The sequence below is a fragment of the Roseovarius sp. A46 genome (assembly GCF_004126395.1).
Lineage (GTDB): Bacteria > Pseudomonadota > Alphaproteobacteria > Rhodobacterales > Rhodobacteraceae > Roseovarius > Roseovarius nitratireducens.
The window spans coordinates 55,963-112,574 of record NZ_PVWS01000006.1; the positions used below are offsets into that span (position 1 = coordinate 55,963).

General features: G+C 65.9%; 49 protein-coding genes and 2 pseudogenes (2 of these 51 only partly in view). 34 read left to right on the plus strand and 17 right to left on the minus strand.

Annotated elements, in window-relative coordinates; all coding sequences use genetic code 11:
* The 3 genes from cysS to C6W92_RS05015 all read left to right on the plus strand — a co-directional run.
* Window positions 1–1,201: the 3' portion of a cysteine--tRNA ligase gene (cysS, locus tag C6W92_RS05005; protein ID WP_129431941.1), read on the plus strand. Its footprint begins 200 nt before the window's first position; only the last 1,201 of its 1,401 coding nucleotides appear in the window; its start codon lies off the left edge, out of view; its stop codon occupies window positions 1,199–1,201.
* Between the two features lie 316 nt (window positions 1,202–1,517).
* A complete protein-coding gene (gene cimA / locus C6W92_RS05010; protein WP_129431942.1) occupies window positions 1,518–3,134 on the plus strand; it encodes a citramalate synthase in 1,617 nt (538 codons plus the stop codon).
* Window positions 3,131–3,913, plus strand: coding sequence for a squalene/phytoene synthase family protein (locus C6W92_RS05015; RefSeq protein ID WP_129431943.1), 783 nt, complete (start codon window positions 3,131–3,133; stop codon window positions 3,911–3,913). The genes cimA and C6W92_RS05015 overlap by 4 nt, the downstream gene beginning before the upstream one ends.
* Window positions 3,914–3,918: 5 nt before the next feature.
* Here the strand turns inward: C6W92_RS05015 and C6W92_RS05020 are convergent, their stop codons facing one another.
* The 4 genes and pseudogenes from C6W92_RS05020 to C6W92_RS05035 form a co-directional block, all read right to left on the minus strand.
* Window positions 3,919–4,479 (minus strand): TetR/AcrR family transcriptional regulator, encoded by a 561-nt coding sequence (locus C6W92_RS05020; protein ID WP_129431944.1) that lies wholly within the window; start codon window positions 4,477–4,479, stop codon window positions 3,919–3,921.
* A gap of 261 nt (window positions 4,480–4,740) precedes the next feature.
* Window positions 4,741–5,687, minus strand: a pseudogene (locus C6W92_RS05025) (sterol desaturase family protein).
* Window positions 5,684–6,022 carry a hypothetical protein gene (locus C6W92_RS05030; RefSeq protein WP_241691076.1) on the minus strand — a complete coding sequence of 113 codons (339 nt, stop codon included), beginning with the start codon at window positions 6,020–6,022 and terminating at the stop codon, window positions 5,684–5,686. The pseudogene C6W92_RS05025 and the gene C6W92_RS05030 overlap by 4 nt, the downstream one beginning before the upstream one ends.
* Before the next feature lie 101 nt (window positions 6,023–6,123).
* Complete coding sequence (locus tag C6W92_RS05035; protein WP_129431945.1) at window positions 6,124–7,023, minus strand: DMT family transporter; 900 nt, start codon at window positions 7,021–7,023, stop codon at window positions 6,124–6,126.
* 167 nt (window positions 7,024–7,190) lie between these two features.
* On the opposite strand from C6W92_RS05035, the gene C6W92_RS05040 reads away from it, so the two are divergent.
* The 4 genes from C6W92_RS05040 to gndA all read left to right on the plus strand — a co-directional run bounded on the left by C6W92_RS05040 (window position 7,191) and on the right by gndA (window position 12,255).
* Window positions 7,191–8,429: an MFS transporter gene (locus C6W92_RS05040; protein ID WP_129431946.1), complete on the plus strand. Its 1,239-nt coding sequence runs from the start codon at window positions 7,191–7,193 to the stop codon at window positions 8,427–8,429.
* A gap of 174 nt (window positions 8,430–8,603) precedes the next feature.
* Window positions 8,604–9,779 (plus strand): aspartate aminotransferase family protein, encoded by a 1,176-nt coding sequence (locus tag C6W92_RS05045; RefSeq protein ID WP_129431947.1) that lies wholly within the window; start codon window positions 8,604–8,606, stop codon window positions 9,777–9,779.
* Between the two features lie 78 nt (window positions 9,780–9,857).
* Window positions 9,858–10,784, plus strand: a complete 927-nt coding sequence (argF, locus tag C6W92_RS05050) for an ornithine carbamoyltransferase (protein WP_129431948.1) — start codon at window positions 9,858–9,860, stop codon at window positions 10,782–10,784.
* A 70-nt stretch (window positions 10,785–10,854) separates the two neighbouring features.
* The gene (gene gndA, locus C6W92_RS05055; RefSeq protein WP_129431949.1) at window positions 10,855–12,255 is read left to right on the plus strand and encodes an NADP-dependent phosphogluconate dehydrogenase; all 1,401 of its coding nucleotides are present in this window, start codon (window positions 10,855–10,857) and stop codon (window positions 12,253–12,255) included.
* A 295-nt stretch (window positions 12,256–12,550) separates the two neighbouring features.
* On the opposite strand, the gene C6W92_RS05060 is transcribed toward gndA, so the two are convergent.
* On the minus strand, window positions 12,551–13,444 hold the full coding sequence (locus C6W92_RS05060; protein ID WP_129431950.1) for a LysR family transcriptional regulator: 894 nt from the start codon (window positions 13,442–13,444) through the stop codon (window positions 12,551–12,553).
* A 167-nt stretch (window positions 13,445–13,611) separates the two neighbouring features.
* Here C6W92_RS05060 and C6W92_RS05065 point away from each other — a divergent pair, with 167 nt between their 5' ends.
* From C6W92_RS05065 to C6W92_RS05110, 10 genes are all read left to right on the plus strand, one after another.
* Window positions 13,612–17,031, plus strand: coding sequence for an indolepyruvate ferredoxin oxidoreductase family protein (locus tag C6W92_RS05065; protein ID WP_129431951.1), 3,420 nt, complete (start codon window positions 13,612–13,614; stop codon window positions 17,029–17,031).
* 79 nt (window positions 17,032–17,110) lie between these two features.
* Complete coding sequence (locus C6W92_RS05070) at window positions 17,111–17,974, plus strand: lysophospholipid acyltransferase family protein (protein ID WP_129431952.1); 864 nt, start codon at window positions 17,111–17,113, stop codon at window positions 17,972–17,974.
* A gap of 19 nt (window positions 17,975–17,993) precedes the next feature.
* The gene (locus C6W92_RS05075; RefSeq protein ID WP_129431953.1) at window positions 17,994–18,806 is read left to right on the plus strand and encodes an aspartate/glutamate racemase family protein; all 813 of its coding nucleotides are present in this window, start codon (window positions 17,994–17,996) and stop codon (window positions 18,804–18,806) included.
* 34 nt (window positions 18,807–18,840) lie between these two features.
* Window positions 18,841–19,869, plus strand: a complete 1,029-nt coding sequence (gene argC / locus C6W92_RS05080; protein WP_129431954.1) for an N-acetyl-gamma-glutamyl-phosphate reductase — start codon at window positions 18,841–18,843, stop codon at window positions 19,867–19,869.
* A gap of 15 nt (window positions 19,870–19,884) precedes the next feature.
* Window positions 19,885–20,331, plus strand: a complete 447-nt coding sequence (gene ccmE / locus C6W92_RS05085; RefSeq protein WP_129431955.1) for a cytochrome c maturation protein CcmE — start codon at window positions 19,885–19,887, stop codon at window positions 20,329–20,331.
* Window positions 20,332–20,475: 144 nt separating this feature from the next.
* Window positions 20,476–21,084: a holin-associated N-acetylmuramidase gene (locus C6W92_RS05090; RefSeq protein WP_129431956.1), complete on the plus strand. Its 609-nt coding sequence runs from the start codon at window positions 20,476–20,478 to the stop codon at window positions 21,082–21,084.
* Window positions 21,078–21,644: a holin family protein gene (locus C6W92_RS05095; RefSeq protein ID WP_129431957.1), complete on the plus strand. Its 567-nt coding sequence runs from the start codon at window positions 21,078–21,080 to the stop codon at window positions 21,642–21,644. Before C6W92_RS05090 ends, C6W92_RS05095 begins: the two co-directional genes overlap by 7 nt.
* Before the next feature lie 79 nt (window positions 21,645–21,723).
* Window positions 21,724–23,688, plus strand: coding sequence for a heme lyase CcmF/NrfE family subunit (locus C6W92_RS05100; protein ID WP_129431958.1), 1,965 nt, complete (start codon window positions 21,724–21,726; stop codon window positions 23,686–23,688).
* A complete protein-coding gene (locus C6W92_RS05105; protein ID WP_129431959.1) occupies window positions 23,685–24,137 on the plus strand; it encodes a cytochrome c-type biogenesis protein in 453 nt (150 codons plus the stop codon). Before C6W92_RS05100 ends, C6W92_RS05105 begins: the two co-directional genes overlap by 4 nt.
* Window positions 24,138–24,209: 72 nt before the next feature.
* Window positions 24,210–24,989, plus strand: coding sequence for an enoyl-CoA hydratase-related protein (locus tag C6W92_RS05110; protein WP_129431960.1), 780 nt, complete (start codon window positions 24,210–24,212; stop codon window positions 24,987–24,989).
* 169 nt (window positions 24,990–25,158) lie between these two features.
* Here the strand turns inward: C6W92_RS05110 and gltA are convergent, their stop codons facing one another.
* Both gltA and gltX read right to left on the minus strand, forming a co-directional pair.
* Window positions 25,159–26,454, minus strand: coding sequence for a citrate synthase (gene gltA / locus C6W92_RS05115; RefSeq protein ID WP_104019402.1), 1,296 nt, complete (start codon window positions 26,452–26,454; stop codon window positions 25,159–25,161).
* Window positions 26,455–26,531: 77 nt separating this feature from the next.
* On the minus strand, window positions 26,532–27,944 hold the full coding sequence (gene gltX, locus C6W92_RS05120; RefSeq protein WP_129431961.1) for a glutamate--tRNA ligase: 1,413 nt from the start codon (window positions 27,942–27,944) through the stop codon (window positions 26,532–26,534).
* Between the two features lie 25 nt (window positions 27,945–27,969).
* On the opposite strand from gltX, the gene C6W92_RS05125 reads away from it, so the two are divergent.
* Complete coding sequence (locus C6W92_RS05125; RefSeq protein WP_129431962.1) at window positions 27,970–30,042, plus strand: ComEC/Rec2 family competence protein; 2,073 nt, start codon at window positions 27,970–27,972, stop codon at window positions 30,040–30,042.
* Here C6W92_RS05125 and lexA read toward each other — a convergent pair.
* The 4 genes from lexA to C6W92_RS05145 form a co-directional block, all read right to left on the minus strand.
* Window positions 30,036–30,740: a transcriptional repressor LexA gene (gene lexA / locus C6W92_RS05130; protein ID WP_104019400.1), complete on the minus strand. Its 705-nt coding sequence runs from the start codon at window positions 30,738–30,740 to the stop codon at window positions 30,036–30,038. The genes C6W92_RS05125 and lexA overlap by 7 nt on opposite strands.
* Before the next feature lie 75 nt (window positions 30,741–30,815).
* Window positions 30,816–31,463 carry a response regulator transcription factor gene (locus tag C6W92_RS05135; protein WP_129431963.1) on the minus strand — a complete coding sequence of 216 codons (648 nt, stop codon included), beginning with the start codon at window positions 31,461–31,463 and terminating at the stop codon, window positions 30,816–30,818.
* Entirely contained in the window at window positions 31,460–32,890 is a 1,431-nt protein-coding gene (locus tag C6W92_RS05140; RefSeq protein ID WP_129431964.1) for a cache domain-containing protein, read from the minus strand. Before C6W92_RS05140 ends, C6W92_RS05135 begins: the two co-directional genes overlap by 4 nt.
* A gap of 82 nt (window positions 32,891–32,972) precedes the next feature.
* Entirely contained in the window at window positions 32,973–34,235 is a 1,263-nt protein-coding gene (locus C6W92_RS05145) for a SulP family inorganic anion transporter (protein ID WP_129431965.1), read from the minus strand.
* Window positions 34,236–34,428: 193 nt separating this feature from the next.
* Here C6W92_RS05145 and C6W92_RS05150 point away from each other — a divergent pair, with 193 nt between their 5' ends.
* From C6W92_RS05150 to C6W92_RS05170, 5 genes are all read left to right on the plus strand, one after another.
* Window positions 34,429–35,511, plus strand: coding sequence for a TRAP transporter substrate-binding protein (locus C6W92_RS05150; RefSeq protein WP_129431966.1), 1,083 nt, complete (start codon window positions 34,429–34,431; stop codon window positions 35,509–35,511).
* A gap of 109 nt (window positions 35,512–35,620) precedes the next feature.
* Window positions 35,621–36,511 (plus strand): TRAP transporter small permease subunit, encoded by an 891-nt coding sequence (locus C6W92_RS05155; protein WP_129431967.1) that lies wholly within the window; start codon window positions 35,621–35,623, stop codon window positions 36,509–36,511.
* Between the two features lie 15 nt (window positions 36,512–36,526).
* Complete coding sequence (locus tag C6W92_RS05160; RefSeq protein WP_129431968.1) at window positions 36,527–38,878, plus strand: TRAP transporter large permease subunit; 2,352 nt, start codon at window positions 36,527–36,529, stop codon at window positions 38,876–38,878.
* 65 nt (window positions 38,879–38,943) lie between these two features.
* A complete protein-coding gene (locus C6W92_RS05165; RefSeq protein ID WP_129431969.1) occupies window positions 38,944–39,708 on the plus strand; it encodes a cytochrome c in 765 nt (254 codons plus the stop codon).
* A 77-nt stretch (window positions 39,709–39,785) separates the two neighbouring features.
* Window positions 39,786–40,382 carry a NapC/NirT family cytochrome c gene (locus C6W92_RS05170; protein ID WP_129431970.1) on the plus strand — a complete coding sequence of 199 codons (597 nt, stop codon included), beginning with the start codon at window positions 39,786–39,788 and terminating at the stop codon, window positions 40,380–40,382.
* Between the two features lie 29 nt (window positions 40,383–40,411).
* Here C6W92_RS05170 and C6W92_RS05175 read toward each other — a convergent pair whose 3' ends face one another.
* Together C6W92_RS05175 and C6W92_RS05180 are read right to left on the minus strand one after the other, a co-directional pair.
* On the minus strand, window positions 40,412–42,019 hold the full coding sequence (locus C6W92_RS05175) for a peptide chain release factor 3 (protein WP_129431971.1): 1,608 nt from the start codon (window positions 42,017–42,019) through the stop codon (window positions 40,412–40,414).
* A gap of 42 nt (window positions 42,020–42,061) precedes the next feature.
* Window positions 42,062–43,063, minus strand: coding sequence for a Hint domain-containing protein (locus C6W92_RS05180; protein WP_129431972.1), 1,002 nt, complete (start codon window positions 43,061–43,063; stop codon window positions 42,062–42,064).
* Between the two features lie 224 nt (window positions 43,064–43,287).
* Here C6W92_RS05180 and C6W92_RS05185 point away from each other — a divergent pair, with 224 nt between their 5' ends.
* Both C6W92_RS05185 and C6W92_RS05190 read left to right on the plus strand, forming a co-directional pair.
* Window positions 43,288–44,067 carry an SDR family oxidoreductase gene (locus C6W92_RS05185; RefSeq protein WP_129431973.1) on the plus strand — a complete coding sequence of 260 codons (780 nt, stop codon included), beginning with the start codon at window positions 43,288–43,290 and terminating at the stop codon, window positions 44,065–44,067.
* Window positions 44,068–44,203: 136 nt separating this feature from the next.
* A pseudogene (locus C6W92_RS05190) lies at window positions 44,204–44,308 on the plus strand (DUF3833 family protein); the annotation flags it as partial.
* A 94-nt stretch (window positions 44,309–44,402) separates the two neighbouring features.
* Here C6W92_RS05190 and ribA read toward each other — a convergent pair.
* A complete protein-coding gene (gene ribA, locus C6W92_RS05195; protein WP_129431974.1) occupies window positions 44,403–45,494 on the minus strand; it encodes a GTP cyclohydrolase II in 1,092 nt (363 codons plus the stop codon).
* Window positions 45,495–45,651: 157 nt separating this feature from the next.
* Here ribA and C6W92_RS05200 point away from each other — a divergent pair, with 157 nt between their 5' ends.
* Window positions 45,652–46,338 (plus strand): response regulator transcription factor, encoded by a 687-nt coding sequence (locus C6W92_RS05200; RefSeq protein WP_104019388.1) that lies wholly within the window; start codon window positions 45,652–45,654, stop codon window positions 46,336–46,338.
* A 337-nt stretch (window positions 46,339–46,675) separates the two neighbouring features.
* Here the strand turns inward: C6W92_RS05200 and speB are convergent, their stop codons facing one another.
* Window positions 46,676–47,650, minus strand: a complete 975-nt coding sequence (gene speB / locus C6W92_RS05205) for an agmatinase (protein ID WP_129431975.1) — start codon at window positions 47,648–47,650, stop codon at window positions 46,676–46,678.
* A gap of 163 nt (window positions 47,651–47,813) precedes the next feature.
* Between speB and C6W92_RS05210 the strand changes: the two genes are divergently transcribed.
* The 5 genes from C6W92_RS05210 (at window position 47,814) to murJ (ending at window position 52,175) form a co-directional block, all read left to right on the plus strand.
* Entirely contained in the window at window positions 47,814–48,602 is a 789-nt protein-coding gene (locus C6W92_RS05210) for an exodeoxyribonuclease III (RefSeq protein WP_129431976.1), read from the plus strand.
* Window positions 48,603–48,655: 53 nt separating this feature from the next.
* Window positions 48,656–49,585, plus strand: a complete 930-nt coding sequence (locus C6W92_RS05215) for a co-chaperone YbbN (protein ID WP_129431977.1) — start codon at window positions 48,656–48,658, stop codon at window positions 49,583–49,585.
* 27 nt (window positions 49,586–49,612) lie between these two features.
* On the plus strand, window positions 49,613–50,260 hold the full coding sequence (locus C6W92_RS05220; protein WP_129431978.1) for an LON peptidase substrate-binding domain-containing protein: 648 nt from the start codon (window positions 49,613–49,615) through the stop codon (window positions 50,258–50,260).
* Complete coding sequence (locus C6W92_RS05225; protein WP_129431979.1) at window positions 50,257–50,490, plus strand: Trm112 family protein; 234 nt, start codon at window positions 50,257–50,259, stop codon at window positions 50,488–50,490. The genes C6W92_RS05220 and C6W92_RS05225 overlap by 4 nt, the downstream gene beginning before the upstream one ends.
* Window positions 50,491–50,636: 146 nt before the next feature.
* A complete protein-coding gene (murJ, locus tag C6W92_RS05230) occupies window positions 50,637–52,175 on the plus strand; it encodes a murein biosynthesis integral membrane protein MurJ (protein WP_129431980.1) in 1,539 nt (512 codons plus the stop codon).
* 23 nt (window positions 52,176–52,198) lie between these two features.
* Here the strand turns inward: murJ and C6W92_RS05235 are convergent, their stop codons facing one another.
* Window positions 52,199–52,879, minus strand: a complete 681-nt coding sequence (locus tag C6W92_RS05235) for a rhomboid family intramembrane serine protease (protein WP_129431981.1) — start codon at window positions 52,877–52,879, stop codon at window positions 52,199–52,201.
* Between the two features lie 89 nt (window positions 52,880–52,968).
* Between C6W92_RS05235 and trpS the strand changes: the two genes are divergently transcribed.
* Window positions 52,969–53,997: a tryptophan--tRNA ligase gene (trpS, locus tag C6W92_RS05240; protein ID WP_129431982.1), complete on the plus strand. Its 1,029-nt coding sequence runs from the start codon at window positions 52,969–52,971 to the stop codon at window positions 53,995–53,997.
* 23 nt (window positions 53,998–54,020) lie between these two features.
* Here the strand turns inward: trpS and C6W92_RS05245 are convergent, their stop codons facing one another.
* The gene (locus C6W92_RS05245; RefSeq protein ID WP_129431983.1) at window positions 54,021–55,022 is read right to left on the minus strand and encodes a DUF2125 domain-containing protein; all 1,002 of its coding nucleotides are present in this window, start codon (window positions 55,020–55,022) and stop codon (window positions 54,021–54,023) included.
* A 71-nt stretch (window positions 55,023–55,093) separates the two neighbouring features.
* Here C6W92_RS05245 and C6W92_RS05250 point away from each other — a divergent pair, with 71 nt between their 5' ends.
* Both C6W92_RS05250 and C6W92_RS05255 read left to right on the plus strand, forming a co-directional pair.
* On the plus strand, window positions 55,094–55,618 hold the full coding sequence (locus C6W92_RS05250) for a gamma-glutamylcyclotransferase (protein ID WP_129431984.1): 525 nt from the start codon (window positions 55,094–55,096) through the stop codon (window positions 55,616–55,618).
* A gap of 86 nt (window positions 55,619–55,704) precedes the next feature.
* Window positions 55,705–56,612 carry the 5' portion of a biopolymer transporter ExbB gene (locus C6W92_RS05255; protein WP_129431985.1) on the plus strand. 334 nt of this gene lie beyond the right edge of the window, so the window shows 908 of its 1,242 coding nt (coding positions 1–908); it begins with the start codon at window positions 55,705–55,707; the stop codon falls past the right edge of the window.

Genomic DNA, 56,612 nt, shown 5'->3' on the forward strand with positions numbered 1-56,612 from the left:
TGTGCGCAATTTCACCGACGTGGATGACAAGATCAACGCGCGCGCCAAGGAAAGCGGTCGCGCCATCGGCGAGATCACGGCGGAGACGACGCAGTGGTTTCTCGAAGATATGGGCGAGTTGGGCGCGCTGGAGCCCGACTACATGCCGCGTGCCACGCAGTACATCCCGCAGATGGTGGCGATGATCGAGGATTTGATCGCCAAGGGCCACGCCTACGAGGCCGAGGGCCACGTGCTCTTTGCCGTGGATAGCTGGCGCGAGAATTATGGCGCGCTGTCGGGGCGCACGGTCGATGACATGATCGCGGGCGCGCGGGTCGAGGTCGCGCCCTACAAGCGCAACCCGATGGATTTCGTTCTGTGGAAGCCGTCGGATGCAGATCAGCCGGGATGGGACTCGCCGTGGGGCCGGGGGCGGCCCGGCTGGCATATCGAGTGCTCGGCGATGGCGTATGAATTGCTGGGTGAGAGTTTCGACATTCACGGCGGTGGCAACGATTTGATGTTCCCCCACCACGAGAACGAGATCGCCCAAAGCTGCTGCGCCCATCCCGAGGGCGATTTCGCGCGGGTCTGGATGCATAACGAGATGCTGCAGGTCGAGGGCAAGAAGATGTCCAAGAGTTTGGGCAATTTCTTTACCGTGCGGGATTTGTTGGATCAGGGGATACCGGGGGAGGTGATCCGGTTTGTTTTTCTCTCGACGCATTATCGGAAGCCGATGGATTGGACGGCGGAGAAGGCTATCGACGCAAAGGCGCGCTTGTTCGGATTTGTAGAACTGATCTCGATGTATGGCGATCTTTTGGAAGCGATGAAGCTGGACCCAGAACCCGCATTAATAGACGCGCTTGCCGATGACCTGAACACCCATGCCGCGCTGGAATGCGTTGGGAAGATGAACTCGTCGAGCGATGCAAATCGGCTTGCCCGGAATCTGGTATTCTTGGGGGTGTATTCTGGGCCAGAGCTTGAATCGAGAGTGAATGAATATCGTCAAGGGGTTGAAACGCTTCGCAACATTGTCACTCTTTTGCAATCAGCAAGGGAAAAAGCAAAGAAAAACAAAGACTTTTCCGAAGTTGACCGGATAAAAGATATTCTTTCCGCCGCAAATGTCAGCGTCCGGATGTCGAAGGATGATGTTGATTTGCGTCCAGAGATTGATTTCGACCCTGCCAAGCTGGAGGCATTGAAGTGACGCGCCCTTCCGCACATCGCCTGACTGCCGCGCGAGGGCCCGACCGCGGGGGGGCGCTGATCGGGTTGTGGGGGGCACTTTATGGTGCCAAATACTGTGACGGTTGCGCAAATTTCACCGTTGCAAAAGCGCCCGCCCGGGGGGCGATCGGGCGCTCGCGCGGCGGCGCACAAGTGCGCCTTGATTCCGCGCGGGGCGTGTCGGGGGGTTGCTCAGAACACGAAGCCCACATTGCCCGTGGCGCGCGGCGGAGTGAGGGACCAACCCCTCACGCTCCCCGGAGTATTTTTGCCAAGAAGAAACAGGGGCGCACCCCATGACTAAAGAACGCCTCTATCTCTACGACACCACCCTGCGGGACGGGCAGCAGACGCAAGGGGTGAGCTTTTCCACGCCCGAGAAAATCCAGATCGCGGAGGCGCTGGACCGGCTCGGTGTCGATTACATCGAGGGCGGCTGGCCCGGCGCCAACCCCACCGACAGCGCCTTTTTCGACGCGGTGCCGCAGACCCGCGCCACGATGACCGCCTTCGGCATGACCAAGCGGGCGGGGCGGTCGGCAGAGAATGACGATGTGCTGGCGGCAGTGATGAACGCGGCCACGCAGGCTGTCTGCCTCGTCGGCAAGACCCATGATTTCCATGTGACCGAGGCGTTGGGCATCACGCTGGACGAGAATGTCGAGAACATCTCCAAGTCCGTGGCGCATCTGGCGGGGCAGGGGCGCGAGGCGCTGTTCGATGCCGAGCATTTCTTTGACGGCTACACCGCCAATCCCGGTTACGCGCTGGAGTGCCTGCGCGCCGCATATGAGGGAGGGGCACGTTGGATCGTGCTGTGCGACACCAATGGCGGCACCTTGCCCACCGAGATCGGGCGCATCGTGGGCGAGGTGATTGCAGCCGGCATCCCCGGCGAGCGGCTGGGCATCCACACCCATGACGACACCGGCAACGCAGTGGCGGGCAGCCTCGCCGCGGTGGACGCGGGCGCGCGGCAGGTGCAGGGCACGCTGAACGGGTTGGGCGAGCGGTGCGGCAATGCCAACCTTACCACGCTCATTCCCACGCTGATGCTGAAGCCGCCCTATGCCGGGCGGTTCGAGACGGGGGTGAGCCATGAGGGGCTGACGCGTCTCACAGCGGTGAGCCGGCAACTGGACGAAATCCTCAATCGCGTGCCGCTGCGGCAGGCGGCCTATGTTGGGGCGTCGGCCTTTGCCCACAAGGCGGGGCTGCACGCCAGCGCGATCCTCAAGGACCCGAGTACCTACGAGCATATCGACCCGGAGATGGTGGGCAATGCGCGCATCATCCCGATGTCCAATCAGGCCGGGCAGTCGAATCTGCGCCGCCGTCTGGCCGAAGCGGGGATCGAGGTGGCGCCGGGCGACCCGAGGCTTGCGTTGCTGCTGGAGCGGATCAAGGAGCGTGAGGACCAAGGCTATACCTATGACAGCGCGCAGGCGAGTTTCGAAATCCTCGCGCGCAAGGAACTGGGGCAGATGCCAGAGTTCTTCGAGGTCAAGCGCTACAAGGTCACGGTGGAGCGGCGCAAGAACAAGTACGACCGGATGGTGAGCCTCTCGGAGGCGGTCGTGGTGGTCAAGGTCGCTGGCGACAAGAAGCTGTCGGTGAGCGAGTCGATGGACGAGGCAGGCTGTGACCGGGGGCCGGTCAACGCGTTGGCGCGCGCGCTGGCAAAGGATCTGGGGCCCTATCAGGACCAGATCGCCGACATGCACCTCGTCGATTTCAAGGTGCGCATCACGCAGGGCGGCACCGAGGCGGTGACGCGGGTCATCATCGACAGCCAGGACAGCGCTGGCCGGCGCTGGTCCACCGTGGGGGTGAGCCCGAATATCGTCGACGCGAGCTTCGAGGCGCTGCTTGATGCCATCAACTGGAAGCTGCTCTACGAGGGGGCGGAGTGAGCCTCACCTTCGACGACGATCTCATCGCCTGTGCAGACCTTGTGCGCCGCGCCGACAGGCCACGATTTCAGGCGGCGATGGCGGCGCCGGTGCCCGCTCGGGCGGTGTTGTTCCCGATCTACGCCTTCAATGTCGAGGTGGCGCGCGCGCCGTGGGTGACGCAGGAGCCGATGATCGCCGAGATGCGCCTGCAGTGGTGGGCCGACGCACTGGAGGAAATCCGCACGGGCGGCGTGGTGCGGCGGCACGAGGTGGTAACGCCGCTCGCGCATGTGCTGGATGCCGACGGGGCTGGATTGCTTGTCGATCTTGTGGAGGCGCGGCGGTGGGATATCGAGCGCGCGCCGTTCTCGGACGAGGCTGAGTTCACCGGTTATATCGAGGCCACCTCGGCCAATCTGGTCCGGGCGGCAGCGCGGGTGCTTGGCCCCGCCGACAACGATGTGCTGGTTGACGCAGGCTTCGCCCTGGGCCTCGCCAACTGGTTCCGCGCGATCCCGGCGCTGGAGGCGGCGGGGCGCAGGCCGCTGCCCGATGGACGGCCGGAGGCGGTGGCGGCGCTGGCGCGAGAGGGTCTGCGGCGACTGGTACGGGCGCGGGGGCGACGCGCGGAGGTGTCACCCGCGGCGGCGGCCGCTCTCTTGCCGCTGTGGGAGGCGGGCCCGGTGCTGCGTGCGGCGGCGCGGCGGCCCGCGCGCGTGGCCGGGGGCACGCTCGACCTGGCCCCGGTTCGCAGTCGGCTCACGCTGATGTTGCGCGCGACGTCGGGACGGTGGTAGCCGCCTCAGCCGACGAGGCGGCGCGCCTGCGCGAGGATCGCGGGGATCGACGGGCTGTCGCGGTTCGCGCGCGTCATCACGAGGAGCGCGACCATCAGGCCCTGCAGCACCCGCGCGGTTTCCGTGACATCCGGCGGCGAGGTTTCGCACCGTGACAGGCTGTCGGCGAAGAACGCCTCGACATGCGCCATGCAAGCCCCCACCATCGCTGCGATCTCGGGGTCATGCGGCGCGCGTTCCATCGCGGTATTGACCATTAGGCAGCCGCCGGGGAGCTTTGGATCGCCGCGCGCCGCCGCTTCGAAGGCGGCAAGGATCGCTTCGCGGGGCTCGTGTTCGCGCCCCAGATGATCGAGATAGCCGGTGCGATAGGTGGCGTCGTAATGCCTAAGCGCGCGCAGGAAGATGGTGCGCTTGTTGCCGAAGCCGGCGTAGAGACTGCCACGGTTGAGACCGGTCGCGGCAACGAGATCGGCCATCGACGTGCCCTGGAAGCCATTGCTCCAGAATGCACGCATCGCCGCATCGAGCACCTCGGCCTCGTTATATGTCTTTTCCCAGGGCATGGTCGCTCCGCTCGGCGTGGCGCGGGTCGGCGAGGTGCCGGGCCGCGTGTTCGAGCCTATGCCATCTCCGACACCCCGAACAAGGCTGAGTAATGGGCCTTGGACAGGATGCCGGGTAAGTTTCGGACTGCCGTCTTGTTGCCGGAGATAGGAAAGACGGCCCCAAATTTATCGTGAGTGATGGCGCCTCAGCGCATCCCGATAAAGCCGCATTTGGAACGAACGGTCAAATAACAAAGCCGTGCGTGGCGCGTGAGACGCCTATAACGTGTGTTCGGTAAGCGGCAATCCCGGAGTTCCCGAGGCCTCGGGATGCGTCTGCATGTGGCGCGCCTTGATCGCGGTCGATGTCTCGCGGCTGCCGTCATGGCTCCAGCCCGGTGGCATGATGCAGTAATTGAGCCGCTCGCGCCATGTCAGCCCCGGCTTCGTGGCGTCGCGGAAGATGCCCATCCATTCGTGAAAGGCCACGCGGATCGGGTTGAACGTGCCCAAGTTGTGGAGAGGCCGTAATCGACCTTCTCCTCCTCCATCTCGGGGACAAAGGTGCCGAATATCTTGTCCCAGATGATGAAGACACCCGCGAAGTTGCAGTCGAGATAGCGCGGGTTGCGCCCGTGATGCACCCTGTGGTGCGAGGGTGTGTTCATCACCGCCTCGAACCAGCGCGGCATCTTGCCGATCGCCTCGGTATGGATCCAGAATTGGTAGATGAGATTGAGCCCGCCCACGAAGAGCACCATGGCGGGGTGAAAGCCCAGCAGGATCAGCAGGGCGCGCACCACCATCATGAAGGTGAATGTGCCGGTCCATGTCTGCCGCAGCGCGGTGGTCAGGTTGTAGTGCTGCGAGGAGTGGTGGTTGACATGGCTGGCCCAGACCCAGCGGATGCGGTGGCCGAAGCGATGCACCCAGTAATAGCGCAGGTCGTCGAGCACAAAGCACAGCGCGATCATGGTCACCGAGGTGCCGCGATCGAGCGGCGTGATCTCCCACAACACCATGAAGAACCCGTAGGCGATGAAGCCGAGGAGAATCCCGCTCGCCACATTGCCCGCGCCCAGCAGAAGAGAGGTGAGCGCGTCGCGCGTCTCGTGGCGCCCGCCGCGTCCCCTGATGGCGATCCAGAGAAGTTCGGCGAGGATGGCGGCGATGAAGAAGGGCACCGCCCAGTTCACCACGTCGGGAAAGGTGATCATGTCGCTCATGCAGTCCCCTCCAGCGTGTTCTGCCACTCTGCAGTTTCGCCCGAGTCGAGTGTGAGTTGAATGCGAGGCGCGGTATAGTCGGGCAGGTCGATATGCAGACCGGTCCGGGTGGGCTTGATCTGTGCGCCGTTGAGATAACGTGCCGTGGTGTCCGCGCCCATCGACCAGACCACGCCACGGCCCGTGTCGGTTGCGATCAGGGCGGCGGAGCGGTCGTGGCAAAGCGTCACGCGCAAGGGTGCATCACCGGGAAACTCGCGCAGCCGCGCGGCCCGCGCCGCGGCCTCATCGGCGAGCGTTGCCTGACGCGACAGGCCCAGCAGGTGCAACAGCACCGCGATGCCGGAGATGCCAAGGTTCGACCATCGGCAACAGGATGCTCAGCGGCATGATCTCCTCCCTCGGACCGGATTTAGCCAACGGGGAGGCGTATTTGTCAAAGGGGGTGTTGCGGCACCTTTCGCTGCCGTCCCTCGCGCCACGCCAGCAGCCCCGCGCCACACAGCACAATGGCGGCCCCGGTGATCGAGATGGCATCGGGCCAGACCCCGAAGATCACCCCGTCGTAGAGTGCGGCAAAGACCAGCGCGGTGTAGAAGAACGGGGCCACGTAACTTGCATCGCCCCGCGCCACGGCATTTACGAAACAGGCCTGTGCCAGCGCCATCAAGAGGCCGATGCCGATCAGCGCCGCCCATTGCGCGGGCGTGGGGGTGGCCCAGACCCAAATCACGGCGGCGGTCGCGATACCGAGGCCGATGGCATTGTTGATCAGAAGGATCTGCCACGGCCCTTCGCGGCCCGACAGTTGCTTGATGAATATGAGCTCCGCCCCCAGGCACATCGCCGCTCCGAGCGCCAGAAGGGCGCCCGGTTCGATCACGCCGCTTCCCGGTCGCATCAGGATCGCGGCCCCCGCAAGGCCGATGGCGGCGGCGCACCAGCGTAGCGGGCCGACCCGTTCGCCCAGAAGCGGTATCGCGAGCATCATGCCGAAGACCGGGTTGAGAAAGCTGATTGCCGTGGCGTCCGACAGCGGGATGAAGGCGGCGGCGGCGAACATCAGCGTGACCCCGGCCCAGCCAAAGCCCGAGCGTTTGGCATGGGTCGCGAGATCGGGCCGCGTGAAATGCGGGCGGATCAGTGCCGTCATCACCCCGATGACGAGAAAGGCGAAGAGAAACCGCCCGTGGCTGACCTGCAGCGCGTGCAGCGGCGGGCCGAGCGCGTCGGTCCCGAGCGCCTTCGCGAGCAGCGTGGTACCGGCAAGAAGGGCGGCGGCCACAAGCGTGAGCAGGGCGGCAAGGGCCGGGTTGGGAGCGTGCGGCGTGAACATGGCCGATCTGTGCGCCAGGGCCGCTGCCCCTGCAAGCGCGAAGTACCGCAGGGACAAGACGCGCGGCGGACAAATTCCTGTGTAGCGCGATCCGAAAGCGACATGGCGTCGCGCGCTGCCAAGCCGGGGCGCGCGGCGCGTGGCAAAGCCGGGGTGAAGGAGAGCTCATGCACCTGCGTTCCGTTCCCGACTGGCTGCGCCATCCGCCCACCCCTTCGGTGCGCGGCTTCGGCCTCCTCGCGGGCATTGAGGCAATCGCGCGCGGCATTCTGATCTCGGTCATGCCGCTCGAGATCTATCGTGCGCTGGGCGCGGCGGCGCGGGTTTCGGAAATGTATTTCCTCGTTGGCCTCCTGTCGCTCGGCACCGGGCTAATGGTGCCATACGCGACGCGCTTCGTGCCGCGCCGCTGGGTCTACGCAGGGGGGTGCGCGATGTTCGCGGTCGGCGCGGCCCTCGGGGCAGCGGGTGGGGCGGTTGCGATGATGGCAGCGCTGGCGATGGTGACGGCGGCCACGGTGACGATCTTCGTATGTTTCAACGCCTACGTCCTCGACCATATCGCCAAGGCCGACCTGGGCCGCTGTGAGACGTCGCGTATGTTCTTTGGCGCACTCGGCTGGACGGCGGGTCCGTGGCTCGGCGTGACGCTGCTCGATCTCTGGCGACCGCTACCTTTTATCATCGCCACATTTGCCGCCCTGACCATGCTGGGTTTGTTCGTCTGGCAGCGCTTGGGCAATGGGCGGCTCATCACCCGTGCGCGCGGCCCGGCACCCAACCCGCTGGCGTGGCTGCCGCGCTTCGCCGCGCAGCCGCGGCTTGTGGCGGGCTGGGTGTTTGCCGTGATCCGCTCCTGCGGCTGGTGGGTCTACGTGGTCTACCTGCCGATCTTCGCGGTCGAGCGGGGCCTGAGCGAGGCTCTGGGCGGTATGCTGCTCTCGGCCTCGAACGGGATGCTCTTTGCCACGCCGCTGATGCTTGCGTGGATGCAGCGCCGCTCGATTCGGCAGGCGGTGCGTACCGGGTTCACCGCCGCTGGGCTGCTCTTTGTCATCGCTGCCGTGCTAGGCGGGTGGCCCTGGGCGGCGGTTGCGGCGCTGGCGCTTGCGTCGGTTTTCCTGGTGCTGCTCGACATCTCGGCGGGGCTGCCATTCCTGCTCGCGGTCAAGCCGTCGGAGCGCACCGAGATGTCGGCGATCTATGCCAGTTTGCGCGATGTCTCGGGCATCGTGACACCGGGGGTGGCGTGGCTGGTGCTGCTCGCTGCGCCGCTTTCAGGGGTTTTTGCCCTGACCGGGGCGGGACTGCTAGGCTGCGCGCATCTGGCCCGGCGACTGCATCCGCGCCTCGGCACCGTGCACCGTCGCGAGATTCCACTTTCCCATGCACCGGAAAGCGGGTAAGGCAGCAGCATGACCACGCGCCTGACATATTCCGCAATCCGACGCCGACGCACCCGCGCCTGACGTTCCGCGACGCCCGTGATCCCCGGCACCACCCGTGCCATATGCCCCCTCATCGTTGACTTGCCCCCGCCCATGCGGCACTCAAGGGGCTTCTTGCTGAAGGACCATGCCATGATCCCGTCGATCCTGCCGACCTATAACCGCGCGCCGCTTTCCTTTGTGAAGGGCGAAGGCGCATGGCTGATCGAGGCGGACGGGCGCCGATTTCTCGATCTCGGGGCCGGCATTGCGGTCAATGCGCTGGGCCACGCTCATCCCGACCTCGTGGCGGCGCTGACCGAGCAGGCCGGCAAACTGTGGCATACCTCGAACCTATACCAGATCCCTGCGCAGCAGGAACTGGCCGACCGGCTGGTGGAGGCGACATTCGCCGACACGGTGTTCTTCACCAATTCCGGCACCGAGTCTTGCGAGCTCGCCATCAAGATGGCGCGCAAGCATTTCTTCGATGCCGACCAGCCAGAGCGCACGGATATCATCGCCTTTGAGGGATCATTCCACGGACGGTCCTCGGCGGGTATCGCTGCCGCCGGGTCTGAGAAGATGACCAAGGGCTTTGGCCCCCTGTTGCCGGGCTTCAAGCATGTGCCCTGGGGCGACCACGACGCGCTCCATGCCGCTATCGACGACAATACCGCCGCTATCCTCATCGAGCCGGTGCAGGGCGAGGGCGGCATCCGCCCGCTGCCCGATCAATGCCTCAAGGGGCTGCGCGATCTCTGCGACCAGAGGGGCATCCTGCTCATCCTCGACGAGGTGCAGTGCGGCGTGGGGCGCACGGGAAGGCTTTTTGCCCACGAATGGGCCGGGATTACGCCTGATATAATGATGGTCGCCAAGGGCATCGGCGGTGGCTTTCCGCTAGGTGCGGTGCTGGCTACGGAAAATGCCGCTGCGGGCATGGGAGCAGGCACGCATGGCTCGACTTATGGCGGCAACCCGCTGGGTTGCGCCGTCGGTTGCGCGGTGATGGATCATGTCGCGACGTCCGAGTTCCTCGCCGAGGTCAACCGCAAGGCGGGGTTCATGCGCCAGCGCCTCGAAGGGCTGGTAGCCGCGCATCCCGACATTTTTACCGGCGTGCGTGGGTTGGGCCTGATGCTGGGGCTCACCTGCAAGGTGGCAAATACCGACGTGGTCAAGGCGGGCTACGACGCGCTGGTGGTCGCAGTCCCGGCTGCCGACAACGTGATCCGCCTGCTTCCGCCGCTCACGATCACTGAAGGTGAGATCGCCGAGGCAGTTTCCCGCCTCGACGCGGCTGCCACCGCGTTGGAAACCGCCTGAGTTTCTTCTGGCCAGACATATCCCGGGGGTGTGGGGCTTGCCCCCACGGGTGCCCCGATTGCAAAAGTGAAAAACGACATGACCCATTTTCTCGACATTCACAAAACCGATCCGGCCGATTTGCGCGCCATTATTGACTGCGCGCGCGCGATGAAGGATGCGCGTGATGGCTGCCCGCGCGGCACGCCCGACGCCGAGCAGCCGCTCGCCGGGCGCATGGTCGCACTCATATTCGAGAAACCGTCGACGCGTACGCGCGTCTCGTTCGACGTGGGTGTCCGGCAGATGGGCGGGCAGACCATGGTGTTGTCGGGTGCCGACATGCAGCTTGGCCATGGCGAGACCATTGCCGATACCGCTCGGGTCATGAGCCGCTATGTCGATCTCATCATGATCCGCACCTTCGATGAATCGGTGCTGCTGGAAATGGCCGAGCATGCGGATGTGCCAGTGGTCAACGGGCTCACCGACCGCACCCACCCCTGCCAGATCATGGCCGATATCCTGACCTTTGAGGAGCATCGCGGGCCGATCACCGGCAAGAAGGTGGTCTGGTCGGGCGATGGCAACAATGTCTGCGCCTCGTTCCTGCATGCCGCGGCGCAATTCGGGTTCGATCTGACCTTTACCGGACCGATGCAGCTTGATCCCGAGCCGGAATTCATCGGGTTGGCGCGCAAGGTGGGGCGCAACGTGACCATCGAGCGCGACCCGGCCAAGGCGGTGGCAGGTGCCGATCTGGTGGTGACCGATACCTGGGTGTCGATGCATGACAGCCAGTCCACCAAGGAGCGCCGCCACAACATGCTGCGCCCCTACCAGGTCAATGCCGACCTGATGGCGCAGGCGAAGCCGGATGCGCTGTTCATGCATTGCCTGCCCGCGCATCGCGGCGAGGAGGTTACATCGGAGGTCATGGACGGGCCCAATTCGGTCATCTTCGACGAGGCCGAGAACCGCCTGCACGCGCAGAAGGCGATCCTTCGCCACTGCCTCGGGGTGTGAGGGGCGTGCTTGCATTTTCTTGTGTCAGCGCCTAGGGTTAGACCTATCCGTTAGCGGTATCGGAGAGGGGATGGCCAGCGCGAGGATCGGCATATACGGCCTCGGCACGATGGGCAGCGCGCTGGCGCTGAACATGGCCGAAAAGGGCTTTGACGTGGCCGTGAGCAACCGCGAGGCCGAGTGGATCGCGCCCTTCATCGAAGAGGCGGGGGGGCTGGCGGATCGACTGTATCCCCATGAAAAACTTGCGGATTTCGTTGCCGCGTTGGAGCGTCCCCGCATCATCCTGTTCATGATTCCCTCGGGTGCTCCGATGGACGCGATGCTGCGCGAGATCGACCCGTTGCTGGCGCCCGGCGACATAGTGATCGACGGCGGCAACGCCGATTTCCACGACACGAGGAGACGGGCGCGGGAATTGTCGGTATCGCGTCGGTATTACGTCGGTCTCGGCGTCTCGGGCGGCGAGGCGGGCGCGCGCACCGGCCCGTCGATGATGGTGGGCGGCCCCCTCGAGGCATGGCAGCGGATCGCCCCCATCCTCACCGCCATTGCCGCCCGGCACGACGGCAGCCCTTGCGTGGCGCATCTGGGCCCCGATGGCGCCGGCCATTTCGTCAAGACCGTGCATAACGGCATCGAGTATGCCGACATGCAGATCATCGCGGAGATATACGGCCTGTTGCGCGGCGGCGCGGGGCTGTCGCCGCCCGAGATCGGGACGCTGTTCGAGACATGGAACGCGGGGCCGCTGCGCTCGTTCCTCGTGGAGATAACCGCCGAGGTGCTGGCCGCGCGCGACCCGCAGACGGGGCATCCGGTGGTCGACGTCATCAAGGACGCGGCGGGGCAGAAGGGCACCGGGCGCTGGACGGTGATCGAAGCCCTGCGGCTGGGACAGTCGGCCAGTGTGATCGAGGCGGCGGTGGGCGCGCGAAGCTGGTCCTCTGAAAAGGAAGTGCGGCAGGCGGCCGAGGCGGTGCTGGGCGGTGCCGCAGGCGCGATCGTTGCCACACCGGAGACACTGGCCGAGGCATTCCTCGCCGCGCGCCTGCTGGCCTATGCACAGGGGTTCCGGGTGATCGCGGCGGCGTCGGAAGAGTACGGCTGGGCGCTGGAGCCGGAGGTGATCGCGCGGATCTGGCGGGCGGGCTGCATCATTCGTGCCGATCTGCTCGACGATATCGCCGGTGCCTTTGCCGCGGGTGCGCCGGAGGGCGAGCTGCTTCTCGCGCCCGGCTTCGCGGAGCGCCTGGTCAGGCATCTGCCAGCACTGCGGCAGGTGGTGGCCGAGGCGGTCCATGCGGGCCATCCGGTGCCTGCACTTTCGGCGGCGCTGGCGTGGTATGACACGATGCGCCACGGACATGGCACCGCCGGGCTGATACAGGCGCAGCGCGACCGGTTCGGTCATCACGGGTTCGAGCGGCTGGGGCAGCCGGGGCGCCATCACGGACCGTGGTGGGACTGACGCTGGCGCAGGCGGCCCTGCCCGGAGAATGTGCAGCAGCAAAAAAAAGGCCGAGCACTAAGCTCGGCCATAGTCCAACAGGGAGGTATGAGGGTGATAGGCTTTCGCCCGGCACCGTCATGATTGGCAAATAATGACGGTGCCGGGCGCGATCAAGGTCAATAATGCCGCATGTGCAACATGGCCGGTATGATGCGAGCGCATATCTAGTACCGGAACTGCCTGCTGGCTGGGCGGGGTGATTACGATCCGGTCACGCGGATTTGGGGCTGGTCCGCGCGGTCAGGCGTGGGGGTCACTCGCGCAGGCTGCGGCGATAGGCGACGATCTCCTGCTGCACGAAATCGCGGAAGGCGGATACACGCTTGGATTGCCGCAATTCTTCCGGGTAGGCGAGAAATACCGGCACGGCCGTCGAGGTAAATTCCGGCAGGACGCGCACGAGTTGCGGGAAGTCGTGGCTGAGGTAATCCGGCAGCACGCCGATGCCGAGATCATGGAGCACACCCTGAAGAACACCGAAATAGTTGTTGACCGTGAGCAGCGAAGAGATGTCGTTGGTCATCAACTCGCTAACCAGCGTCGCTGCGGCCCCAACCTGCGCGGAGCGCGGGTTCTGGCAGATCAGCCGGTGGCCGGCCAGCGCCTCTTGATTTTCCGGCATGCCGCGTTTCTCCACGTAGCTTTCCGTGGCAAACAGGCACATGTGCACCGTCATCAGCCGCTTGCGGATCAGGTCGGCCTGGCTCGGTTCCTTCATGCGGATGGCGATATCGGCCTCGCGCATCGGCAGGTCGAGCACGCGCTCCTCTAGCATCAGGTCGATCTTGAGATCGGGATATTTCTCGTAGAGCTTGGGCAGCCGCGGCGCGAGCCAGAGCGTGCCGAAGCCGGTAGTGGTGGTCACGCGCAACTCGCCAAACACCTCTTCTTCGCTGTCGCGGATGCGTGCGGTCGCCGCTTCGAGCCGCTTCATCATCGCGCGGGTGGCGTCGAACAGCAGTTCGCCCTGCTCGGTGAGAATCAGGCCGCGCGCGTGACGGTGAAACAGCGTCGCGCTGAGCGAATCCTCGAGCGCGCGGATTTGGCGGGAGACCGCCGATTGGGACAGGTGCAGCAGGTCGCCAGCATGGGTCAGGCTTCCGGCATCCGCCACCGCGTGAAAGATTCTGAGTTTATCCCAGTCCATTGCGCTCTAATCCGAAAAGTATCAGCACTCGTGACGTAATAGCAGAAAATCCCGTTACGGCGATAGCAAGAGCACGGTCTTTTTATGAAAATCCGCTTTATAGGTCACAAATTATGACCTATTATTACCCTATATTGAGACCTAGCTCTCAGGAAGGGAGGCGCGACATGACGATGCAGAAGGTTTCGCTCGACGATCGCTTCGATCTGGAGAAATCGCCGGTTCTTCTCAATGGCACGCAGGCGTTGGTGCGGCTGATGCTGATGCAGAAGGCACGCGACCGGGCGGCGGGGTTGAATACTGCCGGGTATGTCACGGGCTATCGCGGCTCGCCGCTGGGCGCGGTGGACATGCAGATGGTGCGCGCCGAAAAACTGCTGCGCGAATCTGACATCCGCTTTCAGGCGGGGCTCAACGAGGATCTCGCGGCCACCGCGCTGTGGGGCACGCAGCAGGCGGAGTTGCGCGGCGAGGGGAAGTATGACGGCGTGTTTGGCCTGTGGTACGGCAAGGGTCCCGGCGTGGACCGCTCGGGCGACGTGATGCGCCACGCCAACATGGCAGGCACCGCGCCCAAGGGCGGCGTGCTGATGGCGATGGGCGACGACCATACCGGCGAATCCTCGACCGTGCTGCACCAGAGCGAATGGGCGCTCGTGGATGCCTACATGCCGGTGGTCAGCCCCGCGGGCGTGCAGGAGATCATCGACTACGGCATTTACGGCTATGCGCTGAGCCGGTTTGCCGGGGTCTGGGTCGGCCTCAAGACGATGAAGGACACGGTCGAGGCGACGGCGGTGGTCGATGGCCGCCCCGACCGGGTGCAGATCGTGACGCCGGAGTTTCCAATGCCCGAGGGCGGGCTGAACATCCGGCTGATCGACACGCCGCATGCGCAGGAAACGCGAATGATCGACTTCAAGCGCTTTGCCGCAGAGGCGTTCAGCCATGCCAACGGCATGGACAAGCGCATGTGGGGCAAGCCGGGCGCCAAGATCGGTTTTGTCGCGGCGGGCAAGAACTGGCTCGATCTGGTGCATGCGCTGCAGTTGCTGGGCATCGACGAGGCCGAGTGCGAGCGGCTGGGGATCACCACCTACAAGGTCGGGCAGGTCTTTCCGCTGGACATGCAGGGGTTTCATGACTGGGCCGAGGGGCTCGACCTGATCGTGGTGGTCGAGGAAAAGCGCAAGCTGATCGAGGTGCAGATCAAGGAGGCGATTTTCGACGATCGTCGCGGGCGGCGCGTCTATGGCTGGTACAAGGGCGGAGCGGGCGGCATGCACCGCGACGAGCTATTCCCGACGCGCGGCGCGCTTGATCCGATCTGGATCGCCGAGAAACTGGGCGGCATCCTGATCGAGGAGGGGCGCGGCACCGACCGGATCAAGGCGGGGCTGGAGTCGCTCTCGGAGGCGCGCGCCGGCGACAATGCCGAGGAGATCGCGACGCGGCTGCCGTATTTCTGCGCCGGGTGCCCGCACAATTCCTCGACCAGGCTGCCCGAGGGGGCCCGCGCCTATGCCGGGATCGGCTGTCACTACATGGTGCAGTGGATGGACCGCGAGACCACCGGGTTCACCCATATGGGTGGCGAGGGGGCCAACTGGATCGGGGAGGCACCGTTTTCCACGCGGGGGCATGTGTTTCAGAACCTCGGGGACGGCACCTATAACCATTCCGGGGTGCAGGCCATTCGCGCGGCGCTCGCCGCGGGTACGACGATGACCTACAAGATCCTCTACAACGACGCGGTGGCGATGACCGGCGGGCAGGGCAACGATGGCGGGCTGGATGCGCCGCAGATCGCGGCAGAGCTGCGCGCGATGGGGGTGAAGCATCTGGCGGTCGTTTATGACGAGAAGGAGGATGTTGATCCCAAGTCCTTCCCGCAAGGCATCGAATTCGCGGAACGATCCGATCTGATGGCCGTGCAGGAGCGGCTGGCAAAGGTCGAGGGGGTCAGTGTCATCCTCTACATACAGACCTGCGCCGCCGAGAAGCGCCGCCGCCGCAAGCGCGGCAAGTTCCCCGACCCTGATCGCCGCGTGTTCATCAACACCGACGTGTGCGAGGGGTGCGGCGATTGCGGCGTGCAGTCGAACTGCGTGGCCATCGTGCCCGTCGAGACGGAGCTGGGCCGCAAGCGGGCGATCGACCAGTCGAGTTGCAACAAGGATTTTTCCTGCCTCAAGGGGTTCTGCCCATCCTTTGTCACGCTTGAAGGCGCGAAGCCGCGCAAGGACAGCACCGCCGATCTGAGCCTGCCCGAGATGCCCGCGCCCGCGCTGCCCGAGATCGACGGCACGCATAACGTGGTGATCACCGGGGTGGGTGGCACCGGGGTCGTCACCGTCGGCGCGATCCTCGCGCAGGCGGCGCAGATCGACGGCAAGGGCGCGGGCATGATGGAGATGGCCGGCCTCGCGCAGAAGGGCGGCGCGGTGCATATCCATTGCCGCATCGCCGAGAAACCGGACGATATCAGCGCCATCCGCGTCGCCACCGGTGAGGCGGATGCCCTCATCGGCGGCGATCTGGTGGTGTCCGCGGGGGCCAAGACGCTGGGGCTGACCCGTCCGGGGCGCACGGGCGCAGTGGTCAACAGCCACGAGATCATCACTGGCGATTTCACCCGGCAGCCGGAGTTCCGCCTGCCCGCCGACAGGCTGCAACTGGCGCTTGAGGCGCGGTTGCGCGACGATGTGCAGCTCTTCGATGCCACGGAGCTGGCCAAGGCCGTGATGGGCGACTCGATCTATTCGAACATGATGGTGTTTGGCGCGGCGTGGCAGCGCGGGCTGATCCCGCTGAGCCATGAGGCCATCGCCGAGGCGATCCGCCTGAACGGCGCGGCGGTCGATGCCAACTTGCGCGCCTTCGAGGTGGGCCGCTGGGCGGCGCACGCACCCGACGAGGCGGCGCGTCTGGCCACGCCCTCTGTGGTGGAGAAGCCCAAGAGCCTGGAGGAAAGGATCGCGTATCGCGCCGACCACCTGACCGCGTATCAGGGCAAGCGGCTGGCGAAACGTTACCGCAAGCTGGTGGACGGCATCGCGGACGAAGGCGTGCGCGAAGCGGTGGCCACCGGCTATCACAAGCTGCTGGCCTACAAGGACGAGTACGAGGTCGCGCGGTTGCACCTGGAAACGGCGGAAAAAGCGCACGCCGAGTTCGGCGGCGATTTCAAGATGAAATTCCACCTTGCCCCGCCAATCCTGTCGCAAACCGGCCCCGACGGTCGCCCCAAGAAGCGTGAGTTCGGACCGTGGATGCTGCGCGCCTTCCGCGTGCTGGCACCGTTCAAGGTGCTGCGCGGTACGCCCTTCGATCCGTTCGGGCGCAGTGCTGAGCGGAAAATGGAGCGCGCGCTCATCCGTCAATACGAGGCCGACATGGCGGAGGTGCTGCCCAGGCTCGACGCGGCCACCCGCGACGCGATCATCGCGCTGGCGGAGCTTCCGCTTTCCATCCGCGGTTTCGGCCCGGTGAAGGAGGCCAACGCCGCCAAGGCCGAAAAGCGGCGCGAGGAACTGCTGGCCGCAATCCGCACAGGAGGTGGCGATCTGGCGCGGGCGGCGGAGTGAGCGTCATGAAACGGTCATGTGATCTGGTCATTAGCGTCGCGTAAACGTAGCCCACGCGCGACTCAGACCAGGACAGCCCATGCGCCCAGCCCGCCATATCGCCCGCGACATCAGCTATGCCTACTCGGCCCAAACCAAGGGCGGGCGCGCGATGATCCGCACGATGGAGAACCTGACGGGCCGGATCGGGCTGATAAAGCGGGCGGCAGGCTACGAGCGCGAGGTTTCGCAGGGCCGCGATTTCTGGGAGGTGATCGTCGAGCGCTACGGGCTGAGCCTCGACATCATCGGCGGCAGCCTCGACACCATCCCGCGCGAGGGGCCGTTGATCCTGATCGCCAATCACCCCTATGGCATCCTAGACGGGCTGATGATGGGGCATATCCTGAGCCGCACGCGGGGCGATTTCCGCATCCTTGCTCACAAGGTGTTTCGCAAGGCCGAGGACCTCGACCGCGTGATTCTGCCGATCAGTTTCGAGGAAACCAAGGAGGCCGTGGCGCTTAACCTTGCAACGCGCAAGAACGCGCTCTCGTATCTCGGGCAGGGCGGGGCCATCGGCATCTTTCCCGGTGGCACGGTGAGCACTTCGGCCAAGCCGTTCTCGCGCCCGCTCGATCCGGGCTGGCGCGGCTTTACCGCGCGGATGATCGCCAAGAGCGCGGCCACGGTGGTGCCGGTTTATTTCGACGGCCATACGAGCCGCCTGTTCCAGTTGGCGAGCCACATGCATTACACGCTGCGGATGGGGCTGTTGATCAAGGAATTCAGGGCGCGCGTGGACAGCCCGGTGCGGGTGGTGGTCGGCAATCCGATCCCGCGCCCCGAGCTCGACCGGTTCGCGGGTGACACCAAATCGCTGATGGCGTTCCTGCGCCAAAGGACGTATGAGTTGTCGCCGGACCCGGTCGAGGCCTCCGAGATCGGGTTCGAGTTCGACTGATCTCTTTCGAGGCGGGTTCATGGCGGTTGGAATTTTCGACAGCGGGCTGGGCGGCCTGACGGTCTGGGACGCGGTGCACAAGCGCCTGCCCGATGTGCCGCTGGTCTATCTGGGCGACAACGCGCACACGCCCTACGGGGTGCGCGATGCCGACGACATTTATGACCTGACCACGTCCGGCGTGGCGCGGCTGTTCGATGCGGGCTGTGATCTTGTGATCCTGGCGTGCAACACCGCGTCCGCGGCCGCCTTGCGCCGGATGCAGGAGGCGTGGGTGCCGCAGGGCAAGCGCGTGCTGGGCGTATTTGTCCCGCTGATCGAGGCGCTGACCGAGCGGCAATGGGGCGACAATTCCCCGCCCCGCGAGGTGGCGGTAAGCAACGTGGCGCTGTTTGCGACCCCCGCCACGGTGGCGAGCCGCGCGTTCCAGCGCGAGCTGGCCTTTCGTGCCATCGGCGTGGATGTCGAGGCGCAGGCCTGCGGCGGGGTGGTGGATGCCATCGAGGAAGGCGACATGATCCTTGCCGAGGCGCTGGTGCGGTCCCATGTAGACGCGCTCAAGCGCAAGATGCCGCACCCGCAGGCGGCGGTTCTGGGCTGCACGCATTACCCGCTGGTCGAGGAGGTATTCCGCGATGCACTGGGCCCCGAGGTGTCGGTCTATTCGCAACCGAGCCTCGTGGCGGCGAGCCTTGCCGATTACCTCGGGCGCCACCCCGACAAGCTGGGACAGGGGGAAGAGGGGGTATTTCTTACCACCGGCGATCCCAAGCGCGTCTCGAGCCGCGCGACGCAGTTCCTGCGACGAGAGATCGCGTTCCAGCCCGCCTGATCCCTGACTGACCATCCTCTGCGAGGACACCGACATGACCCATAAGATCGCCATCCTCGGCGCTTCCGGCTATACCGGGGCCGAGCTTGTCCGGCTCATCGCCACCCATCCCGCGCTCGAGATCGCGGCGCTTGCCGCCAATTCCAAGGCGGGGCAGGCGATGGGCGCTGTGTTTCCCCACCTGCGCCATCTCGACTTGCCCGACCTCGTGACCATCGACGCCATTGATTTCTCCGGCATCGACCTGTGCTTTTGCGCGCTGCCGCACAAGACCAGCCAGGAGGTGATCGCGGGGCTGCCACGCGATCTGCGCATCGTGGACCTGTCGGCGGATTTTCGGCTACGGGACCCGGCGGATTACGAGAAATGGTATGGCAACCCCCATGCCGCGCCGGAGTTGCAGAAAGAGGCGGTCTATGGGCTGACCGAGTTCTACCGCGAAGAGATCGCCGCCGCGCGGCTGGTGGCCGGGACGGGGTGCAACGCGGCGACGGGGCAATACATGCTGTGCCCGCTGATCGCGGCGGGGGTCATTGATCTCGACGAGATCATCCTCGATCTGAAATGCGGGGTGTCGGGGGCGGGGCGCAGCCTGAAGGAAAACCTGCTCCATGCCGAGCTTTCCGAGGGCTATCATGCCTACGCGGTGGGTGGCACGCACCGGCACCTGGGCGAGTTCGACCAGGAATTCTCTCGCATCGCCGGGCGGCCCGTGGAGGTTCAGTTCACGCCGCACCTCGTGCCGGCCAATCGCGGCATCCTCGCCACAGGCTACGTGCGGGGCGAGGCGGGCGCGATCCACGAGGCGCTCGCCGCCGCCTACCGCTCCGAGCCGTTCATCGAGGTGCTCCCCCTTGGCGAGGCCCCCAGCACGCGCCATGTGCGGGGCAGCAATTTCTGTCATGTCGGGGTGGTGGCCGACCGGCGCCTGGGGCGCGCCATCGTCATCGCGGCGCTCGATAACCTGACAAAAGGTAGCAGCGGGCAGGCATTGCAAAACGCCAACCTGATGTTATCTCTGCCCGAGACCGCAGGGCTGATGCTGGCCCCGGTCTTTCCCTGACGAAGGGTGGAGCCCATGAAAACCCTCAAGAAGAAACGCCGTGTCCAGGTCGTGGCCATTGCCGCGCTGGCGCTGATCGCGGCCACCGCGCTTATCGGCTACGGGATGCGCGACGGCATCAATTTCTTCCGCTCGCCCAGCCAGGTCGTCGCCGAGCCGCCCGCGCCGACGGAGGTGTTTCGCATCGGCGGGCTGGTCGAGGAGGGGAGCATCCGGCGCGGCGAGGGTGAGACCGTGCGCTTTACCGTCACCGATGGCGGCGCGTCGGTGCCGGTCACGTTTACCGGTATCCTGCCCGATCTCTTTGCCGAGAACCAGGGTATGGTCGGCACCGGCTCGTTGCGTGATGGCGTCTTTGAAGCCTCTGAAATCCTCGCCAAGCACGACGAGGATTACATGCCCAAGGAGGTCGTGGACGCGCTGAAGGAGCAGGGTGTCTACCAGGAACCGGGCGGAAGCTAGGGCTGTCGGAGTCGGCTTTCGAGTATTTTAGCCAAGAAGAAGCCATGATCGGCTGAGACGTCGGCGCGCGCTGCGTCAGGCGCGTGTTAACCTGTCTGCAACGATCCTCTCGCCCGTGTTTCACAGCGCGGGACGGACAGGCGGATGCGAAGTGTCGAGCGGATAGCTGAAGAGATCGTCGTCCGCGAGGGCGGCTTCGTCAACGACCCGGACGATCCGGGCGGGGCCACCAGTTTCGGTGTGACGATCCATACGCTGCGGCGTCTGGGGCTCGATCTCGACGGCGATGGCGATGTGGACGAGGCCGACGTGCGGCGGGTGACACGCGCGCAGGCGGTCGATCTCTTCATCGAGCACTATTACCACCTCCCCGGTATCGCGCGGCTGCCACAGGCGTTGCGCGCCGGCGTGTTCGACATGCAGGTGAACGCCGGGGCGAATGCCGTGCGCATCCTTCAGCGGCTGTTGCGCGAGATGGGGCAGACGGTGGCGGTGGACGGGGTGATCGGCCCGCGGACCGTGGCCGCCGCAGAAGCCGCCGCACGCGCCGCCCCGGGCCACATCGCCGACGCCTACGGGATCGCGCGCCGCAATTACTATTTCCGCCTCGCCGATGCCCGCCCGGCCCTGCGCAAGTTCGCGCGCGCGCGGTCCGGTGGCAAGGGCGGCTGGATACGGCGCGCCGAGGAGTTCATCTCGCCGCGCTATCACCTGAGCGACGCCGGGTTTCAGAGGAGGGTGGCGGAATGGTAGGCGATATCCTGCGGGTGCTGTTCGGCGGTGGCGGCAACGTCGTGCGCGAAACGGCCGAGGTGTTTCGTGTCAATGCCGAGGCCGCCGATGCCCGCGCGGCCGCGATGCAGCGCGCGGCGCTCGACCAGATGGCGGCAGAGTTCCGACCGGAGGGCCGGGGCCTGTTCGACCGGGTCATCGACGCGCTCAACCGCCTTCCGCGCCCGGCGATGGCGCTCGGCACGCTGGGCCTGATGGTGGCGGCGATGGTCGATCCGCTGTGGTTTGGCGAGCGGATGGCGGGGCTGGCGCTGGTGCCCGAGCCGCTGTGGTGGCTCCTGGGCGCGATCGTGAGCTTCTATTTCGGGGCCCGCCACCAGGCCAAGGGGCAGGAGTTCCAGCGCGGGCTGGCGGCGAGCCTCGCGCGCGCGCCGCAGGTGCTCGCCACGATCGAGGGCCTGCGCCGCCTGCGCCATGACAGCCCCGGTGCCGCCGATCCCGGCCCGGATGCGCGCGCCACGCTGGGCGCCGTCGCGCCGGAGGAAAACGCCGCGCTGACGGACTGGCGCGCCGGGCGCTGAGGGGTGCCGCGACAATGTGATCCGGGATTTACGCCGATTGCGATTGGATGGTGGGCGCGCAGCCCCTATACTCACAATCATGATTATCGAACTTGGCCACTTCTCCCTTATCCTCGCCCTTTTCGTGGCGTGTCTTCAGGCCGCGATCCCGCTCATTGGCGCGCATCGGCGATGGCCCGGATGGATGGCGGTGGCCGAGCCGGCCGCCACCGCGCAGTTCCTGTTGATCGCGGCGTCTTTCGCCGCGCTGACCTATGCCTTTGTCACCTCGGATTTCTCGGTGCGGCTCGTGGTGCTCAACAGCCATACCGACAAGCCGCTGCTCTACAAGATCACCGGCGTCTGGGGCAATCACGAGGGCTCGATGCTGCTGTGGGTGATGATCGTGGCCCTGTTCGGCGCGGCGGTGGCGTGGTTCGGCGACAACCTGCCGCCGACGCTCAAGGCGCGGGTGCTGAGCGTTCAGGCGATGATCGGGGTGGCGTTCCTCGCCTTCGTGCTGTTTACGTCCAACCCGTTTTTGCGCATGGCCGTGCCACCCTTCAACGGGCAGGACCTCAACCCGTTGTTGCAGGACCCGGGCCTCGCGTTCCATCCGCCGTTCCTCTACCTGGGCTATGTCGGGCTCTCGATGACCTTTTCCTTTGCCGTGGCGGCATTGATCGAGGGGCGCGTGGATGCCGCGTGGGGCCGCTGGGTGCGGCCCTGGACGCTGGCGGCATGGGTGTTTCTCACCATCGGTATCGGGCTGGGGTCGTGGTGGGCCTATTACGAGCTGGGCTGGGGGGGCTTCTGGTTCTGGGACCCGGTCGAGAATGCGAGCTTCATGCCGTGGCTCGTTGCTGCCGCGCTCTTGCACTCTGCCATCGTGGTGGAGAAGCGCGAGGCGCTCAAGAGCTGGACGATCCTGCTGGCGATCATCGCCTTCGGATTCTCGATGGTGGGGGCGTTCATCACCCGCTCGGGGGTTCTGACGAGCGTGCACGCTTTCGCCACCGATCCCGAGCGCGGGGTGTTCCTGCTGGCCATTCTCGCGGTGTTCATGCTGGGGGCGCTTACTCTCTTTGCCGCGCGGGCCGGGGCGATGCAAGCCAAGGGCGTGTTCGGCGTGGTAAGCCGCGAATCCGCGCTTGTGCTGAACAATATCCTGCTCGCGGTCGCGGCGTTCGTGGTGTTCTTCGGCACGCTGTGGCCGCTGGTCGCGGAAATGGCGTTCGACCGCAAGCTGTCGGTGGGGGCGCCGTTCTTCAACGCGGCCTTCACGCCGTTCATGGTGGCGCTCGGGCTCGTGCTGCCGGTGGGGGCGATGCTGTCGTGGAAACGCGCCAAGGTAGGGCGCGTGCTGCGCGCGCTGGCCCCGGCCTTTGTGCTGGCGGTAGCGGTGGGTGCGCTGGCCTGGGCGATGCAGAGCGGGCGCTCGGCGCTGGGGCCGGTGGGGATGTTGCTGGCGGCGTGGCTCGTCTCGGGCGCGGCGGTGGACCTGTGGTCGCGCACCGGGCGCGGGCGCGGGCGGCTCGCCCGCCTGACCCGTCTGCCGCGTGCCGACTGGGGCAAGTCGGTGGCGCATGCCGGGTTCGGTGTGACCATCGCGGGCATTTCCGCGATGATGGCGTGGGAGGCCGAGGATATCCGCGTGATGCAGGAGGGCGACACGCTGGAGCTGTCGGGCTATACGCTGCGCCTCGATGAGGTGCATCGCGAGCAGGGGCCGAACTATATCGCGACCGTCGCCACGCTGACGCTGGGTCGGGATGGCCGCGAGATAGGCACCATGCGGCCCGAGAAGCGGGTTTATCCCGTGGCGCAGATGCCCACCACCGAGGCCGCGCTCGACAATGGCTTCCTTCGTGACATCTACGTGGCCATCGGCGACCCGCAGGATGGCGGCGGCTGGGCGGTGCGCAGCTATTACAAGCCGCTGGCGAACTGGATCTGGGGCGGCGCGATCCTGATGGCGCTGGGCGGTTTCATCTCTCTGAGCGACCGGCGTTTCCGCGTGGCCGCCGGGGCGCGCAAGGTGCCGCAGGGGGTGCCTGCGGAATGAAACGGCTGATCCTTGTCCTGTGCATGATCGCCGCGCCCGTATTCGCGGTGCAGCCCGACGAAATCCTCGACGACCCGGCGCTCGAGGCGCGCGCGCGCGATATTTCCGCCGGGCTGCGCTGTCTCGTGTGCCGCAACGAGAGCATCGACGATTCCAACGCAGAACTGGCGCGCGACCTGCGCCTGCTGGTGCGCGAGCGGCTGGTGGCGGGCGACACCAACGAGGAGGCGGTGGACTACATCGTCGATCGTTATGGCGAGTACGTTCTGCTCAAACCCACGGTTGGCGGCGCGAACCTCCTGCTCTGGCTGGCCGGGCCGCTGATGCTGGGCGCGGGGCTGGTGATGGGGGGGCTCTACTTGCGGCGCCGCTCGGTGGCCACAGAGCCCGGGACGGCCCGGCTCAGCGCGCAGGAAGAAGCGCGGTTGCGTGAAATCCTCGACGATTGACGCGCCGTCCCTCTTGGCCTTGCCGGCTGCCTGCGCTTTGATGGCGTGACAGCACGCAGGAGGCGCGACGCCATGAAGCATTACGAGACCATAACGCTCGACATCTCTGACGACGTGGCCACGCTGTGCCTCGACCGGCCCGAGCGCATGAACGCGCTCAACACGCGGATGCGCGCCGAGATCACCGATGCCGTTACCCACGCGGGCCGCGAGGCGCGGGCGGTGGTGCTGACCGGCAATGGCCGCGCGTTCTGTTCGGGGCAGGATCTCAGCGATGGCGGCAATGCCGCCACGCTCGATCTCGAACGGGTGCTGCGCGAGGAATACGTACCGATGCTGCGCGCGATCACCGATTGCCCGGTGCCGACGATCAGCGCGGTGGGTGGTCCCGCGGCGGGGGCCGGGGCCAACCTCGCGCTGGCTGCGGACGTGGTCATCGCCGCCGAGAGCGCCTATTTCCTGCAGGCATTCACCCGCATCGGGCTGATGCCCGATGCCGGCGGAACATGGGCCTTGCCGCGCCAGATGGGGCTCGCCAAGGCGATGGGGGCCGCGCTTTTTGCCGAGCCGATCAGCGCAAGGCAGGCGAGCGACTGGGGCATGATCTGGGAATGCGTGAGCGACGAGGGGTTCGAGGCGCACTGGCAGGCCCGCGCGGCAAAGCTTGCCGTCGGGCCGACGCAGGCCTACCGCGCGGTGAAGGAGGCGATCCGGGGATCGTGGGACAATACGCTAGAGGCGCAACTGGACCTTGAGGCAAGGCTGCAGGGCGCCTGCGGACAGAGCCGCGATTTCCAGGAGGGCGTGCTGGCCTTTCTTGAAAAGCGCAGCGCACGGTTCGAAGGGCGCTGAGGCGACGGGGCGTTCCTAGTCTGGGGCGGACGGCGGGACTAGCATCGCGCGGCTTCTCAACCGTCAGGCCAAAGGCTGAAACAGGCCAATCCTGACACCATCCCCGAACAAGAAAGGCCCGCCATTGGCGGGCCTTTTCCATCAAATCGCATGGCGCGAACTGCAATCCTTAACGCTTTTCGATATCCACGTAGTCGCGCAGCGTCGCACCCTGATAGAGCTGGCGCGGGCGGCCAATTTTCATCTGCGGGTCGCTGATCATCTCTTTCCACTGGGAAATCCAGCCGATTGTGCGTGACACCGCGAAAATGGGCGTGAACATCGAGGTCGGGAAGCCCATCGCCTCGAGGATGATGCCCGAATAGAAATCCACGTTCGGGAACAGCTTCTTCTCGGTGAAATACGGGTCCGCAAGCGCCTGTTTCTCCAGCTCCTTGGCGACCTGCAGCGTCGGGTTGTTATCTATGCCCAAAAGCTCCAGCACCTCGTCGGCGGATTGCTTCATCACCTTGGCGCGCGGATCGAAATTCTTGTAGACGCGGTGGCCGAACCCCATCAGGCGGAACGGGTCGTCCTTGTCCTTGGCGCGGGCGATGAATTCTGGGATGCGGTCGGGCGTGCCGATCTCCTGCAGCATTTCCAGGCATGCCTGGTTGGCGCCGCCATGCGCGGGCCCCCACAGGCAGGCGATGCCGGCGGCGATGCAGGCGAACGGGTTGGCCCCCGACGACGAGGCCAGCCGCACCGTCGAGGTGGATGCGTTTTGCTCGTGATCGGCGTGCAGGGTGAAGATGCGATCCATCGCGCGGCTGAGGATCGGGTTGACCTCGTAATCCTCGGCCGGGACCGAAAAGCACATGCGCAGGAAGTTCGACGCATAGTCGAGATCGTTGCGCGGATATTCGAAGGGCTGCCCGATGGAGTACTTGTAGGCCCAGGCCGCGATGGTCGGCATCTTGGCGATCATGCGGATCGAGGCCACTTCGCGCTGCCACGGGTCGCGGATATCCGTGCTGTCATGGTAGAAGGCCGACATCGCGCCCACGACGCCCACCATGATCGCCATCGGGTGCGCGTCGCGGCGGAAGCCGCGGAAGAAATACACCATCTGCTCGTGCAGCATGGTGTGCCCGGTCACGCGGCTCTCGAAATCCTCGAGTTCCGCGGGCGAGGGCAACTCGCCGTAGAGCAGCAGGTAGCAGACCTCCAAAAAATGCGACTTCTCGGCCAGTTGGTCGATCGGGTAGCCGCGGTGCAGCAATTCGCCCTTGTCGCCGTCGATGAAGGTGATGGTGCTGTCGCAGCTTGCCGTCGAGGTGAACCCGGGATCATAGGTGAAGACGCCTGCCGTGCCATAGAGCTTGCGGATATCCACCACGTCAGGCCCGGCCGTTGGCGAAAAGATCGGCAACTCGTAGGTCTTGCCTTCGATCTCCAGCTTTGCGGTTCTTTTCTCGTCTGACATTCCGGGGTCCTCCCTCTCGGAGTCCGGCGCGCCCTGCGCGCGTCGGACTGGGTATACTTATTCTCCTTGCCAGAGGATTACCCCTCGTCGCAAGCGGCGTCGGTCAGCCGGGCGATCGTTTCCGTTCGCCCGAGGACCAGCATCATGTCGAACACGCTCGGCGTCGCCGTGCGCCCGGCCAGCGCGGCCCGGAGCGGCCCCGCCAGCTTGCCGAATTTCATCCCGTGAGCCTCGGCTATGCCATTCGCCACGGTCTCGAGACTGTCGCGGGACCACGTAGCATTTTGCAACTGCGGCGTCAATTCTATCAGTATACGACGGGATACATCATCGAGTTCCGCTGCCGCCTTCTCCTCCGGGACGATGGGGCGGTCGGTTGTGATAAATGCAGCCTTTTCAAGAAGTTCAGGAAATGTTTTGGCACGATCCTTGAGGCAGTACATACCCTGTTCCATGAGCGCCAACTTTGCATCAGACAGCGGGGGCGCACCGGTCACGGCAAGGAATTCCTGCAATTCATGCAGCAGTGCAGCATCCGCCGTCGCCGCGATGTGCTGACCACAGAGATTCTCCAGCTTCTTGAAGTCGAGCCGCGCGGGGGCCTTGCCGATCCCGGTGATGTCGAACCACTCCCGCGCCTGCGCGTCTGTAAAGAATTCGTCATCGCCGTGGCTCCAGCCGAGACGGGCGAGGTAATTGCGCATCCCCGCCGCCGGATAGCCCATGTCCCGGTACTCCTCGACCCCGAGTGCGCCGTGGCGCTTCGAGAGCTTCTTGCCGTCGGGGCCGTGGATCAGCGGGATATGGGCGTAGGTGGGTAGCGGCCAGCCCATCGCCTGGTAGATCAGCATCTGGCGCGCGGCGTTGTTGAGGTGGTCGTCGCCCCGGATCACATGGGTCACGCCCATGTCGTGATCGTCCACCGCGACGGCGAGCATGTAGACCGGCGAGCCGTCGCTGCGCAACAGAACCATGTCGTCGAGCTGATCGTTGCGGATCGTCACGTCGCCCTGCACCACGTCGGCGATCACCGTGGTGCCCTCGCGCGGGGCCTTGATGCGGATGACATGGGGTGCGCCTTTGGGGTGGGTGGCCGGATCGGCGTCGCGCCACGGGCTTTGATAGAGGGTCGATCGGCCCTCGGCGCGGGCCGTCTCGCGAAACGCCTCGATCTCTTCCTGCGTGGCGTAGCAGCGATAGGCGCGGCCTGCGGCCAGAAGCTGATGCGCGACCTCGGCGTGGCGCTCGGCACGGGCCGCCTGGCTCACGGCCTCGCCGTCATGGTCGAGCCCCAGCCACGAGAGCCCGTCGAGGATCGCCTGCGTCGCCTCGGGGGTGGAGCGGGCTCGGTCGGTATCCTCTATGCGCAAGAGAAAGCGGCCGCCGTGACCACGCGCATAGAGCCAGTTGAACAGCGCCGTGCGCGCCCCGCCGATATGCAGGAAGCCGGTGGGCGAAGGGGCGAAACGGGTCACGACCTGTTGCGTCATGGGCGGGCTTAACCTTTTCTTAACGATGCCGGGGCGAGGATGCGGCCTGTCTATCGGCCCACCGGGAGGGAGACAAGTGGCGCGCATCCCAGAGGTGATCGAGCGCGGCTGGCTCCTCCAGCGCGGGGCGCTGTTTCCGTGGGTTCCGGTTCTTCTGGCCTGCGGCATCGGCGGGTATTTCGCCCTGCCGGATGAGCCGCCCGGCGCGGTGCTCGCCGTCTGCGGCGCGCTCGCGGCAGCGGTCCTCGCACTGGCGCTGTGGCGGGGGCGGGAATGGTCCGGGCCGTTGGGCTGTGCGCTGGCGGTGTTGCTGGCCGGGGTGGCGATCGCGGGCATGCGCACGCATCTCGTCGCGGGTCCGGTGCTGGGCTTTCGCTACTATGGCCCGGTCGAGGGACGGATCGTCGCGATTGACCGATCGGCCTCGGATGCGTTGCGCCTGACGCTCGACCGGGTCACGCTTTCTCGGGTCGATCCCGACCGGGTGCCAGTGCGGGTGCGTGTTTCGTTGCACGGGGTTGCCGGCGCCGAGGATGTCGTGCCGGGGCTGCGGGTCATGACCACCGCCCATCTCGCGCCGCCCGCCGGGCCGGTGGAGCCGGGCGGTTTCGATTTCCGGCGGCATGCGTGGTTCCAGAGGATCGGCGCGGTGGGCTATACCCGCGTGCCAGTGGTCGCGCTGGCCGAGGCCGGAGGGGAACAACACCTGTTCCGCATCCGGATGGCGCTTGCCGATCACGTCCGCGCGCGCCTGCCGGGCCAGCCCGGTGCTTTTGCCGCCGCGATCATGACCGGTGACCGCTCGGGCCTGTCGCAGGATACGCTGGAGGCGATGCGCATATCGAGCCTCGCGCACCTGCTGGCGATCTCGGGGCTGCACATGGGGCTGGTCGCGGGTTTTGTCTTTGCCGCCGTGCGGCTGGTGCTCGCGGCGGTGCCCCGGGTGGCGCTCGCATGGCCCATAAAGAAGATTGCCGCCGCGCTCGCGCTCCTCGCCGGGGCGGGGTATCTCGCGTTGTCGGGGGGTAACGTGGCGACCGAACGCGCCTTCGTCATGGCCTCTGTGATGCTGGTTGCGGTGATCCTTGACCGCCGCGCGCTCAGTCTGCGCGCGGTCGCGGTGGCGGCGATCATCGTGCTTGTGTTGCGGCCCGAGGCGCTGCTTGGCCCCGGCTTCCAGATGTCCTTTGCCGCGACGGTGGCGCTTGTCGCCGTGTTTGGCTGGCTGCGCGATGCGCGGGTTCCGCTGGGGCCGCGCTGGCTGCGCCCGGTGCTGGCGGTGGTCATTTCGTCGGCAGTGGCGGGGGCGGCGACCGCGCCGGTTGCGGCGGCGCATTTCAACCAGTTTGCGCAATACGGCCTGCCCGCGAACCTTGCGAGCGTGCCGCTGATGGGGGTGCTGGTGATGCCCGCGGCGGTGATCGCGGCGCTATTGCTGCCCTTCGGGCTCGACGGGTTGCCGCTGTGGCTGATGGGGTGGGGGCTCGACTGGATCCTTGGCGTTGCCGATTGGGCCGCGGGGCTTGAGGGGGCGCGCGTCCCGGTGGTGGCACCCGATGCGAATGCGCTGCCGCTGATCGCGCTGGGCATGCTATTCGTGGTGCTGTGGCAGGGGCGTGCACGCCTCTTGGGCCTTGCTCCGGTGGCGGTGGCCGCGCTCCTGTGGGCGCAGACCGAGCGCCCGGCGCTGCTCATCGCCGACAGTAGCGGATTGGTGGGTTTGATGACCGAGGCGGGGCGCGCGCTCAACAAGCCGCGCGGGGGCGGCTTCGTGGCCCGGAACTGGCTGGAGAACGATGGCGATGCCGCCGCGCAGGAAGAGGCGCATGCGCGGTGGAGCGATGATCTGCTGGCCCCCTTCGCGGTTTCCGTACGCCTTGGCCGCGCCGCGGCGCGTGGTCCGATTGACTGTGCAGGTGCGCAACTTCTGTTGTTGACGGCCGATCCCGAGGGGGTGCCCGACGGCGGTTGCCGCGTGGCCTCGCCGCGCACGCTGCGCGTGACCGGCTCGCTGGCGCTCTCCGCTGACGGAACGCTGTCGCAGAGCGCGGCGGCGGTGGCGGGGCGGCGCCCGTGGGCGCCGGGGCAGGATCAGTAGGTGCGGATCAGCCCGACGAGACGGCCCTGCACGCGCACCATATCCTCGGGCAGGACACGGGGCTCGTAGGCAGGGTTGGCGGCCTCGAGAACGATGGTGTGCCCGCGGCGCAAAAAGCGTTTGAGCGTTGCCTCCTGGTCCTCGATTAGCGCGACCACGATGTCGCCGTTATCGGCCACCTGCGTTTCGCGGATGATGACCACGTCGCCGTTGTTGATGCCGGCGTCGATCATGGAATCTCCCTTGACCTCGAGCGCGTAGTGATCACCCCGGCCCGAGATCATCTCGGCGGGGACGCTGATGTTGTGGCTGGCATGGGCGATCGCCTCGATCGGCGTGCCGGCGGCGATGCGGCCCATCACCGGCAGCGACAGCGCATCGGCGGTCTCGACCGGCATGGCGTTGGCGGGCTGTGGCGGGGCGTAGCGGCGGTCGCCCTCGACCACGCGCGGGACGAAGCCCGTTTGCCCTTGGTCGGCGATCATGTCGGGCAGGCGCACAATCTCGATTGCGCGGGCGCGATGCGGCAGGCGCCGGATGAAGCCGCGTTCCTCAAGCGCCGTGATCAGACGGTGGATGCCGGATTTCGACCGAAGGTCAAGCGCTTCGCGCATCTCGTCAAAGCTGGGCGGGACGCCGTCGCGCTGCACGCGCTTGTGGATGAAATCGAGCAGGTCGCGTTGTTTTCTGGTCAGCATCCCAGCCTCCGTGCAGACACGTTCAGCGTGTTCTACAGGTGTTCCCGTTTTGTGTCAATCCGTTCCAGACACGGATCACATCCGCACGCCGGTGCCCTGCAAGACCCCGTGTTCGAGCGCATAACGCGTGAGTCCGGCGGTCGATGATATGCCGAGCTTGCGCTTTATGTTCTTGCGGTGGGTTTCGACCGTGCGCACCGAGATGTCGAGCGCACCGGCCACTTCCTTGTTGGATTTGCCCTGCGCGAGCAAGAGCAGGATGGTCTGTTCGCGGTTGGTGAGCTGTTCGCGGTCGGGCGCTACAAACGGGGCGAGCGAGCCCTGCGCGCCGGTGCAGAGATATCGCTGCCCGGCCATCACCGCGTCGATGGCGTGCTTGATCTCGTCTACCGGCACGTCCTTGAGCACGTAGCCCGAGGCCCCGTGGCTGAGCGCCGAAGTGATGTATTCGGGGCTGTCATGCATGCTGAGGATCAGGATGCGCGTGCCGGGGCGGCGTTCGAGCAGGATTTCGGTGGTCGATAGCCCGCCGATCCCCGGCATGTTGAGGTCGAGCAGAACCACGTCCGGGGCGAGGTCTCCGATCTGGTCAATAATCGCATGCCCATCGGCGAGCGCGGCGATCACCTCGATATCCTCGTAGCTTTCGAGGATGGATTGGATGCCCTCTGTGACCATTGGATGATCGTCGACGATGACGACGCGGGTGGGAGCGTGGGTCATGCCGTTGCCCTTTTTGTTTCGGGGGCCGTCTCGGACTGGCCCTGCGGCGTCAGAAGATGGGTGAGCGGCACCGTGGCCTCGATCTCGGTGCCCTCGGGCGAGGAACGGATCTCGAACCGCCCGTCGATCTGCTCGATGCGTTCCTGCATGTTGCGCAGGCCGAGTCCGCCGCCCGCGCTCGCGCTTGAGGCGTCGATGCCACAGCCATTGTCGGTGATGCGCAGCGTGCCGCCCCTTGCGTGGCCGCGCAGGTCGATATGGACGCGCGTTGCAGCGGAATGGCGCTCGATATTGGTGAGTGTCTCCTGTGCGATGCGGTAGAGCGCGATCTTGGCTTCCTCATCGAGGCGGTTGCGAAACACTACGGTCGCGAACTCGGTCTTGATGCCGGTGCGGCGGCCGAAATCCTCTGCCAGCGCCTTGAGCGCGGGGCCGAGGCCGAGATCGTCGAGCGCGCCAGGGCGCAGGTCGCGGCTGATGCGGCGCACCTCCTGGATGGCGGTGGAGAGATGCGCGGCCCCGCGGTCGAGCGTATCCCCGGCGCGCGCATCGCCCGCGGCCAGCCGTCGCCGCGCGGTTTCCAGCGCGTAGCGCACCCCCACGAGTATCTGGCTGATGCCGTCATGTAATTCGCGCGCGACGCGCCCGCGCTCTTCTTCCTGTGCGTCGAACACACGCTGTGTCAGCATCTTGAGCTTGGCATTTGCGAGGCGGCGCTCGCGGATCGTGATGAAGAGGCCGGTCACGAAGACGAAGATCAGCGCGAGCATCGTCGCCCCGCCGACATAGAGAAAGGTGCGCTGCACGCGCGTCTCCACTTGCTGTCGCGAAGCGGCGACCGCTGCGATCACGTCGTCGATGAATACCCCCGTACCGATCGCCCACTGCCAGTCCTGAAGCCCGATGACATAGGCCACCATCTGCGTGCGCTCGCCGGTCGAGGGCTTGGGCCAGATGAAGCTGTGATAGCCCCCACCCGAGCGCGCCAGACGGATGAGCTCGTCGGTGACGGGCACGCCCGACGAATCCTCCAGCCCGGTCCAGTTGCGCCCGATCAACTCGGTTCGACGGGGGCTGACGAGGTTGGTGCCGTTGTAGTCGAAGACGAAGAAGTAGCCATCCTGCCCATAGAGCATGGCGGCGAGGATCTGGCTGACCTGTTCCATCGCCTCGCGGTCGTCGGGGGCGGCGCGGCCATAGATGTTGACGAAGGCGGTGCGCGCAATGGAGATGTAATTCTTCAGCTCCGCGCGCTTGGCCGAGATGAGCTGCGCCTCCAGGGTTTCGATCTCGCGCTCTGCCATCTGCCGTGCTTGCAGCGTAACCACGACCGAGATTGCCACCGCCGTCAAGATCAGCGGCAGGGTGGCGAGCAGAAACAGCTTCTGCCCGTAGTTGAGCCTTGCGGATGCGAGCCAGCCTTTCATACGAAAGCGATAAGGCCAAACCGGCACCATTTCCAGCCTCTTGCCGCGAGGGCGGCACCGATCGAGTTCCGGTCGCGCGGGATCAGCGGTCGGGATCGTGCCACTTGGCCTCGGGCACCTCGCGCCGCCTGAGCCGCATGGCCAGACCAAGCGCCACGCCCACGCCAATGGCCAGAGTGAGATCCGTCAGCACCGTGAGCACCAGCGTGATCAATAATAGCCCCTGATCCGAGCGCCGCGCCGCCAGGTGGCGGTGCCAGTGCTGCGGCTCAGACATGTTCCATGCAGTGATGAGCAACAGCCCCGCCAGCGCGGGCATGGCCAGGAAACCCGCGAGCGGTGCTGCGAGCAGCATCACGAGAAGGATGACGAGGGCATGGATCATTCCGGCCACCGGCGTCCTGCCGCCTGCGTGGACATTGGTGGCGGTGCGCGCAATGGCCCCGGTCACGGGCAGCCCGGCAAAGAGCGCCGCGCCCGTGTTGGCCACGCCATTGGCGATTACCTCTGCATTGGGGCGGGTGTTGCCCCCGATCATCCGGTCGGCAACGGAGGCCGACAGGAGCGATTCCACCCCGGCGAGAAAGGCGATGACAAGCGCCGAGGGAAGCAGTTCGGTCATCCGCTGAAGGCTGAACTCCGGTATCTGCGGCCAGGGCAGGGTATTGGGCAGCGGGCCAAAGCGTGATTGCAGCGTCTCCACGGGCAGGTCCAGCAGCACGACCGCCCCGGAACAGAGCGCCATGGCCACGATCAATCCGGGAAAGCGCGGGGCGAGACGGCGCAGCACGAGGATCACCGCCAAGGTGCCGCCCCCGATCGCGAGCGCGCGCGGATCGAAGGTTTCGCGCGCCTCCCAGAGCGCGGCGAGCTTGGGCAGGAAATCGGCGGGCAGGTCGGTTGCGGACAGGCCGAAGAGGTCGCGCAACTGGCTGGTGGCGATGATGATGGCGATGCCGATGGTAAAGCCGCTGATTACTGCCTCGGGGATGTGCCGGATAAGGCTGCCGGCGCGAAAATATCCGGCGATCACAAGTATCAGCCCCGCCATCAGCGTTGCGAGCACCAGACCGTCGTGACCGTGCTCGGCGATCACCCCGTAGACGACGACAATGAAGGCCCCGGTCGGCCCGCCGATTTGGACCCGGCTGCCGCCGAGCGCCGAGAGAAGGAAGCCGCCGATGATCGCCGTGGTCAGGCCCGTTGCGGGCGACGCTCCCGACGCGATGGCAATGGCGATGCTGAGCGGCAGGGCCACCGTGGCAACGGTGATCCCGGCCACGAGGTCGGCCCGGAACAGCGCGGCGGTATAACCGGGCAGTGTGGTGAGGATTTTCGGCTTCATGGCCGTGTTGAACACCTGCGCCCGCGCGTGTGCAAGGCGGAATCGACACAGGAAGGATGCGACAAAAATCCTTGTGACTACGCAGTAATCGGTATTTGCAGGTCGCGAATCGCGGGCTAAGGTCTGCGCACTTTAACGATCCGCGGAACGTCCGGGAGAGGGGCGACCGCTCAAAAATGGGGAGGGAACCATAATGGATCGCCGTTCGTTTCTGAAAAATACCGCGATTGGTGGCGGGGCCGCCGCTGCCGGAACGCTGGCCGCGCCTGCCATCGCGCAGGGCAACCGCACGCTGACGATGGTCACCACGTGGGGCCGCGGTCTTGCCGGTGTGTTCGACGCCGCGCAGCGTGTGGCCGACAGCATTAACGGCATGTCTGATGGCAGCCTCACGGTCGATGTAAAGGGCGCAGGTGAACTCGTCGGCGCGTTCGAGGTGTTCGACGCCGTGACCGCCGGGCAGGCCGACATGTATCACGGGGCCGATTACTATTTCGTTGGTCAGCACCCGGCGTATGCCTTCTTCACCTCGGTGCCCTTCGGCATGACGGCGCAAGAACTGGTGAACTGGTATTATCACGGCGACGGCGCCGGCTTCCACGACGAGCTGGGCCAGATCTTCGGGCTCAAGTCGTTCCTCGCGGGCAATACCGGCGCGCAGGCGGGCGGCTGGTTTTCCAAGGAAATCAACGGCCCCGAGGATTTCAACGGCCTCAAGTTCCGCATGCCAGGTCTGGGCGGCAAGGCGCTGGGCAAGCTGGGCGCGAGCGTCCAGAACCTGCCCGGATCGGAAGTCTACCAGGCGCTCGCCTCGGGGGCCATCGACGGTACCGAGTGGATCGGACCCTGGGCCGACGAAAAGGCCGGCTTCCAGGAGATCACCAAGACCTACTACACTGCCGGTTTCCACGAGCCGGGCGCGGGCCTGTCGATCGGCATGAACCGCGAGGTGTTCGAGAGCCTGAACGCACAGCAGCAGAAGATCGTCGAGATCGCCTGCGCCGAGGCGCATCAGTGGAACCTCGCGCAGTTCCTTGCCAACAACTCCGCCGCGCTTCAGCGCCTGCAATCCGCGGGCGTCAAAACGCTGGAATTCCCCGACAGCGTTTGGGACGCGTTCGGCCAGGCCTCGAACGAGGTCCATCAGGAAAACATGGGCGACGACATCTACAAGCGTGTCTACGACAGCTACATGGCGTCGATGGCGGCCTCGTCCTCGTGGATCCAGAAATCCGACGGTGCCTATACCGCACAGCGCGACCGCGTGCTCGGCTGAGGCCAATCGCCGGTAACTAACGGCGCAGGCCCCGGGGCATCCGGGGCCTGCGCGCATACCCGGCAGGGGCAGGTGCCCACGCGGAGCAGCGCGGGCGCGAGGGGGGAAGATGATCGACGCAGTCCTGTGGTTTTTCCAGAACGTCGCGATGGCCTTCATGAACTTTGGCTACGCGGTCACGCATCCTGGCCTCTGGCTCGACTGGTCCGACAAGCAGGCCATCATGCGGGTGGTTTATTACGGCGGATCGGTCGAGTTCTTCTTCGTGGTATTCACCACCTTCCTCGTGCTGACCGGTATCGGCATCTGGCGCAAGGGCGTGATGTGGGCCTGCGTACGCGGCCTTGAGGGTTTTGCCAACACGGTAGGCCGCCTCGTGGCCTGGGCGGGCCTTGTCATGGTTATCCAGCAGATCGTCATCGTTTTCGTTCAGCGGATATTTGCGCGGCCTGACATCGTTGTGGGCGTGGGCATACCGCTGGAATTCGACATCAGTTGGTGGGCCGAGGAACTCAAGCTCTACAACGCCATGGTGGTGGCGCTGTGCTGTACCTACACCTTCGTGCAAGGCGGGCATGTGCGGGTGGACCTGATCTATGCCCAGGTCAGCCACCGTGCCAAACGGGGGATCGACATGGTGGGCAGCCTCGTCTTCATGATGCCGATGGCGGTGCTCATCTGGATGTATGGCTGGTTCTTCCTTTGGCGGCACCTGATCGTGCCCAAGCCATCGGCCTCTGACACCATTGACCGGCTGCTACTAAAGGCGCGGGCGCTGCGCTGGAACGTCGAGACCATCGGTTTCAGCCCCAACGGATTCAACGGATATTTCCTGTTCAAGGTGCTGCTTGTGTTCTTCGCCGGCATGATCTTCCTGCATGCGATGGCGTTCTTCTGGCGCTCGCTGCTGGAATACCGCGAGGGGCTGGAAAGCACCGACAGATACCTCGACCGCGACACGCTGGGCGAGGGCGAAGAAGCCTATGAAGGCACGCATTAAAGGGGCGGGTGAGACATGCTATTCGGACTTGACGGCGTCGAGATCGGCCTGATCATCGTGTTCCTGTGCCTGTTCGGGGGGATACTCTCTGGTTTTCCGGTGGCCTTCGCCATCGGCGGCGCCGGGATCGTTTCCTTCGCGATCATCGCCGGGCTCGACAGCGCGGGGCTCTTGATCCACCAGGCCATCGACACGTCGAGCGAGGCGTATAACGCCCTCGTCGCCGGTGGCGCGCGGCCCGAGTCCATTTCCATCTTCCGGTACCCGGAGCTGCCGCGTAGCGGCATGCCGGTGTTCCCGCAAGGGTGGGAGACGGCGCTCGACCGCAATATCTCGTTCATCGTCAATCGCATCAACGAGCGCGTTCTGGCGGGCGCGGCGATCGAGACGCTGCTCGCTGTGCTGATGTTCGTGATGATGGGCATCACGCTGGAGCGGTCCAAGATCGCCAACGACCTACTCACCACGATGGCGCGCGTGTTCGGGCCGCTGCCCGGGGGGCTCGCGGTGTCGGTGGTGGTGGTGGGCGCGTTCCTCGCCGCCTCGACCGGGATCGTCGGCGCGACGGTGGTGACGATGGGGCTGCTGAGCCTGCCAACCATGCTGCGCAACGGCTATTCGCCGCAGATCGCCACCGGGGTGATCGCGGCCTCGGGCACGCTCGGGCAGATCATCCCGCCCTCGATCGTGATCGTGCTTCTGGGCACGCTGGCGGGCGATCTCTATTCCGTGGCGCAGGAGAACCGCGCGCAGCTTGCCGGCTGCTCGGACGCGCTCACTTACCTGGGTGAGCCCGCCGTGGTGTCGGTGGGCACGCTTTTCCAGGCGGCGCTCTTGCCCGGCATCCTGCTGGCGCTGCTCTATGCGCTCTATGCCTTTGGCTACGCGCTGGTGAACCCTTCGAAGGCCCCGGCGGTACAGCTTGCCGATGGCGGCGGCGAGCCGATTACCCGCGCCGAGCGCTTCACCTGGTTCGCCGGGGTGCCGGTGGCGCTCGTCGCGGGCTCGATGCTGCTGTCGTCGCTGGGCGTGGTCGGCTCGCAGGGCCTGCGGGTGGATACGTTCACCGACATGGGTGAGACGGCCTCGCTGCGGACCAATGTGAGCGACGAGTGCCGCGCCTCGATGATCGAGCTGCACGGACAGGCGGCCTGGGATGACGCGGTCGCCGAGCAAAAGGCCATCGACGAGGCAGGCGGGGTGGAACAGAGCGTGCGCCTCAGCCCCGAGCGGATTGTCGAGTTGCGCGCCGAGAAGGCGGCAAATGCCGCGCCTATCGGAACCGGCGTGGCCACGATCATGGTGATGCTCGGGCTGGTGCTGGCGCTGGCGCGGGGTGTATCGCCCTCGGCCTCGCCGACGCCGCTGCTCGTCGGCGCGCTCGGCATCGTGCTGGGGCTTTTGGCCGACATTCTCCTCATTCCGGCGACGATGTCCTCGGGGGCGACATGGCTGATCCTCGCGATCCCGGTGGGGCTTGCCCTCTATGGCTGCGCCCATGGCGCGGTGCGGCTGGCGGGTAACGAGCTCATCCGCGTTGTGTTCCCGCCGCTGGTGCTGATCGTGGCGGTTCTGGGCTCGATCCTGGGCGGCATCACCAACCCCACCCCCGCCGCCGCGCTCGGCGCGGGCGGGGCGATCATGCTGGCTGCCTATCGCAAGCTGCGTGACCAGGACCGCTCGCCGCGGATCATCCTGTTCTCCACCTTGGCGATTGTGCTGGCGATCCTCATCGGCATCAATTTTGACCTGCGGATCAATATGGAGGAGGTCGGTTTCGAATCCTGGGTGGCGTTCATCTTCGCCTATGGTGCCTATCTCTACGCGCTCTTCGGCCTGCTTTTTGCCTGCTGGGTGCTCTTTGCCGGCGGCGTGCTCAGCCCGGTGGTGCGCGAGACCGCCAAGGTCACGAGCATGGTGTTCACCATCCTGATCGGCTCGCAATTGCTGAATCTCGTGGTGATCAGCTTTGGCGGTGAGCATTACATCCAGCAATTCCTCATGAGCTTTGACAACGAGTTCAAGGTGTTCCTGATCGTGATGCTGGTGCTGTTCTTCCTCGGCTTTGTGCTCGACTTTCTCGAGATCATCTACATCGTGATCCCGATCGTCGGCCCGGTGATCTACGGCGGCAGCTTCGATCCGAAATGGGTGACGATCATGATCGCGGTGAACCTGCAGACCTCGTTCCTGACACCGCCCTTCGGCTTCGCGCTTTTCTACCTGCGGGGGGTGGCACCGAGGGGGGTGACGACCGGACATATCTATGCGGGGGTGTTTCCCTTCGTGCTGATACAGGTGGTGGGGCTGGCGATCCTGTGGTTTTTCCCCGATATCGTGACGATCCTGCCGGACCTCATGGGGTGAGGCGCCACCGGTGGCAATGATGTGCATCAATAACAAAGGTAAGTGGACCGTTTAACATTTCCTTCATGGCGCCTGTCCCGGGGGGCAGGGTCAGTGATACACTGGAGATTATGATGGGTTCTTTAAGTAACAGGAGATTGCCGCAACTGGCGGCGCTCGCTATTGGCGTCGGGATGTTGGGCGCGTCGGCCAGCTTTGCTGCCGATCAGGGTTCGATCGCGCGTGGCGGGAAACTTTATGACAAGTGGTATAAAGTGATCAAGGAAGAGCCGCCGACCGAGTCGCACAAGCTCTATCCCGCTGATGCGACATATGCCGACAAGGCCAAATCGAACTGGCGTTGCAAGGAATGCCACGGCTGGGATGGCATGGGCGCCGATGGGGCCTATAGCAGCGGCAAGCATTTCAGCGGCATCAAGGGCATAAACGGCATGAAGGGTGGCGATCCGGCGGCCGTCGTGGCGCTTCTCACAGGGCCGGGACACGGCTTTGGCGACTATCTTTATGAAGAGGATTTGACCGATCTGGCGAATTTCGTCGTTTCCGGGCAGAGCAATTACGGCGATTACATCGAGGACGGCAAGATCGTAGGTGATGTCGAGAACGGCAAGCAGATCTATGCTACGGTCTGTGCCAATTGCCACGGTGCCGACGGCAAGGAACCCAAGGAGATGCCACCGCTCGGCTCGCTTACCGGAAACCCGTGGGAGTTGATGCACAAGGTGCTCAACGGCCAGCCCGGCGAGGCAATGCCGGCCCTGCGTGCCCTCGACCATCAGATCGCGGCGGACGTCATCGCCTATATCGACGCGGAACTGCCAGAGCAGTAATCGCCTCGGCATGACATCGTCTGGCCGGGCGCAGCCTGTTGCGCCCGGGAATGTTCTTGTCTCGGGAAAAAACGGTAATGATACGATTCATCAAGCGGCTGTGGCACTGGTTCACGCGGCCCAGTGTACTGATCGGGCAGGGCGTGTTGCTGGTAATCGGTGGCATCGGCGGCATCATCTTCTGGGGCGGATTCCATACCGCGATGGAGGCGACGAACACATTGGAATTTTGCGTCTCCTGCCACGAGATGCGTGACACCGTCTACCAGGAATACAAGACCAGCGTGCACTACAAGAACGCCTCGGGCGTCCGCGCCGTCTGCTCGGATTGCCATGTGCCCCACGCCTGGGGGCCCAAGGTGGTGCGCAAGATCCAGGCCACCAACGAGCTTTGGCACAAGGTGCGCGGCACTATCGACACGCCGGAGAAATTCGAGGCCAAGCGCGAGGAAATGGCCAACCATGTCTGGGCGGTGATGACGCGCACGGATTCCCGTGAATGCCGCAACTGCCATAGCTTCGAGGCGATGGATTTCGAGAAGCAGGGACGCAGGGCGCGCGAAAAGATGGAGGTGGTGGCCATTGAAGGCCATGCGCCGGACGGATCGTCAACCTGCATCGATTGTCACAAGGGCATCGCTCACAACCTGCCCAAGGTCGAACGCGACGATTGACGCTGGTCGCGCGGCCCCATGGCCGCGCGTCAGACCATCATCTCCTTGGTCGCCGAGAGTGTCACCTCCGGGTAATCCCGTTCGACCCGGTCGATATCCCATTGCAGCCGCGTGAGGTAGACCACGTCGCCGTCATGGTCGTGGGCGATGTGTTGCTTGTTGGCGGCGACGAACGCCTCGACCTTGTCGCGCGGGCCGGTCACCCAGCGCGCCGAGGTGAACTGCGAGCCCTCGAAGCGCACCGGCAAGCCATATTCCATCTCGATCCGGCTGCCCAGCACCTCGAACTGCAACTGCCCCACCACGCCCACGATGAAGCCCGAGCCGAAGGCGGGCTTGAACACTTTGGCGGCGCCCTCCTCGGCGAATTGCATCAGCGCCTTTTCCAGGTGCTTGGCCTTCATCGGGTCGCCCGCGCGGGCCTGTTGCAACAGCTCCGGTGCAAAGGAGGGGATGCCGCTGACGCGCAGGTTCTCGCCCTCGGTCAGGGTGTCACCGATGCGCAACTGTCCGTGGTTGGGGATGCCGATGATATCGCCCGCCCACGCCTCTTCGGCGAGTTCCCGGTCGGCGGCGAGAAACAGCACCGGGGCGGAGACGGTGATCGGCTTCTTCGCGCGCACGTGGGTGAGCTTCATCCCGCGCCGAAAATGTCCCGAGGCGAGGCGGAGAAACGCCACGCGGTCGCGGTGGCGCGGGTCCATGTTGGCCTGCACCTTGAACACGAAGCCGGTGACCTTGTCCTCTTCGGGGGCGATCTGGCGGGGGGTGGCGCGCTGTGGCTGCGGTTCGGGGGCGTAGGCGCCGATCCCCTGCATCAGCTCGCGCACGCCGAAGGAGTTGATCGCCGAGCCGAACCATATAGGCGTCATGTGCCCCTCGCGCACGGCCTGCGCGTCGAGCGGGGGCAAGAGCTCTCGCGCCATCTCGACATCCTCGCGCAGCTTGTCCAGCAGGGCGGGCGGCACGTGGTCGGCCATTTTGGGATCATCCAGCCCCTTGATCTCGATGGTTTCGGCGACGCGGTTGCGGTCGGCGCGGTCCATCAGTTCGAGCCGGTCGTGGAGCATGTCGTAGCAGCCCAGGAAATCGCGCCCCTGCCCAATGGGCCAGCTTGCGGGCGTGACGTGGATGGCAAGCATCTCCTGGATTTCGTCGATGATCTCGAATGTGTCGCGGGCCTCGCGGTCCATCTTGTTGCAAAAGGTCAGGATCGGCAGGTCGCGCATCCGGCAGACCTCGAACAGCTTGCGCGTCTGGCTCTCTACCCCCTTGGCGCCGTCGATCACCATGACGGCGGCATCCACGGCCGTCAGCGTGCGGTAGGTGTCTTCGGAGAAGTCAGAGTGGCCCGGCGTGTCCACGAGATTAAAGCGGAACTCCTTGAAATCAAAGGACATGGCCGAGGCCGAGACGGAAATGCCCCGGTCCTTTTCCATCTGCATGAAATCCGACCGGGTGCGCCGGGCCTCGCCCTTGGCGCGGACCTGACCGGCCATCTGGATCGCGCCGCCATAGAGCAGGAATTTCTCGGTCAGCGTGGTCTTGCCCGCATCCGGGTGCGAGATGATCGCGAAGGTGCGGCGGCGCGCGATCTCGGGCGGCAGGGCGGGGCGGTTGGGGCTCTGGTCCAGCATGGCCCGCCGTATAGTGGCGCGCCCCGTGGGGCGCAATGGCCCTCAGCGCAGCGAGGCGCGGCGCAGCAGGTCGGCGGCGTCCGGGTGGTCGAGCAGGGCGCGCCCGATCTCGAATTGCAGGTGCGCGGGCGTTTCGTGGCCGGGTGTGTCGGGCAGCAACTCGGCAGGCAGAGCCGAGCGCGTGCGCGGGTCGAGCAGCAGGGTCTCGGCGGCGATGCCTTCGGCAAAGATGATCTGGTGCCGGTCGAACAGAAGCTGGACATAATCGACATGGCCGCCGGTCTCGATGCGCACGCTGTCGCCGTTGACCAGGTGGCGCGCGCGCACCAGCACTTCGCGCCGCCCGGCCCCGACGGCATCGTCGCGCTGGTAGATGAACAGGCGGTGATCGGGGCTGACCAGCAAATCGCCCTCGTTGTTGAGGGCACCCGCCCGGATGCGTACCGGGGCGAAATCGCCGATGGCGCGCAGCGTGGTCTGCCCGATCCAGCGCAGCGGTTGCGCGCCGTCGTCGCGGGTAAGCACCATGTCGCCGGGCTGGAGCGTCTCGACCGGTTTCTGCGCGCCCGTGGCCATCGTGATCCGTGTTCCGCGGGTAAAGGAGACGCAGGCCGCCTGCGCGAATCGTTGCCGCGCAGTATCGCGCTCGACCCGCACCAGGGCGTATCCTGTGCGCGGGGCCATGTGCGCCAGCGGCATGGCATAGACATTGGTGACGCGCGCCTCGTCATCGGTCTCGACGAAGATCAGCACTTCGGCCACGCTGCCGGTGGCTGGCATCAGCGTGAGGCAGCAATCGAGGTGCAGCGGCGCGCCGGGGGTGCCGATTTCCGAGCCTTCGCCCACGCGGAACGGGCCGGCCCCCTCCATCACGAGACCGAGACGCAGGGCGCGGGCGCGCGGCCCGAGTTCGTAAATGTCATCGAGATCGAGCTCGGCAGCAAAGGACAGCGCGTCGCCGAGATTGGCCCCGCTGACCACGCGCAGATCGGCGGCCTCGAAAACGTTGACGAATTGCGCGGGGCGTGGTGCGGGCGTGGTCATGAGCTGTCCGGGTCGGGGCTGTGCAGGTGTGCGGCGACGATGCCGTCCGCGATGCCGTTAAGCTAGGTCACGATTAAGCTAGGGCACGATTGTGGCACGTTCTGGTCGATTTCGGCAAGATTTCCCGGCAAGCAGGCAAAAGCAGGGCAGGCGGGAGGTGCGGCCCGCTGGTCATCCTGCGCTCCGCAGTGTTAATTCTCGGTGAACAAGGAAGGGGAAACGCAATGGACATGGGAATTCGTGGCAAGAGGGCGCTGGTCTGCGCCGCGTCGAAGGGGCTTGGGCTGGGCTGTGCGCGGGCCCTTGCCGAGGCTGGCGTTCATCTGGTGATGAACGCGCGCGGCGCCGAGGCGCTGGAGGCCTCGGCGTTGGTGATTCGCGCCGATTTTGGAGTCGAGGTCGCCACCGTGGCCGCCGACATCACCACCGAGGAGGGCCGCGCCGCGGTGCTTGCCGAGGCTGGCGCGGTGGATATCCTCGTCAACAATGCGGGCGGCCCGCCGCCGGGCATGTGGACCGACTGGGACCGCGAGGATTTCATCGCCGCGCTGGACGCCAACATGCTGGCCCCCATCGCGCTGATCAAGGCGCTGGTGCCGGGGATGATGGAGCGCGGCTGGGGCCGGGTGGTCAACATCACCTCGCAATCGGTGAAATCGCCCATCGCCATTCTGGGACTCTCGAACTCGGCGCGCGCCGGGCTAACCGGCTATGTCGCGGGTACCTCGCGGCAGGTGGCCGGCAAGGGCGTGACAATCAACAACCTGCTGCCCGGCATCCACGCCACCGACCGCGCCGTGGCGCTCGACACCGGCGTGGCCGATCGCGAGGGCATCACGCTGGACGAGGCCAAGGAGAAGCGCTGCGCCACCATCCCTGCGGGCCGCTACGGCACGCCGGAGGAGTTCGGAGCCGCATGTGCGTTCCTGTGCAGCCAGCACGCGGGCTTCATCGTCGGGCAGAACATCCTGCTCGACGGCGGTGCGGTGAACGCCACGCTGTGATCCGGGCTTGCCCGCGCGGGGCGGCGGCTTAGCTACCCCGAAATCTGGTCGGGGAGAGGTCGCATGCGTGGCGTCATTGCCGTCTGTCTTGTCCTGATGCTCGCGCGCTGGGTCGAGCGGCCCGCGTTTTGACGACTGGATGTGGCAGGTTGGCGAGGACCGCGTGCTTAACCGCGCCAACATGGACAAGCTGGGCCTGGAGATCGGCGAGGTGATCATCTGGTTTGAGAAGCGGGGGTAAGAGGCCTTCGGCCTGGAGATGGCGCGGCGGGCTTCGCCCTCGATTCCGCGCCGGGCCCAAGAACCGAATGGCAGCAAAAGACCACGTCGCGCCCTTACAGCATATGTCCTGATTTCGCCGCCTTGGTCGCGAGATAGGCACGGTTGTGGTCGGTCTCGCCCAACCGCAGGGGTACCCGTTCGGCCACCGCGATACCGTTCTGCGCCATCATCGCGAGCTTGGCGGGGTTGTTGGTCATCAGCCGCACCGAGGAGAATCCCATCCGCCGCAGCAGGTCGGCCCCGATGCGGAAGTCGCGCTCGTCATCCTCGAATCCGAGCCGATGATTGGCCTCGACCGTATCAAAGCCCTGATCCTGCAAGCTGTAGGCGCGCATCTTGTTGGCGAGACCGATGCCGCGCCCCTCCTGGTTGAGATAGAGCAGTACGCCCGCCCCCTCGGCCCCCATCTGCGCCAGCGCGCCGCGCAGTTGCGGGCCGCAATCGCATTTCAGGCTGCCCAGCAGGTCGCCCGTGAAACAGGCCGAATGCAGCCGTGCGAGAACCGGTGTGTCGCGCCGGGGCTGTCCGATTTCGACCGCGTAGTGCTCCTCGGCGCCATCCTCGGGGCGGAATACGTGCAGACGTCCTGCCTCTGACACCGAAAGCGGCAGGCGCGCGCTGACCACCGGGTGCATCGGGCTGGTTTCGACAAGGTGCGGCGCGGCGGCGGCGGCGTCGAGTACCGTCAGGCCGTGCCGCGCGGCAAAGTCCGCGCCGTCGGACAGGTCGAGCAGCACCGCCGCGGGCAGCAATCGAGCCGATTTCACCAGCGTGAGCGCCAGACGGTGCAGGCCCGCGTCGCCGCCGCGGTCGCTCTCGAGCGGGCCCTTCATCGGGGTCTTGAGATCGTCGGCCGGGTCGGCCACCGCCAGCACCCACGACAGCCGCGCATCGGGTGGCAGCACCACCCGTGCGAGATCACCATCGTAGGCGCGCGCCTTGAGTGTCGCGGCACGCCGTGCGGTGATGGCGAGTACCGGCGTGCCGCCCAGCGCCTGCACATCCGCGAGCCGCTGGGCATCGAGCGTCTCGGCCGCCAGCACCAGCGCCGCGCCGTGTGGGCCGCGCAGCACCACCGGCACGCCCATACGCAGGTCTCCGCGCGCGCGCGCAATGGTTTCGGTCAGGTCGGGGGCGAGGCTCATCAGGACTCTCCGGCATATCGCTCTTTGCGGTAGCGTATATTGTAACGAAATGCAAAGAACGGCTCGCGCGGTAACACGTGGCCGTGAAAGCTGTGACGAGCCTCTTGCCGGGCGCGTGCGGCTTGCGCATCTTGGCGGACAGGAAGAGGAACTCATCATGGCCCAAGTCAAGAAGATACTGCTCGTCGATGACGATGACGACCTGCGCGAGGCGCTGGGTGAACAACTCGTGATGACCGAGGATTTCGACGTGTTCGAGGCCGCGACCGCCGCCGAGGCGATGGCCCGGGCCAAGGACATGATTTATGATCTCATCATCCTCGATGTCGGCCTGCCAGATACCGACGGGCGCGAATTGTGCCGCCTGATGCGCAAGCAGGGGGTGCGCGCGCCCATCCTCATGCTGACAGGGCATGACGGCGATGCCGACACGATTCTCGGTCTCGACGCGGGCGCCAACGATTATGTCACAAAACCTTTCAAGTTCCCGGTGTTGCTGGCGCGCATCCGCGCGCAGCTTCGCCAGCACGAACAATCGGAGGACGCGATATTCCAGCTCGGGCCCTACACGTTCAAGCCGGCGATGAAGATGCTCATCACCGAGGAGGACCGCAAGGTGCGCCTGACGGAGAAGGAAACCAACATCCTGAAATTCCTGTATCGTTCGCCCGAAGGCGTGGTGCCGCGCGATGTGCTGCTGCACGAGGTCTGGGGTTACAATGCCGGGGTGACGACCCACACGCTTGAGACGCATATCTACCGGCTGCGCCAGAAGATCGAGCCCGACCCGGGCAACGCTCGCCTTCTGGTAACCGAGTCGGGCGGCTATCGCCTTGTGGTTTAAAGGTCACGGTCGCTTGACCTCGATCAAAGGCATATCTGGATTCTATGATATGTGTGGTATCGTTCACTTACGGTAAAACGTGAACCTCCCTGTTGGACTGGCCCCGGCATCGCCCGGGGCCCTTTGTTTCAAAGGGAACGAAGGGCCGATCCAGGGGCGGGGGCTGGCCCGAAACGGTGGTTGGCATCGGCCGCACCAGGGCCAGGGCCAGTCTGGCAGGATCAGGCCACCTGCTAGAGCGTGTCGCATTCATTCGCATTCACGCAACCCGCTCTAACCCATTGATTTCGCGCGTCTGAGAAGCTCAAAACCGGTTCTCACTTTTGAGCGACACGCTCTAGCCCGACGTGCACTCGCGCCCGGCGGCGTAGAGACACAGCAGGTCGCAGGCGAGCGTCGCTGCCGCCAGCGCGGTTATTTCCGAGACATCGTAGGCAGGGGCCACTTCGACCACGTCCATGCCCCGGAGCGCAATCCCTTCCAGCCCGCGCAGGATTTCCTGCGCCTGGAAGGTCGAAAGCCCGCCCACCACCGGCGTGCCGGTGCCTGGCGCCATCGACGGGTCGAGCGCGTCGATGTCGAAGGTGAGGTAGCAGGGCCGGTCGCCGACGATGTCGCGTACGCGGCCTGCGACCGACCGTGGGTCCGATAGGTGCACTTCGCGCGCGTCGATCACATGCACGCCCAGCGGGTCGGGATTGTGGGTGCGGATGCCCACCTGCACCGACGTTTCGGGCACGATCAGACCTTCGCGCACCGCGTGCCAGATCATCGTGCCGTGGTCGATGCGGCCGGGTTCGTCCTCCCAGGTGTCGGAATGCGCGTCGATCTGGATCAGCGAGAGCGGCCCGTGCTTCTCGGCATGGGCCTTCAGCAGCGGCCAGGTGATGAAGTGGTCGCCGCCCAGCGTCAGGAGCGCGGTGTCGCTAGCCAGCACGTCGCGCGCGGCCTGCGCGATGGCCGCGGGGACCTGCGCAGGATAGCCAGGATCGAAAAAGCAGTCGCCGGTATCCACCACCGCGAGCCGCTCGAACGGGTCGACCGCCCAGGGCCACGGTGCCGACCACGCGATATGGGAGGACGCGGCGCGCACCGCTCGCGGCCCCAGCCGCGCGCCCGACCGCCCCGATACCGCCAGATCGAAGGGCACGCCCATCACCGCCACGTCGGCGCCGGCCAGATCGCGGGTATAGCGGCGGCGCATGAAGCTGAGCGCGCCGGCATAGGCGGGCTCGGCGATGGTGCCGCGCGTCTCCTTGCGGGTGAAGGCCAGATCGCTGTCGGTCGGTGTGACGCTGGTGCTGTCGGTCATGGGGATCCTCTCGAGCGGCGGAGACTGCGCCCGAGATTGCCCCGCGTCCGGCCCCGTGTAAACCGGGATTGCCCGCTTGCGGGGCCGGGCGGCCAACGGGGGTGGACGTCGCGCCCGAGGGGCCGTAGGTCTGCGCCAAGTAGAAAAAAAGGACCGAAAGCCCATGCCCCTTACCGTCGCCACCTGGAACATCAACTCGGTGCGGCTGCGCGCGGATCTCGTCGCACGGCTCCTGCGTGAGGAGGGGCCGGACGTGCTGTGCCTGCAAGAATGCAAGAGCCCGGTGGAGAAGATCCCCGCCTCGATCTTCGCGGCCCTCGGCTATCCCCACATGATCGCGCGGGGCGAGAAGGGCTATAACGGCGTGGCGATCCTGTCACGGCTGCCCATCGAGGAGGCCGGAAGCCTCGATTTCGCGGGGCTGGGCCACGCCCGACACATCGCCGGGCGATTGGAGAACGGCGTGACCGTCCACAATTTTTACGTCCCCGCCGGCGGCGACGTGCCAGACCGCGAGGTGAATGTGAAATTCGGGCAAAAGCTCGACTACCTTACAGACATGCGCGATTTCTTCGGACAGGAGCGCCCGGAAAAGTCCATCCTCGTGGGCGATCTCAACATCGCGCCGCGGGAGGATGACGTGTGGTCGCACAAGCAATTGCTGAAGGTGGTGAGCCACACGCCGGTGGAGGTGGATCACCTCGGCAACGCGATGGAGGCCGGGGGCTGGCACGACGTCACCCGTGCCGACATCCCCGAGGGGCAGCTTTATAGCTGGTGGAGCTACCGTGCCCGCGACTGGGACGCCGCCGACAAGGGCCGCCGGCTCGATCACGTCTGGGCGAGCCGCGACATCCGCGAGGCGGGCCATTCCAGCCGCATCCTGCGTGCCGCGCGGGGCTGGGAGAAGCCTTCGGATCACGCGCCGGTGTTTGCGACATTTGATCTTTGACAGCGGGGAACGCGCCCACATATAGGGTGCATTCGGATAGAGGGAGTCTCGACATGCTGGAACTGGGCAAAACCGCGAACGGTCCCGCGGCGGGCGATCTCGTCCGCGACGTGAATGACGCCGATTTCATGGCCGAGGTGATCGAGGCCAGCCAGAAGGTGCCGGTGATCGTCGATTTCTGGGCGGCGTGGTGTGGCCCGTGCAAGACGCTGGGTCCCGCGCTTGAGGCTGCCGTGACCCGCGCGGGCGGCAAGGTGCGGATGGCCAAGGTGGACGTGGATCGCAACCAGGCCATTGCCGGGCAACTGCGCATCCAGTCGCTGCCCACGGTCTATGCGTTCTGGCAAGGCCAGCCGATCGACGGCTTCCAGGGGGCGCTGCCGCAATCGGAGGTCGATGCCTTCGTGAACCGCGTGATCGAGGCGGCGGGCGGGGCCGCGGGTGATGACGGCGAAGGCGGACTCGACGCAGCGCTCGACGCAGCCGACGAGATGCTCGAGACCGGCGCGCTCACCGACGCGATGCAAACCTTCGCCGCCGTGGTGCAGGAGGACGGCAAGAACGCGCGCGCCTTTGCCGGCATGGCGCAAGTGCAGGTGGCAGCGGGCGATCTCGACCAGGCGGAGGCGATCCTCAACGGTGCCCCGGCAGAGATCGCCTCGACCCCGGAGATAGAGGCCGCGCATGCGAAGATTGCGCTTGCCAGGCAGGCGCAGGACGCGGGCCCGGTGGACGATCTGCGCGCTGCCATCGAGGCCGACCCCGACAACCATCAGGCGCGGTTCGACCTTGCCACCGCGCTTTATGCCGGAGGCCAGGTGCAGGAGGCGGTGGACGAGTTGCTCGAGCTTTTTCGCCGCGACCGCGAGTGGAACGACGGTGCGGCCAAGGCGCAGCTCTTCACCATCTTCGAGGCACTGAAGCCCAACGATCCGATCCTGATTGCCGGTCGGCGCAAGCTCAGCTCGATGATATTTGCCTGAGCGCGCCGCCGGGCTAGACTACCCCTCATGGCACAGCGTTTCGATCTCCCCGAGATCATCCCCGTATTTCCGCTGCCCGGTGCGCTGCTGCTGCCGCGCGCGCGGCTGCCCCTTCACCTGTTCGAGCCGCGCTACCTCGCGATGCTCGAGGATGTGCTCAAGACGCGCGAGCGCCTCATCGGCATGGTGCAGCCAAACCCCGCGCCGGGCCGCGACGGCTGCACCGGGCTGCACAGGATCGGTTGTGTGGGCCGGGTGACGCAATTCTCCGAGACGGAGGACGGGCGCTACATGATCACCCTCACCGGGCTGTCGCGGTTCCGCATGACCGAGGAGGTCGAGGGCTTTACTCCCTACCGGCGGGTGCGGGTTTGCTGGAACAGTTTCGATCGCGACATGGGCCCAACGGAGACCGATCCCGGATTTGATCGAGACGGGTTCATGAACCTGCTGTCGCGCTATTTCAACGCCCGCGCGCTCGAGACTGACTGGGAGTCGCTCGAACAGGCGGATGACGAGTTGCTCATCAACTCGCTGTCGATGCTGCTTGGATTCGAACCCGAGGAGAAACAGGCCCTGCTAGAGGCCCCGTCGCTCGCTACAAGGCGCGAGACGCTGGTAACGCTGCTGGAATATTCGCTGCGCGGCGGCGACAACGAGGATATCGTGCAATGAGCGATTGGACCGATCCCCCGCATCCCCCCGAAGAAACCTCGGAAAGCGAGACGTCCGGACCCGGCTTCGACCGGCGGATGCTCGAGGCGCTCCTGTGCCCGCAGACCCACGGACGGCTGGAATACGATGCCGAGCGGCAGGAGCTTGTCAGCAAGTCTGCCGGACTCGCCTTTCCGATCCGCAATGGCATCCCGGTCATGCTGATCGATGAGGCAAGGCGGCTGGACTGAGGCCGGCCTGAGCGATCTTTTCAGGCCAGCCGCTTCGGGCCGGGATGACGATGGCCTGGTCGCCGGTCGTCGTGCCGAACCAACCCCTCTTTTCGCGGCGCGGGCGATGGGCTAGACCGGCCTGACCCAAGCGCAAAGGCCCGCAGATGAGACCCGTCCGCCTGCTCTCCGGTATCCTGACCGTCAGTGGCTGGACGCTGATGAGCCGCGTTCTGGGCTTCGTGCGCGACGTGATGATCGCGAGCCTGATCGGCCCCGGCATGCTGATGGATGCGTTCGTCGCCGCGTTCCGACTGCCCAACATGTTCCGCAGATTCTTTGCCGAGGGGGCGTTTAACGCGGCGTTCGTGCCGATGTTTTCCAAGCGGCTGGAAGCTGGCGACAACCCGCTGGGCTTTGCGAGCCTCGCGCTGTCGGGGCTGGGGCTGGTGGTGTCGCTGCTGACGGGGCTTGCGATGGTGTTCATGCCCGCGCTGGTCTGGGCTACCGCAGAGGGGTTCGCGGGGGATGCGCGGTTTGACGTCACCGTGGATTACGGACGCGTCGTGTTTCCCTATATCCTGTTCATTTCGCTCGCGGCGCTCTTGTCGGGGGCGCTCAACGCCGCCGGGCGATTTGCCGCCGCCGCAGCAGCACCCGTGCTGCTCAACGTGTTGCTGATCGCGGCGATGGGGGCGGCGGCATGGATGGGCGGGGAGGTGATGCAGGCGCTGGTCTGGGCGGTGCCGGTGGCGGGGGTGGCGCAGCTCGTCCTCGTCTGGATAGCCGCCGAGCGCGCAGGGCTGCGCATCCGCCCCGTGCGCCCGCGCTGGACGCCAGAAATGGCGCAGCTCGTGCGCGTCGCCATCCCGGCGGCGCTGGCCGGGGGGGTGATACAGGTCAACCTCGTGGTGGGGCAGCTTGTCGCCTCGCAGACCGACAAGGCGGTGAGCTGGCTCTACGCCGCCGACCGGCTCTATCAGTTGCCACTGGGCGTGGTGGGAATCGCGGTCGGGATCGTGCTGTTGCCCGACCTGGCGCGCAGGCTCAAGGCCGGGGATGACGACGGCGCGCGGCATGCCCTGTCGCGCGGCGGCGAGGTGGCGCTGGCGCTAACGGTGCCGTGTGCCGTGGCGCTGGTGGCGATCCCGCTGCCGCTCGTTTCGGTGCTCTTCGAACGCGGCGCGTTCGGTGCCGATGACAGCGCCGCCACCGCGCTCGCCGTGGCGATTTACGGGCTGGGGTTGCCCGCCTTCGTGTTGCAGAAAATCTTGCAGCCGATCTTTTTCGCCCGAGAGGATACACGCCGCCCGTTCCACTACGCCGTGGTGGCAATGGTGGTGAACGCCGCACTCGCCTTTGGCCTCGCCCCGGTCATGGGCTGGATCGCCGCGGCGCTGGCGACCACGGTGGCCGCCTGGGTCATGGTCTGGCAACTGGCAGGTGGTGCGCAGCGCTTTGGTGAGGTGGCGCGGTTCGACGCGCAGTTCCGCCGCAGGCTGTGGCGGATCGTGCTGGCTGCGGGCCTGATGGGCGCGGTGCTGTGGGGCGCGGCGGTGGTTCTTGGCCCGTTCCTCGCGCTGGGCGGCTGGCGCTGGCTGGCGCTGGTGCTGCTGGTTGGCCTCGGGGTGGTGAGCTACGGGCTCTTTGGGCAGGGGCTGGGCGCGTTCCGCCTGCAAGAGATGCGCGGGCAGCTGCGGCGGTAGCGCGTCAGCCCGGCGCCCGGCCGTCAGTCATGCCGCAGCCGGGCGCGCAGCCGCGTGAGGCCGCCGGGGCTGAGCGGCACCGACACGGCAAAGCCTGCAATGAACCCCGCCACGTCGGCCAGCCATGTGGGTGAGCCGCCGAACAGCAGCGCAAAGACCAGTTGCAGCGCCATAAGCACGCCGATCAGGGTAAAGGCGCGGGCCTGGTTGGCGCCCATCTGTCCCAGCCGCAGCCACATCACGTAGGTGAACCCCCCGATCATCCCGTAGACGCCGGGGAACGCCCCGATGAGCCACGGCCGGTCGCCCGGCAGCATCCCGTAGGCAAGCGCGCCGCCCACCGTCGCCGTGGCGAAGATCACCAGCACCGCCCAGTGGCGGAACACCTCGCCCAGGAACTTGCCCAGCGCCAGAAGCAGCACGGCGGCGAAGAGCGCGTGGGTGAAGCTGCCGTGGACAAAGGCGTAGGTAACGAGGCGGCGCAGGTGTTCGGTCGGTATTTGACCGGTTTCGATCATCCAGCGCAGGATCTGGCCGTGAAAGGCGTAGTCCTGGATTGCCGCGCTTCGCCAGCCCACGGCGTCGGCGCCGCCGACAATCCCGCGCGTGCCGAGTGAGAACGCCGCTTCGACCCCCGCGATAACCAGAAACAGCACCACCACCACCGGCGGGATCGGGTTGAGGGGACTGGGATCGTCGCTCATGGCAGCTCTCCTTGATGGGGCACTGGTTGACGGGGCACGGGCGCATGGGTAAGCGAGACCTTCAGAGAAATCCACCACGGAGTGCGCCCATGAGCGAGGCGGCCTTTACCCCCCGCGTCTTTTCGGGAATCCAGCCCTCGGGCAACCTGCATCTCGGCAATTACCTCGGCGCGCTCAAGCGTTTTGCCGAGGCGCAGGATCGAGGCGTCGAGACGCTCTATTGCATGGTCGATCTGCACGCCGTCACCGTCTGGCAAGAGCCAGGCGACCTGCGCCGCGCCACGCGCGAGCTTGCAGCCGGGTTCATCGCCTCGGGGCTTGATCCCGCCCGCTCGATCCTTTTCAACCAGAGCCAGGTGGCCGAGCACAGCCAGCTTGCCTGGGTATTCAACTGCGTGGCGCGCATGGGCTGGATGCAGCGGATGACGCAATTCAAGGACAAGGCCGGCAAGAATGCGCAGAATGCCTCGCTCGGGCTCTTTGCCTACCCGGCGCTGATGGCCGCCGATATCCTCGCCTATCATGGCACCCACGTGCCCGTGGGCGAGGACCAGAAACAGCATATCGAGCTGTCACGCGACATCGCCGCCAAGTTCAACCACGATTACGGGGTGGAGTTCTTCCCGCTGCCCGAGCCGGTGATCGAGGGGGCGGCGACGCGGGTGATGAGCTTGCGCGACGGGACCAAGAAGATGTCGAAATCCGACCCGTCGGATATGAGCCGGATCAACCTCACCGACGATGCCGAGACCATCGCCAGGAAGATCCGCAAGGCCAAGACCGACCCTGAACCGCTGCCTTCGGAGGCCGAGGGGCTGGAGGACCGGCCGGAGGCGCGTAACCTCGTCAATATCTATGCGGCATTGGCGGATATCGACATCGAGCAGGTGATGGCCGAAGCGGGCGGACAGCCTTTTTCCGTATTCAAGCCGCGTCTGGCCGATCTGGCGGTCGACCGGCTCGCGCCGATCTCGACCGAGATGAAGCGGCTGATGCACGACGAGGCCGAGATCGACCGCATCCTCGCCGAGGGTGCGGGCCGCGCCCGCGCCATTGCGGCACCGATCCTGCGAAAAACCTATGATATCATGGGGATGGTGAGCGCGCCGGGCGGCTGACGCGGTGGGCGGTCGACAGGGGATCAGCGCAGTCGCAGGCGCGGGGCGGAACCAAGGGGGACGGGGCCGAGCCACATCCGGCCGCCGCCGAAGCCCAGCGGAATGTCGAGCGTGTCCGGGTTGCCTTTGAGGCGTGCCATCATGCCGAGGCCGTTCTCGACGCTTGAGGCGAGGCTCTCGGGCAGTGCCCCCGCGCTGCGCAGGATGGTCACGATCTCGCGCCAGTTGCGGGCCTTGAGCGTGATCTCACCATCGGGCCAGCCATCGGGCGTCACGTCCACCTCGCCCGCCGCCTGAAGGAGCAGATCGCCCCAGCGTCCCTCGGCCAGACGCACGCTCAGATGGGTGGGTTGCGGGCGGGCACGCTCGATGGCGGTGCGGTCCCACGGCTTGTCGAACGTGGCGGTGACATCAGCGGTAAATCCGCTGATGCGGTCGGGCAGGCGGCCCTCCGGATCGAGCCGCGTCCGCGCGGGCGCGGCGAGCGTTAGCCCCTCGGCGCGCAGGCCGAACCGGTAGGTTGTGCCCTCCTGCCGCTCGGCGGCGAGGCTGAGGGTGGAGAGCGCGGTGGTTTCCCCGGGCCGTGTCTCAGAGGTGACGCGCAGGAAATCGGCGGTGAGCGTCATGCGCCGGGGCGCGAGCGCCGCGTCGGGCGCGATCACCAGCGAGGCGCGCATGTCGCGGCTCTCGATCCGGAACTTCTCTTCCGGGGTGGCGATACGCTGTTCGTCGGGCCAGACGGCGATGACGTGATTGGGCCGATAGCTCAACGCGTTGATCTGGAAGCGCGGCGCCTCCCACGCCAGCCCTGTGGCGGGATCGGCGAGGATCACGTCTTCGAACACCACGTCGAAGCGGTTGGGAAAGCCTTGCACGCCGAGGCTGCTCGTCTCGGCCACCCAGCCCTCGGCACGGCGCGCGTCAAACCAGCCCTCGAACGCCGAGTGGGTGGTGCGGCTGCCAATAACCCAATAGCCGGCCCAGAGCCCGGCGGCGACGAGGATGATGGCCAGAAGTGCCCGCATGGCTTGCCCCTTTCATGCCCTTCGCGAAGGGTGTTTATAGGGGGCGGAACGTGAGGAACAGGGGAAAAGGCATGTGGGTGTTCGGCTATGGCTCGCTGGTGTGGAATCCGGGTTTTGACACGGTGGAGCGGGTGATCGCGCGGCTGCCGGGCTATCGGCGCAGTTTCTGCATGCGTTCGATCCACCATCGCGGCACGCCCGAGACGCCGGGGCTGGTGCTGGCGCTGGACCGCGCGACGGATACAGCTTGTTCGGGTGTGGCGCTGCGCGCCGACCCTGCGCGCGCCGACGAGGTGCTGGCGTATTTGCGCGAGCGCGAGCTGGTTTCGGCGGCTTATCACGAAACGCGGCTGCCGGTCATGCTCACGGACGGGCGCGAGGTGGAGGCGGTGACCTACGTGGTCGATCCGGACCACGCGCAGTATTGCGGCGGCCTCGATCTGGAAGAACAGGCGCAGATCATCGCCCGCGCGCATGGTGGGCGCGGACCGAATACCGAGTACCTGTTCCAGACCGACGCGCATCTGCGCGAATTGGGCCTCGGTGATCGCGATTTGGACTGGCTCGTGCGCCGGGTGCGCCATATCTGCGGATAAGCCTTGGCTTGCGCGGGCAGGCGGCGTAGGGTTGCGCCTGCAAAGACGTGCAAAAACCTGCAAAGAAACGTGTCGGGAGCGTCCAGATGGACCAGCCGGACCGCGAGGCCGAGCCGCAGTTTTCCACTCCCTATCGGCAGATCCTGCTGATGCTGATCGTGCTGGCGCTGACGGCGGTGGGGGCGTTTCTGGCGCTGCCGCGGGTGCTACCGGTGTTCGAGGCGAACCCTTGGCTCAACGGGTTCATCTTTTTTGTCTTCGTTCTGGGGGTAATCGCGACCTTCTGGCAGGTCATCCAGCTCATCGGTTCGGCGCGCTGGATCGAGGGGTTTGCCGCGCAGACGCCGGGGCATGAGCTTACCCGACCGCCCTCGCTTCTGGCACCGCTGGCCACCATGCTGCGCGGGCGCGGCAAGCGGATGCAGATCGCGTCAAGCTCAGCGCGCTCGATCCTCGATTCGGTGGCGCAGCGTATCGACGAGGCGCGCGAGATCACCCGCTATATCGTCAGCCTGCTGATTTTCCTCGGGCTGCTGGGTACGTTCTACGGTCTCGCCACCACCGTTCCGGCGGTGGTCGATACAATCCGCAGCCTGGCCCCGCAGGAGGGCGAGGAGGGAATCGCGATATTCAACCGATTGATGACCGGGCTGGAGGAGCAGCTTGGCGGAATGGGCGTGGCCTTTGCCTCGTCGCTTCTGGGGCTGTCGGGCTCGCTTGTCGTGGGTCTGCTGGAGCTGTTTGCCGGGCACGGGCAAAACCGGTTCTATCGCGAGTTGGAGGAATGGATATCGACCATAACCCGGCTTGGCCTTTCCGAGGGCGATGGCGAGGATGGCGGCGGGCGCGCGATGGTGGCCGAGGTGCTTGACCACATGACCGGGCAGGTCGAGGCGTTGCAGAGCACCATCGCGCAATCCGAGGTGAGCCGCGCGATGGTCGACGAGAAGCTCGGCGTGCTGGCCGATTCCATCGAGCGACTGACCCACCGGAT

Bases quoted from the DNA above. Each gene is read 5' to 3' on its own strand.
- trpS (WP_129431982.1), top strand. From the start codon at position 52,969: ATGAGCGAGGCGGCCTTTACCCCCCGCGTCTTTTCGGGAATCCAGCCC.
- gltA (WP_104019402.1), bottom strand. From the start codon at position 26,454: ATGTCAGACGAGAAAAGAACCGCAAAGCTGGAGATCGAAGGCAAGACC.
- C6W92_RS05200 (WP_104019388.1), top strand. From the start codon at position 45,652: ATGGCCCAAGTCAAGAAGATACTGCTCGTCGATGACGATGACGACCTG.
- C6W92_RS05070 (WP_129431952.1), top strand. From the start codon at position 17,111: ATGCGCCCAGCCCGCCATATCGCCCGCGACATCAGCTATGCCTACTCG.
- C6W92_RS05215 (WP_129431977.1), top strand. From the start codon at position 48,656: ATGCTGGAACTGGGCAAAACCGCGAACGGTCCCGCGGCGGGCGATCTC.
- C6W92_RS05075 (WP_129431953.1), top strand. From the start codon at position 17,994: ATGGCGGTTGGAATTTTCGACAGCGGGCTGGGCGGCCTGACGGTCTGG.
- C6W92_RS05020 (WP_129431944.1), bottom strand. From the start codon at position 4,479: ATGCCCTGGGAAAAGACATATAACGAGGCCGAGGTGCTCGATGCGGCG.
- gndA (WP_129431949.1), top strand. From the start codon at position 10,855: ATGGCCAGCGCGAGGATCGGCATATACGGCCTCGGCACGATGGGCAGC.
- C6W92_RS05040 (WP_129431946.1), top strand. From the start codon at position 7,191: ATGCACCTGCGTTCCGTTCCCGACTGGCTGCGCCATCCGCCCACCCCT.
- C6W92_RS05045 (WP_129431947.1), top strand. From the start codon at position 8,604: ATGATCCCGTCGATCCTGCCGACCTATAACCGCGCGCCGCTTTCCTTT.
- C6W92_RS05140 (WP_129431964.1), bottom strand. From the start codon at position 32,890: ATGAAAGGCTGGCTCGCATCCGCAAGGCTCAACTACGGGCAGAAGCTG.
- C6W92_RS05235 (WP_129431981.1), bottom strand. From the start codon at position 52,879: ATGAGCGACGATCCCAGTCCCCTCAACCCGATCCCGCCGGTGGTGGTG.
- C6W92_RS05060 (WP_129431950.1), bottom strand. From the start codon at position 13,444: ATGGACTGGGATAAACTCAGAATCTTTCACGCGGTGGCGGATGCCGGA.
- C6W92_RS05110 (WP_129431960.1), top strand. From the start codon at position 24,210: ATGAAGCATTACGAGACCATAACGCTCGACATCTCTGACGACGTGGCC.
- C6W92_RS05155 (WP_129431967.1), top strand. From the start codon at position 35,621: ATGATCGACGCAGTCCTGTGGTTTTTCCAGAACGTCGCGATGGCCTTC.
- C6W92_RS05125 (WP_129431962.1), top strand. From the start codon at position 27,970: ATGCCGGGGCGAGGATGCGGCCTGTCTATCGGCCCACCGGGAGGGAGA.
- C6W92_RS05180 (WP_129431972.1), bottom strand. From the start codon at position 43,063: ATGACCACGCCCGCACCACGCCCCGCGCAATTCGTCAACGTTTTCGAG.
- C6W92_RS05135 (WP_129431963.1), bottom strand. From the start codon at position 31,463: ATGACCCACGCTCCCACCCGCGTCGTCATCGTCGACGATCATCCAATG.
- C6W92_RS05225 (WP_129431979.1), top strand. From the start codon at position 50,257: ATGAGCGATTGGACCGATCCCCCGCATCCCCCCGAAGAAACCTCGGAA.
- C6W92_RS05035 (WP_129431945.1), bottom strand. From the start codon at position 7,023: ATGTTCACGCCGCACGCTCCCAACCCGGCCCTTGCCGCCCTGCTCACG.
- argC (WP_129431954.1), top strand. From the start codon at position 18,841: ATGACCCATAAGATCGCCATCCTCGGCGCTTCCGGCTATACCGGGGCC.
- lexA (WP_104019400.1), bottom strand. From the start codon at position 30,740: ATGCTGACCAGAAAACAACGCGACCTGCTCGATTTCATCCACAAGCGC.
- C6W92_RS05145 (WP_129431965.1), bottom strand. From the start codon at position 34,235: ATGAAGCCGAAAATCCTCACCACACTGCCCGGTTATACCGCCGCGCTG.
- C6W92_RS05185 (WP_129431973.1), top strand. From the start codon at position 43,288: ATGGACATGGGAATTCGTGGCAAGAGGGCGCTGGTCTGCGCCGCGTCG.
- C6W92_RS05065 (WP_129431951.1), top strand. From the start codon at position 13,612: ATGACGATGCAGAAGGTTTCGCTCGACGATCGCTTCGATCTGGAGAAA.
- C6W92_RS05090 (WP_129431956.1), top strand. From the start codon at position 20,476: ATGCGAAGTGTCGAGCGGATAGCTGAAGAGATCGTCGTCCGCGAGGGC.
- C6W92_RS05220 (WP_129431978.1), top strand. From the start codon at position 49,613: ATGGCACAGCGTTTCGATCTCCCCGAGATCATCCCCGTATTTCCGCTG.
- C6W92_RS05160 (WP_129431968.1), top strand. From the start codon at position 36,527: ATGCTATTCGGACTTGACGGCGTCGAGATCGGCCTGATCATCGTGTTC.
- cimA (WP_129431942.1), top strand. From the start codon at position 1,518: ATGACTAAAGAACGCCTCTATCTCTACGACACCACCCTGCGGGACGGG.
- C6W92_RS05165 (WP_129431969.1), top strand. From the start codon at position 38,944: ATGGCGCCTGTCCCGGGGGGCAGGGTCAGTGATACACTGGAGATTATG.
- gltX (WP_129431961.1), bottom strand. From the start codon at position 27,944: ATGACGCAACAGGTCGTGACCCGTTTCGCCCCTTCGCCCACCGGCTTC.
- speB (WP_129431975.1), bottom strand. From the start codon at position 47,650: ATGACCGACAGCACCAGCGTCACACCGACCGACAGCGATCTGGCCTTC.
- C6W92_RS05245 (WP_129431983.1), bottom strand. From the start codon at position 55,022: ATGCGGGCACTTCTGGCCATCATCCTCGTCGCCGCCGGGCTCTGGGCC.
- C6W92_RS05170 (WP_129431970.1), top strand. From the start codon at position 39,786: ATGATACGATTCATCAAGCGGCTGTGGCACTGGTTCACGCGGCCCAGT.
- C6W92_RS05150 (WP_129431966.1), top strand. From the start codon at position 34,429: ATGGATCGCCGTTCGTTTCTGAAAAATACCGCGATTGGTGGCGGGGCC.
- C6W92_RS05250 (WP_129431984.1), top strand. From the start codon at position 55,094: ATGTGGGTGTTCGGCTATGGCTCGCTGGTGTGGAATCCGGGTTTTGAC.
- C6W92_RS05100 (WP_129431958.1), top strand. From the start codon at position 21,724: ATGATTATCGAACTTGGCCACTTCTCCCTTATCCTCGCCCTTTTCGTG.
- C6W92_RS05175 (WP_129431971.1), bottom strand. From the start codon at position 42,019: ATGCTGGACCAGAGCCCCAACCGCCCCGCCCTGCCGCCCGAGATCGCG.
- murJ (WP_129431980.1), top strand. From the start codon at position 50,637: ATGAGACCCGTCCGCCTGCTCTCCGGTATCCTGACCGTCAGTGGCTGG.
- ribA (WP_129431974.1), bottom strand. From the start codon at position 45,494: ATGAGCCTCGCCCCCGACCTGACCGAAACCATTGCGCGCGCGCGCGGA.
- C6W92_RS05105 (WP_129431959.1), top strand. From the start codon at position 23,685: ATGAAACGGCTGATCCTTGTCCTGTGCATGATCGCCGCGCCCGTATTC.
- ccmE (WP_129431955.1), top strand. From the start codon at position 19,885: ATGAAAACCCTCAAGAAGAAACGCCGTGTCCAGGTCGTGGCCATTGCC.
- argF (WP_129431948.1), top strand. From the start codon at position 9,858: ATGACCCATTTTCTCGACATTCACAAAACCGATCCGGCCGATTTGCGC.
- C6W92_RS05210 (WP_129431976.1), top strand. From the start codon at position 47,814: ATGCCCCTTACCGTCGCCACCTGGAACATCAACTCGGTGCGGCTGCGC.
- C6W92_RS05095 (WP_129431957.1), top strand. From the start codon at position 21,078: ATGGTAGGCGATATCCTGCGGGTGCTGTTCGGCGGTGGCGGCAACGTC.